We start from the raw sequence: 41247 nt of genomic DNA on the forward strand, positions 1-41247 counted from the left end.
CCCGCCCCGGCGGGACCGGGACCCCGTACGCCGACTGGCTCCTCGCCGTCTTCGAGCGCTGGTGGCACGACGGACGGCACCGCACCCGCATCCGGCTCTTCGAGGAGATCATCGCCCTGCTGCTCGGCCTGCCCGCCACCACCGAGACCCTCGGGCTCGCGCCCGCCGCCACCGCCGTCATCGAGACCGACGGCTCCATCGAACAGGCCGATTCGCTGAAATCCGCGTACGAGGGGGCCGCCACCACCGGCATGGCCCTCGACACCCACAGCTTCGACCAGCTCCTCGACCACCCCGGGTTCGCGGCCCGCCAGCTCGGCCGGGACGCGCTCGCCGCCGTATGCCGCTCCTGCGAACTCGTCGAGGTGTGCGGCGGCGGCCACTACCCGCACCGCTACCGGGCCGGCGAGGGCTTCCGGCAGCCGTCCGTCTACTGCGCCGACCTCCAGGTACTGATCCGGCACATCGCCACCGCCGTACAGCGCGCCGCCCGCCCCCCGGCGGCCGCCTCATGACCGCCGCCCTCGCCGCCTTCACGGTGTCCACCGACACCCTGCGCGCCCTCGCCTCCGCCGAGCCCTCCCCGGAAGGCACGCGCCTGGTGCGCGACGTACGCCGCTCCAAGCGGCTCGTCCTGCTCCGCGCCGTCCTCGACGCGGCGCCCTGCGGCCGGTCCGGCCGGACCGCCGACCACTGGGCCCTGCTGGAGGAGGCCGAACGCCGCGACCCGGACGCCGTACGCGACGTACTCCACTACCCGGCCACCGGAGTCTGGGCCGAGGAGACCCTGCGCCGGCTGCACGCCCCCTACGGCCCGCCCGCGGACCTCGCCCACCTCGGCGCCCTCGCCGCGGCCGCCGCCCTGCGCGCCGGGATCCCCTTCACGCACACCCTGCGGCCCGTGCACGGCCGCCTCGTCCTGCCCACCCTCGGCCTGCTGCGCCCGGACCGCCCGGGTCCGCTCGTCCTCACCCAGCGGTCCTGGGACCCCGAGGACCCCGGCACGCTGCCCCTGCACGCCCTGCCCGGGGGCCGCACCGCCCTCGACGACCTCGACCCCTACAGGGCCCCCGGCCCCGCCCAGCCCGCCCCCCTGCGCCCGGCCCGCCGCCTCACACCCAAGGGCCACAAACGGTGGGACACCCAGTGGTCGGGCGCCCTCACCCTGCTCGAGCGCTACGACACCGTACGGGCCGAGGAGACCGCGCAACTGCTGCGATCCCTCGTACCGCTGGCCGGCGGGTCCCGGTCCAGCGGCGCCACCCTCCCCGCGGCCGCCGGCTCCGTGCTGGCCCGCGCGCAGGCCCCGCCCGCGCTCGCCGCGACCCTCGTCCACGAGGTCCAGCACGGCAAACTGACCGCCCTCGCCGACGTCCTGACCCTGCACACCGCCGACGCCGTGCCCCGCCACTGGGCCCCCTGGCGCAGCGACCCACGCCCCCTGGAAGGGCTTCTGCACGGCGCCTACGCCCACCTGGCCCTGGCCGGGTACTGGCAGCGCGCCGCCCTCTACGGCGCCCGCGGCGCCTGGGCCCAGCACGCCCGGACCCGGGCCCAGGTCGCCGCCGTCCTGCCCGTCCTGCGGGCGCACGACCGACTGACCTCCGCGGGCCGGGAGTTCACCGATGCGATGGCCGCCGCCGAACGGGCCATGGACGAGCTCCCGCCCCCCGGCGACCAGCACGCCGCCGCCCGCCGGGCCGTCGACCGCGAGCGCCGCGCCTGGTGCGAGGCGCACCCCGAACTCGCCCCGTTCGCACAGGTCTGACGGGCCGTCCGCTGCGGTACCTTTTCAGTCCCGTCCACTGCCCGCAGCCCAGGGAGACGGCCGCATGACCACCGGTAGCAGGCAGGACCGCGAATCGGCGCAACAGCCCCAGCAGCCGCAACAGCCCCAGCAGCCCCCGCAGCCGCATCAGCCGCACCCTTCCCAACAGCTGCAGCAGGCCCAGGCACCCCAGCAGCCCCAGGCACCCCGGCCGGCTCAGGCGCCGCAGCGTTTCGTCATCAGCTTCGCCGGCTTCAACCGCCCCTGGGCCGTATGGATCGCCCACCGCCTGGAGGAACACGGCCACCGCGTCGCCCTCCAGCGCTGGGACCCGCAGAACAGTCCAGGCCTCACCCAGGCCCTCGACGACCTCGCCCGCTCCGGCAGCCGCGTCCTTCTCGTCCTCAGCGAGCGCTACTTCTCCGCCGGCACTCACACCGACCAGGAGTGGAACACAGCCCTGCGCGCCGTCACGGACGACCACCCGGACCGGTTCGCCGCCGTCTGCCTCACCGACGCACCCCTGCCCAGCGCCGTCGCCGTCCTGGAGAAGACCGACCTGTGGGGCCTGGACGCGTACGAGGCCGAATACCGCGTGCTGCGCCGCCTCGAACTGCCCACCGAGCGCATCGGCACCGAGACCGGCCGCCGGGGCCCCCGCTTCCCCAACGACCCGCCCGAGATCTGGGGCCGCGTCCCCCGCCGCAACCCCCGCTTCACCGGCCGCAACGACGTCATCGGCACCCTGCGCCAGGCCCTCGCCGAAGCCCCGCCGGGCGCGTCCACCGTCACCCTTCTCGGCCTCTCCGGCGTCGGCAAGACACAGGTCGCCACCGAATACGCCTACCGCTTCGCCTCCGAGTACGACGTCGTGTGGTGGGTCCCCGCCGAGGACCGGCCCACCCTGCGCGAACGTCTCGCCGACCTCGCCCCCGCCCTCGGCCTCCCGCGCGGCGCCGGCAGCTACGGCGAGCAGATCCGGGCCGTCCTCGAAGCGCTGCGCCGCGGCACCCCGTACAGCCGGTGGCTGATGGTCTTCGACGGCTGCGACAACCCCGACGACCTCATCGACCTGCTGCCCTCCGGCGGCGCCGGCGACGTCATCATCACCTCCCGCAACCGCGAATGGGCCGCCCGGCACACCAGCCTCGTCGAGGTCCCCCTCTACGCCCGCCCCGAGTCCATCACCTTCATCCGCCGCCGCGCGCTGCGCCTCACTGCCGACGAGGCCGACCAGCTCGCCGAGGCCCTGGAGGACTACCCTCTCGCCCTCGACCAGACCGCCGGCTGGCTCGCGGACTCACCCCTGCCCGTCGGCGACTACCTGGCCCTGCTCCAGCGCCGCATGGACTCCCGCGAGGCCGTCACCCTCTCCGAGGACTACCCGCTGCCCTTCCCCACGGCCCTCGCCATACTCCTCAACAACGTCCGGGAGAACTTCCCCGACGCCCTCGCCCTGCTGCGGCTGTTCGTCTTCTTCGCACCCGGCCCGGTTCCGCTGCGCCTGCTGCGCGAATTCCCCGCCGACGACGTACCCGAACAGCTCGCCGGCCTCATCAACGACCAGATCCGCTGGAACGCCGCCCTCAACAAACTCGTCCAGTTCTCCGTCGTACGGCTGGAGTACTCCGACCTCCCCGTGGAGGAGGGCGGCGGCGGGCTGGAAACCGTACAACTGCACCGCATGGTCCACGGCATCGTCCGCGAGGACCTCTCCGAGAACGAGGCCGAACCCCTGGCCCGCGCCGTCCGCCAGGTCCTCGCCGCCGCCGACCCCGGCCGGCCCTCCGACTCCCGGCTCTGGCCCCGCTACGCCGAACTCGTACCGCACCTGGCCCCCTCCGGGGTCATCACCAGCAGCAACCCGCGGATCCAGAACTTCCTGCTGCACTGCCTGCGCTACCTGATCCTCGCGGGGGAGTACCGCTCCTGTCTGCGGCTGTGCGAGGAGACCGACCAGATCTGGCGGGCCAGGCTCGGCGAGGACCACCCCAAGGTCCGCGAGCTCAGCTACCAGTACGGCAACTCCCTGCGCAACCTCGGCCTGTTCCGCCGCGCCGAGATCCTCACCCGGTCGGTCGCCGACCGCATCACCGGGGAACGCGGCGACCAGGACCTGGAGAGCCTGCGCGCCACCAGCGCCTACGGCGGCGTCCTGCTGTGCATCGCCAAGTTCGAACCGGCCCGCGAGATCTTCGAGCACTGCCTGGCCACCTACCGCGAGCTCCTCGGCGAGGACGACTCCATCACCCTCGACGCCCAGAACAACCTCGCCGCCACCTACCGGCTGCTCGGCCGCTACCAGGACGCCTACGACCTCGACCTGGACACCCTGCGCCGCCGCGAACGGGTCCTGATGCCCCTGCACATCTCCACCCTCGCCTCCGGCATCGCCTGCGCCATGGGCCTGCGGCTCATGGGCCGCTACCGGGAGGCCCAGACCCGGCAGGAGCAGGGCGTCAAGCTCAACACCCAGGTGCTCGGGCTCGGCCACCCCCAGACCCTGCGCGCCGAGCACAACCTCGGCCTGTGCCTGCGCCGCTCCGGCGACATCCCGGGCGCGGGCCTGCGGCTGCGGACCGTCTGGGAGCGGGCGACGCGGGTCTTCGGCGTGGACTACCCCTGGACGCTGATGGTCGCCTCCGACTACGCCACGTACCTCAGGGAGTACGGGGACATCGGCGAGGCCCGCCGGATCTCCGAGGACGTCGTCCGCGGCTACCAGTCACAGCTCGGCCTCGCCCACCCGTACAGCATCGGCACCGTCGGCAACCTCGGCCTGGTCCTGCGGGCGCAGGGCGAACGGGTCGAGGGCCTCTCCCTCGCGGAGCAGGCACTGGTGGGCATGCGCGGCGCCCTCGGCGGCCGGCACCCCTGGACGCTGGGCTGCGCCCTCAACGCCACCGGACACCGCAACATCACCGGGCGGCTGGAGGACGCGCTGGACCTGAGCCGGGAGACCCTGCGCACCGCCGAACGCGTCCTGGGCCCGGACCACCCGATGACGCTGAGCGCCCAGATCGCCCTGGCGGCGGACCTGCGGTCGGTACGGGAGGACACGGAGGCGGGCAAACACGAGGACGCGGGCATCAAGGGCCTGACCCGCACCCTGGGCCCCCAGCACGTCCACACGGTCTCGGCCAAACAACGGGCAAGGCCGTACTGGGACTTCGAACCCCAGCCGTAGGGCGCTGTGTGTACGGGCGTACGCGGGCGCCGCGCTCCTGGCCGTGCCGGTCCCGCCAGGGCGCCTTCGTTCGCGGTGGTTCCCCGACGACACGCTCACTGAAATGATAGGAAGCGGGTATCATTGAAGCATGTTGTATGAGACGCCGGCCCTTGATTCCCTCGACCTCCGGATCCTGGAAGAGGTGGACGGCCTGCGTGAGCGCCTGCGTGACGCGGTGCAGCAGGCGCCGATGAAGTGGACCCAGGACCTTCGCAAGGCACTCACCGCGAGCGCGATCGCGGCATCGAACACCATCGAGGGCTATCGGGTCGACGCGAAGGACGTCGCGGACCTGATGGACGGAGAGCGCGAGGTGGACGCGAGCGAGGAGAACAAGGCAGAGACCCTCGCCTACCAGCAGGCGATGACCTACATCCAGTCGCTTCACGACGTCGAGGACTTCCGGTACAACAAGGAACTGCTGAACGCCCTGCACTGGATGCTCCAAGGCCAGCACCACCCGCTGCGCACGGCCGGGCAGTGGCGCAAGACCTCCATCCGGATCACTGCACCAGGGGACGAGCTCGCCACCGACTACGACGGCCCCGACCACGAACTCGTGCCGGGGCTGATGGCCGAGCTGGTGGACTGGCTCAACGAGGGTGACACCGGGGCGCATGTCCTGATCCGGGCTGCGATGGCTCATCTGAACCTCGTGAAGATCCACCCTTGGTCCGACGGGAACGGTCGCATGTCCCGGTCTCTGCAGACTCTGCTGATCGCCCGTGGCGGCGTCCTGGCGCCGGAATTCTCCTCGATCGAGGAGTGGCTGGGGATGCCCGGCAACACCTGGGAGTACTACAAGGTGCTGCGAGAGGTCGGCGGGCCCGTGTACTCGCCCGAGCGCGACACCCTGCCTTGGATCAAGTTCAACCTGCGCGCCTACCACGAGCAGGCGCAGCGGGTGCAGCATCGGGTCGACCGTTCGAACCGGGTCTGGATCGAGCTGATGGAGCATGCCGAGACACATGGAATCAGCGAGCGGCAGGTCACTGCCCTGCACGAGGTGGCCATGGTGAACCGGGTACGGCGCTCACGGTACGAGCGGCAGGAGGCGATCAACACGCAGCAGGCGACCCGGGACCTGCAGTCGCTGACGAAGGCGGGCGTGCTGACCGCGGTAGGGCAGACCAAAGGCCGCCACTACATCGCCGGCCCGCAGTTCCCGCAGAACGTCATCGCGACAGCCCGCCGACCGCACCGCATCATCAACCCATACGGCGGCTAGGGCCGAACCCGAAATCGCTACGCGCTTCTCCGTCAGCGAGCAAGGCAGCGAGGTCGAACTCGTGTGTCATGCCGAGACGATATCCGCCTGGCTCAGGTCGGTTGCGGTGCCGACGGGATTCGAACCCGCGGACAGGTGGGAGCAGGTCCGCTCCGTCCCCGTCAGTCGCCGTGGAAGGGACCTCCGCCACGTCGATCGCAATGGGCCGCTCTGCCACGGCACTTCAACCTGCGGAAGTGCGCACCCCCGCTTCGCCTCAGGGTAGAGAAGCCGCTGTATGCGGGCGAATCCTTTTCCGTTGCACCGGCCCGTTGATACGAGCCCCGAACAAGAGCCGGACGCGGTCAGGACGAAGCGCGTAGCGATTCGAGGCGCCCCGGCCGCCCTTGTCGGGCCGGCCCGACACGGAGAGACGACGGGAGTAACGGGAAACCCATAGCACGTCACTGACTACCGGCCCAGCGGATCCAGCCCCCCGTAGCCCGCTTCCCGCATGGCCGGAAGGCCCGGACCCCACCGTGGGGTCCGGGCCTTCCGTGTGCTGCTGGTGCTGCGAGGGTTACGCCTCGAAGACCTCGTCCAGGAGGAGCTGCTGCTCCGCCTGGTGGCGCTTCGCGGAGCCCACCGCCGGGGACGAGCCGTGCGGGCGCGAGATGCGCCGCAGGCGCTCGCCCGCCGGGACGTCCGCGCCGACCGCCAGGTCGAGGTGGTCGATCAGGTTCAGCGCGATGAACGGCCACGCACCCTGGTTCGCCGGCTCCTCCTGGGCCCAGATGTACTTCGCCGCGTTCGGGAACTTGGCGATCTCGGCCTGGAGCTCCGCACCCGGGAGCGGGTACAGGCGCTCGATGCGGATGATCGCGGTGTCCGTGATGCCGCGCTTCTCGCGCTCGGCCTCCAGGTCGTAGTAGACCTTGCCGGCGCAGAAGACGACCTTGCGGACCGCGTTCGCGTCCACCGTGGTGTCACCGATGACCGGACGGAACGAACCGCTCGTGAACTCCTCCGCCTTCGACGCCGCCGCCTTCAGACGCAGCATCGACTTCGGCGTGAAGACGACCAGCGGCTTGTGGTGCGGGTTGTGGACCTGCCAGCGCAGGAGGTGGAAGTAGTTCGACGGGAGCGTGGGCATGGCCACCGTCATGTTGTTCTGCGCGCACAGCTGGAGGAAGCGCTCCGGGCGGGCGGACGAGTGGTCCGGGCCCTGGCCCTCGTAGCCGTGGGGGAGGAGCAGGGTGACGCCGGAGGTCTGGCCCCACTTCTGCTCGGCGGAGGAGATGAACTCGTCGACGACGGTCTGGGCGCCGTTGACGAAGTCACCGAACTGGGCCTCCCAGAGGACCAGCGCGTCCGGACGGGCCAGCGAGTAGCCGTACTCGAAGCCCATGGCCGCGTACTCGGAGAGCAGCGAGTCGTAGACGTTGTAGCGGGCCTGGTCGTCCGACAGGTACAGCAGCGGGGTGTAGTCCTCGCCGGTCTCCCGGTCGATGAGGACCGCGTGGCGCTGGCCGAAGGTGCCGCGGCGGGAGTCCTGGCCGGACAGCCGGACCGGGGTGCCCTCCATCAGCAGCGAGCCGAAGGCGAGGGTCTCGCCCATGCCCCAGTCGATGGTGCCCTCGTCGATCATCGCCGCGCGGCGCTGCAGCTGCGGCAGCAGACGCGGGTGGACGGTGACGCCCTCGGGGATGTTGACCTGGGACTCGGCGATCCGCTTGACGACGTCCTGGGAGATCGCGGTGTTCACCGCGGCCGGGAAGTCGGCCTGGTCGGGCGCAGGCGCCGCGGAGACCGCGGGCTGCGTGGCGGCCTCGCGGACCTCCGCGAAGACCTTCTCCAGCTGGCCCTGGAAGTCCTGGAGCGCCTGCTCGGCCTCTTCCAGGGTGATGTCGCCGCGACCGATGAGGGACTCGGTGTACAGCTTGCGCACCGAGCGCTTCTTGTCGATCAGGTCATACATCAGGGGCTGCGTGAAGGCCGGGTTGTCGGACTCGTTGTGGCCGCGGCGGCGGTAGCAGATGAGGTCGATGACCACGTCCTTGTTGAACGCCTGGCGGAACTCGAAGGCCAGACGGGCAACGCGCACGACCGCTTCCGGGTCGTCGCCGTTCACGTGGAAGATCGGCGCCTCGATCATGCGGGCCACGTCGGTCGCGTACATCGAGGAACGCGAGGACTCCGGGGCGGCGGTGAAGCCGACCTGGTTGTTGATGACCACGTGCACGGTGCCGCCGGTGCGGTAGCCGCGCAGCTGCGACATGTTCAGCGTCTCGGCGACGACGCCCTGGCCGGCGAAGGCCGCGTCGCCGTGGAGCGCGAGCGGGAGGACCGTGAAGTCCGTGCCGCCCTTGTTGATGACGTCCTGCTTGGCGCGGGCGACACCCTCCAGGACCGGGTCGACCGCCTCCAGGTGGGAGGGGTTCGCGACGAGCGAGACCTTGATCTGCTCGCCGTCGAGGCCGGTGAAGGTGCCCTCGGCGCCCAGGTGGTACTTGACGTCGCCGGAGCCGTGCATGGACTTCGGGTCGAGGTTGCCCTCGAACTCGCGGAAGATCTGCGCGTAGGACTTGCCGACGATGTTCGCCAGGACGTTCAGGCGGCCGCGGTGGGCCATGCCGATGACGACCTCTTCGAGGCGGGCCTCGGCGGCCGAGTCGATGACGGCGTCGAGCAGCGGGATGACGGACTCGCCGCCCTCCAGGGAGAAGCGCTTCTGGCCGACGTACTTCGTCTGCAGGAAGGTCTCGAAGGCCTCCGCCGCGTTCAGGCGGCGCAGGATGCGCAGCTGCTCCTCGCGCTCCGGCTTGGTGTGCGGGCGCTCGATGCGGTCCTGGATCCAGCGGCGCTGCTTGGGGTCCTGGATGTGCATGAACTCGACGCCGGTGGTGCGGCAGTACGAGTCGCGCAGCACGCCGAGGATGTCGCGCAGCTTCATCATCGACTTGCCGGAGAAGCCGCCGACGGCGAACTCGCGCTCCAGGTCCCACAGGGTGAGGCCGTGCTCGGTGATGTCGAGGTCGGGGTGCTTGCGCTGCTTGTACTCCAGCGGGTCGGTGTCGGCCATGACGTGGCCGCGGACCCGGTAGGAGTGGATCAGCTCGAAGACGCGGGCGGCCTTCGTGACGTCGTCGTCGTGGCTGGCGTCGATGTCGCGGTTCCAGCGGACCGGCTCGTACGGGATGCGCAGCGACTCGAAGACGGAGTCGTAGAAGTCGTTCTCGCCGAGCAGCAGGTTCGCGACGATGCGCAGGAACTCGCCGGAGGCCGCGCCCTGGATGACCCGGTGGTCGTAGGTCGAGGTCAGGGTCATGACCTTGGAGATGCCCAGCTTGTTCAGGGTGTCCTGCGAGGTGCCCTGGAACTCGGCGGGGTAGTCCATGGAGCCGACGCCCATGATGACCGACTGTCCGGGCATCAGGCGGGGCACGGAGTGGACGGTGCCCAGGCCGCCGGGGTTGGTGAGGGAGCAGGTCACGCCGGTGAAGTCGTCCATCGTCAGCTTGCCGACGCGGGCGCGGCGGACGATGTCCTCGTAGGCCTGCCAGAACTCGAAGAAGTTGAGGGTCTCGGCCTTCTTGATGCCGGCGACGACGAGCTGGCGGTCGCCGTTGGGCTTCACCAGGTCGATGGCGAGGCCGAAGTTCACGTGGTCGGGCTTGACCAGGGTCGGCTTGCCGTCCTTCTCCGCGAAGGAGTGGTTCATCGACGGCATGGCCTTGATGGCCTGGACCATCGCGTAGCCGATGAGGTGCGTGAAGGAGATCTTCCCGCCCCGGGCCCGCTTGAGGTGGTTGTTGATGACGATGCGGTTGTCGAACAGCAGCTTCACCGGGACGGCGCGGACGGAGGTGGCCGTCGGCACGTCGAGGGAGGCGTTCATGTTCTTGGCCACGGCTGCCGCCGGGCCGCGGAGCGTCACCAGCTCGGGGCCCGCGGGGGCCTCGGTGGCGGGCGCGGCCTTCTGCGGGGCTACGGAAGCGGGGGCGGGCGCGGCCGGTGCGGCGGCCGGGGCCTGGGAGGTGACAGTCACAGCAGGGGCACCAGAGGGGATGGCAGGAGCAGGGGCAGGAGCTGACACAGGCGGAGGAGTCGGCGTCGCGGTGGGTGCGGGCGCGGCGACCGCCGCCCCCGTGGCGGCGTCGGCGACCTGCGGGGTCCCGGCGACGGCGCTGGCGGCCTGTGCGGAGGCGCCGTCCGTCGGCGTGGACCTGTCGGGACCGGCCGACGTCACCGGAGCGGCAGCGCCCCCCGGCTTGTAGTCGGCGAAGAAGTCCCACCAGGCCCGGTCGACCGACTGCGGGTCCTGGAGGTACTGCTGATAGATCTCGTCGACGAGCCACTCATTCGCGCCGAAGCCTGAGGCAGGGTTCTTCCCGCCCTCTGCTGCTTCGGTCGTGGTGCTCGAGTTACTGGGGGACTGTGGCGACACGGCGGCAACCGCCCTCTTCCGCTTCACAAGGTATGGACAGCGGGAATAAAGGCTACGCCTCCTCGGCCGCTGCATGCAGGCCGGGCGGGACTTACGTCGTGCAGGTCACATCGAACGGCGGGTTTCATGACGTGGAATGGCGGGAAACGAGCCTGGTTCGGGTAGGGGGCACCGAGGTTGCGGCCCCCTTGGCTTCGCACCCCTGACGGACCCCGGGTACGTGTGGCCGAGATCATGTCCTTCCCAGTCGAACCCTACGTCAACACGAGACCTGCGAGCTGCCCGGAAGCGTGACGAGGATGCGGCAGCCACGTGACGATTCGGCCACTCCGATCCGGCCGCCGTGCAGTTCCACGGCCCAGCGGGCGATCGCCAGGCCCAGTCCGGTGCCGCCGTCGCCGCCGCGGGCGCTCCCCCGGTTGAACCGCTCGAAGACCCGGTGGCGCTCGGCCTCCGGGATGCCGGGGCCCTCGTCGCGGACCTCCAGCGCCAGGCTGCCGGGCACGTCGCCGGCCCGGGCCCGGACGGTGACCCGGCCGTGCGGGGGGCTGTGCTTGACCGCGTTGTCGATCAGGTTGGCCACCACCTGGTGCAGGCGTTCGGCGTCCGCGTACGCGCACAGATCGGGCGGGAAGACGTCCAGGTGCAGGTGCACGTCGTTACGGGTGTGCCCGCCGGAACCGGAGAGCAGCCCCGGCCGCCCGGCGGCAGCCAGCCCCGACTCCTTCAGCACCCCGGACAGATACGGCCACACCTCGAAGCGGCGGGCCCTCAGCGGCACCACGCCGTTGTCCACCCGGGACAGGTCCAGCAGGGTCTCCACGAGCCGGCCGAGGCGCTCGGTCTGTTTCAGCATGGTGCGCATGGTCTCCGGGTCGGCGGCCGAGACCCCGTCGACCACGTTCTCCAGCACCGCCCGCAGCGCGGCGATCGGTGTGCGCAGCTCGTGCGACACGTTCGCGACGAGCTCCTTGCGGTGCCGGTCCACCGCCTCCAGGTCGTCCGCCATCAGGTTGATCGTGGAGGCCAGGTCGCCCAGCTCGTCGCGACGCCCGGCGCCCCGTACCCGTCGTGTGAAGTCGCCGTGGGATATCGCCCGGGCCACCGTCGTCATGTCGTCCAGCGGCGCCGTCAGGCTGTGCGCCACGAACTGGGTGATCAGCATCGAGGCGATCACCGAGAAGACGGTGATGAACCGCAGCTCGGTGTCCGTGCGCAGGGCCACCAGCAGCAGCCCGGTCGTGATGAAGACCGAGACCACCACGAGCGTGCCGAGCTTGGTCTTGATCGAGAACGGCGAGAAGGGCCGCAGCCCCCCGGGGGACCGCTGGCGCTGGCGAGGCCCCTCCGCCCGGCCGTTCACGGCTGGGCCGGGGTCTCCAGGGCGTACCCGACGCCGTGGACCGTACGGATCCGCTCGGCGCCGATCTTCCGCCGCAGGGCCTTGATATGGCTGTCGACCGTACGGGTTCCGGAGGCGTCGGCCCAGTCCCAGACCTCGGCGAGCAGCTGCTCCCGGGAGAGCACCGCCCGCGGGGTCCCGGCCAGGCACACCAGCAGGTCGAACTCGGTCGGGGTCAGGTGGACGTCCTCCGTCTGCACCCGGACCCGGCGCTGCGCGTGGTCGATCTCCAGGTCGCCCAGGCGCAGGGTGGCGCCGCGCGGGGTGTGCGCGGCGATCGTGGCCCGCTCCACCCGCCGCAGCAGGACGTGCACCCGTGCCGCCAGCTCGCGCATGGAGAACGGCTTCGTCATGTAGTCGTCGGCGCCGACGCCCAGGCCGACCAGCATGTCGGTCTCGTCGTCCCGGGCGGTGAGCATCAGCACCGGGACCGGGCGCTGCGCCTGGACCCGGCGGCAGACCTCCAGCCCGTCGAAGCCGGGCAGCATGACGTCGAGGACCAGCAGCTCGGGCAGCCAGCTCTCCGCCGCGGCGACGGCCGCGGGACCGTCGGTGGCCGTCTGTACCTGGAAGCCCTCGGCGCGCAGCCGGGCCGCGATGGCCTCCGCGATGGTGCGGTCGTCCTCGACGACGAGCACACGCCGCTGGGCGCCGGGCGTTGCCGCGGCGCCGGTGTGGGTGGTGTGTGTCTGTTCCATGTCCGCCCCTGAAGATCCCGCTGAATGGGGTGCAGCGTAGAGGAGGCTCCGGCCTGCGGCTACGTGGGGTTCGGACACGGCATATGCGCTGGACCTCAGCAAATGGAATGGGTTGTACCGGGTGCCGGACCCCCTGCGGGACCGGCGTCCGGCGGGTGGCGCGGTCAGCTGCCCCACCGGCTGTGACCTCGTCGGATCCCTCTTGGAGGGGGCCTACAAGGCCGGTCCGTGACCGTGCGGGAAGACCGGGTCGGGCGTGTCGTTCGGCACACCGGGCCGGGTGGTCGGCCGGGTGGTCGGCCGGGTGGTGGCGACGGCCGCCACGGAACGCGGGAGCTGATGCGGACCCGGCTGCGCGGGTTCCCGGACCGGCTGCTGCCCGAGCTCAGCCGGCGGTGAACGCAGGCAGCGCCTCCACCACCCTGACCAGCTCCGGAGGCAGGGACCCCTGCTCGCCCGCGACCTCGTACCCGCCGTGCGCGAAGGCGTAGAAGAACCCGTCGTAGATCTTCGGGCCGCCTGTCGCGATCCTTGGCCGGCCGGGGAAGTCCGCCTCCCGGAGCACGGTGCGCAGGGCCGCCAGCTCCCGCTCCGACAGCTTCCCGGTGCCCTCCGCCTTCGCCTTCGCGTCCAGCCGGGACCACGAGCCGTCGCCCTTCACGACGAGGGTGTGGGTCTCGCCGGCGAAACCGCCGCTGCGGGTGACCCGGACCAGGGTCTCGCCGGGGGCGGGCACGGCGCTCGTACTCGGGCTCTCGCTCGGGGTGGGGCTCGCGCCCGGACCCGTGCCGGGGCTCGTACCGGCGGTGGTACCGGCGCTCGTACTGATGGTGCCCGGCGCTCCGGAACCCTTCGGCGGCGCGTCGTCGCCCCCGGAACCGGACGGTCCGCACCCCGCCAGGACCACCGCGCCCAGAAGTACCGCCACCACCGTCCGGAACGTGCGCACACCCACCTCCGCGGAGACTCGGGTCCACCCCCGAGTATGGAGTCCGCACCCCCGATCCGACAGCTTTCCGACAGCTCCAGGAGGCCGCCATCCGCCGCATCGCGCCATGGCGCCTGCTCCCGCCGCTGCTCGCTGCGGCCCTCGGCCTATGGGGCCTGGAACGGGGCGGCAGCATGTGGCGCGACGAGTCCGTCACCTGGCAGGTCGCGCACCGCTCGCCCGGCGCGATCCTGGACCTCCTCGGCCGGGTCGACGCCGTGCACGGCCTGTACTACGTCCTCATGCACGGGGTGTTCCAGGCCTGGGACGGCGGCCTGTGGGCGCTGCGGCTGCCCTCCGTCGCCGCCACCGCCCTCGCCGCCGCCGGGGTGGCCGCCGTCGCGCACCGGCTCGTGGGGGAGCGGGCCGCGCTCGTCGCCGGCTGCGTGTACGCCGTACTGCCGCCCGTCCAGATGTACGCCCAGGAAGGCCGCTCGTACGCGCTGGTCGCGGCCGCCGTGGTGTGGGCGACGTACCTGATGCTCCGCGAGCGCTGGGTCGCCTACACCGTCGTGCTGCTGGCCGGCTGCTGGCTGCACGAGTTCGCCGCGCTGGCGCTGCTCGCCCACGCCTTCACCGCCCGGCACGCGCGCGGCTGGCGGTGGAGCGCCGCGACCGTCGCCGCCCTGCTGCTGCCGCTCGCCGCGGTGAGCGTGCGCCAGGCGCACCAGCAGCTCGGCTGGCTCGGCCGGCCGAGCTGGCAGGACTGGGCCGCGTACGCCGTGGTGGGCGGCGCCTGCCTGCTGCTCGCGCGGGGCGCGCCGAGGGACCTCGTCCGGGTGGCGCTGCCGCTCGTACTGCTGCCGCCCGGACTGCTGATGGTGGTCTCGCTGCTCAACCCCTGGTACGTCGACCGGTACGTGCTCTACGCGCTCGCCGGGCCCGCCCTGCTGGCGGGCGCACGGCTGGCCGCCGCCCGCGGGCGGTGGCCGTGGGTGCTGGCGGGCGCCCTCCTCGTGCCGTTCGGCATCTGGTCGGCCTGGCTGCGCACGCCGGAGAGCCGCAAGGACGACGTCCTCGCGGTGGCCGCCGCGGTACGGGAGCGGGCCCGCCCGGGGGACGCGGTCGTCTTCATGCCGTCCCGCAGGCGCGAGTGGCTGCTGTCCTCGCCGGAGGTCTACGAGGGACTGCGCGACCCCGCCCTCGCCGCCGGACCGACCGCCTCGCACAGCCTCCAGGGCACCGAGCTCCCCCCGGAGCGGATCCGCGCGGGCCTGCTCGCGTCGCCCCGCGTGATCGCCCTGCTGGACCCGGCGGACCAGCCGCTGGACCCGTACCCACGCGAGGCGGCCAAGCGTGAGGTACTGGCAAGCCACTTCGACCTCTGCTCGGTCACCGAAGTCCGAGGCGCCCGCATCGCCCTGTACACCCCCCGAGGCAACTGCCCGCCCCCGTAGCGCAGCCCGGCGGACCAAGGCCCGGGCCCGGTCGGGGGCCGGCCGCCGCCGTTCCCGGCCCCCGGGTGCGGTCGTGCGTCGGGGGAGGGGGCCGGGGGAGGGGTGGGCGGGGGTGGGGCGGAGGATGGGGTGACCGCGTCGCGCAGCCGGCGGGCCGGGTGCGGCCCGCCGACCCAGGAGGTGCCGTTATGCCCACGTCCGACCACCCCGTGTCCCGCCGCGAGCCCGGACCACTGGTCGGGGCCGACTGGCTGGCCGCCCGGCTGGGTGAGCCCGGACTGGTCGTCTTCGACGCCTCCGTCGGCACCCACCGCGCCGCCGGCCGGCGGATCCCGGGCGCCCGCCCCTTCGACCTCGACGGAGCCCTCTCCGACCACGCGGCCCCCGCCCCGCACACCATGCCCGGCGCCGCCGAGTTCACCGAGGCGCTGAGGTCCCTCGGCCTCGACGACACCGACACCGTCGTCGTCTACGACGGCGCCGGCGTCTACTCCAGCGCCCGCGCCTGGTGGATGCTGCGCGCCATGGGCTTCGACCGGGCCGCCGTACTCGACGGCGGACTTCCCGCCTGGACGGCCGCCGGCCTGCCTGTCGAGGACGGCGGCCCGCGGTACGAGGGCCCGCGCGGCTCCTTCACCGCCCGGCCCCGTCCGGGCCTGCTGACCGACGCCGAGGAGGTCGCCGCCGCCCTCGCCGACCCGGCCGCGGCCGTCCTCGACGCCCGTACCCGCGAACGCTTCGAGGGCACCGCCCCCGAACCCCGTCCCGGCCTGCGCGGCGGCCACATGCCGGGCGCCGTCAGCCTGCCGTTCGGCGAACTCCAGCGCCCCGACGGCCTGATGCGCCCCGCCGCGGAACTCCGCGCGGCCTTCGAAGCGGCCGCGGGCGGCCGTGAACGCCTCCGGTTCAGCTGCGGCTCCGGAGTGACCGCCTGCGTACTGGCCCTCGGCGCCGACCTCGCCGGCTACCGCGACCTGGCGGTGTACGACGGGTCCTGGAGCGAGTGGGGCCTGCCCTCCCCGCGGCGTCCGGTCGCCACCGGCCCGGCCCCCGCCCCGGCCGGGGCGGGCGGATCAGCCGAAGACGACCGACCGGACCTTCAGCCGCTCTGACGCCCCGCCGGTGTACGGGCGCAGGCGGAAGGAGGGACCCTCGCAGTCGGTGTCGGCGAAGACCGTCGCCCAGGCGTCGGTGCGGTTCCTCGGCGAGTGGCCGGGCTCGGGGTTCTCCTGGCCGACACCGGGCAGGTTGAAGCACTGGTCGTCCGCCGGGTCGTTGAGGAAGCCGGAGGCCTCGTTGCCCTCGACGGTCACGTACTCGTAGATGAACCGCCCGGAGGCTGCGGAGGCGGAGGCCGGGACGGCGACGAGGAGCAGGGCGGCGCCGAGAGCGGCGGTGAAGGCGGAGCGGAGACGCATGAGCTGGTCTTTCTACGGGTGGGAACGTGTGCCGCAGCCACCTCTGCCCAGGAGCCGGGCCCGCATCCTCGCGTCACGCGTACGGATGAGGAGGTAACGACCCTGCACGGCCGAACGGCCGAACGGCGGGACGGCGGGACGGCGGGACGGCCGAGTGTCGAACGGCGGTGGCCCCGCCCCCGGTTCGGCCGTGCCGGGACGGGGGGTAACCCGACCCCGGATCCGGGTACCGGCACCATCGGCCGGGCGGCTCCGGCGCCGGAGGATCGAGGCATGACTTCCCTCACCACGGCGGCGGTCCCCGCCACCGCGAAGGTCACGCTGGAGAGCGACAGCGGCGACATCACCGTGGCGGGCGTGGCCGCCGCCGAGGTGGAGGCGGACTCCGGCGATGTCCGGGCCGAGGGCATCGCCGGCCCGCTGCGGATCAGCACCAGCTCGGGTGGGATCACCGCCACCGGGCTGTCCGGTCCGAGCGCGTCGGTGCGCTCGGGCTCGGGCGACACCCGCGTGGACTTCGCGAAGGCACCCGCCTCGGTGCTCGCCGAGACCACTTCCGGCGACGTCACCCTGCAGGTCCCCACCGCCCCCTACCGCCTTGCGGTCTCCACCACCTCCGGCGCCCGCGACATCACCCTCCCCGACGACACCTCGGCCCCGTCCCACCTCTCGGCCCGGACCACCTCGGGCGACGTCCGCATCACCCCCCGGACCGGCTGATCCTCCCGCCCATGTCCGGTCACGGTTGATACTGCAACCTGCCCCGGCATCGAGCTGCGAAGTGAAGAGAGCTGCTGGCCTGTTCGTCCTGAGACTGTCCAGATCAACTTTGCATGTCCGGGCGGAGCTGTGAGAGGTGGTGCTGGCTCTTCGAGCCGGATGCGCGGGGCATCACGATCGTGGGAGCCTCGCTTCGAGGGCCTTGCGGCGAAGGCCAGCCCGGACCTTGCGTTGATGGCCGGGGCCGTCCGGCTCTGGGGTGGGGGTCGTTCGCAGAACCTTCCCCGGGCGTGGCACGAGAGTGCAGAACCGCAAGACGAAGTGAGCAGGTGGGCTCTACGATTCTGCCTCCTGCAGTGAAGGCGGCAACGGAGAGTCGGCATTGATAAAGAGGGTCCAGTTCACGCGGTTCAAGCAGTTCAACCAGTCAACATTCACTTTTAGCCCCTCAAGCGTCACCTTCCTTGCGGGCGGAAATAACTCCGGAAAGTCGTCCATTCTGCACGGTTTGGCAGTTTGGGAGTTCTGCAAGATTGCATCCCTGATGGAGCGAGGGGAGGACGCATTCCTTGCTGTGGCTGAGGGGCGCCAAGGGTTCGGGCTCGGGGATGACGAATTCTCGCCGATCAACGTCCCGTCCCTCAAGCATCTGTGGACGAACCTGAAGACTGCCAAGGGGGAATCAGACCCTGACGGCTACACGTTGAAAATTCGCTGCGAGTGGGATGATGCGAACGAAGAGAAGCACCTAGAGTTCGCGCTCTCTCTTGCGAATGATCGACTCTTCATTAAACCCACTTCCAGTAATCTTGATGCTGGAGATCGAGTCCCAACAGCGGCACTGCTTCCCCCATTTGCAGGAATTGCCGCCAGGGAGGCCAGGATCGTAGGCGCCTTGCGGCGTCGGCGGATCGGGGAGGGCTTGGCTGGTGCCGTTCTGCGGAATCTCCTTCTTGAAATGCATCAGGTTAACCTGAGGGAGCGCGAGAAGCTGCGGCAGGGCAAGTCGAAGATTGCCGACAATGACCTACGTCGCCTTCGCGAATCGGACCCCTGGGAGCTCCTTCAGGATGCCCTGAGGAATACGTTCTCCGCCGAGCTCGTCATCGGAGAGTTCCGGGAGGAATACCACTCGTATATCAATGTGCAGGTCTCAAAGGGGGATGTGGACGGCTACAAACTCACGCGATGGCCCAGGTATAACCCCCGAGACCTGATGGTAGAGGGGAGTGGCTTCTTGCAGTGGCTGAGCGTCTTTACCCTTGCTACCGCTGACGATGTAGACGTCCTACTGCTGGACGAACCGGACGCCCATCTGCACCCGACCCTCCAGGCTCAGATGGTGGATCAGCTGGAAGAACTCGCGAATCGAACCGGAAAGCAAGTCCTGCTTGCCACGCACTCGACTGAAATTCTTCGGAATGTCAGTCATGAAAGAATCTTTCAGGTGAGGAAGCAAGGGGCGGGCTACCTGACGAGGGACGAGCAGAGGGTAGGTCTTCTAGCTGGCATCGGGTCAGACTATGCACCCCGTTTGGACCGTGTACGCAAAACTAAGAGGATCCTCTTCGTTGAAGGATCCTCCGATATTCCCATCCTGAAGAAATTTGCGGAGATCCTGGGAATTAAGTGGCATGAGGACTGGATTCCCTGGCAAACGACAGCCCCGCACAAGGAGAGGGCGCACGTCTTCAAGGCGCTGTCTGAAGAGGTGAGTGGTCTGATTGCCTACAGTTTGAGGGATCGTGATGACGAGGCCATCGCATCTGTAGGGGATCTTCTTGAAGAGAAGGGGTACGGAGCTCCCCCCGGCTTCAATGCTAGAAAATGGCGGAGGCGTTATATTGAGGGCTACCTGATTAATCCTCGTGCCATTGCCGAAGTTGCAGGGATTTCGGAGGAAGAGGTGTCGTCCCGACTTCGTGACGAGTTCGCCTACGCGATTGGTCCGACTTTCCAGAAGTCTGCGGCGCCGGCTGCGATTCTTGACATGCGGGCCAAGGAGGTGCTCGGAGCATTCAAGGTCTCTGCCCACGCAGTTGCTGGATCCTTCCGGCCTGAGGAAGTGTGTGACGACATTGCGACCCTCCTTCGGCAGCTGGATTCTGATGCAGGTTGAGGGTGCCGCTAATTCTCCCTGAGAAGTGATCCGCTCGGTAGGCTGCGGTGCCCAAGCAGCAGCCTGATCGCCTTGCTGTTGCATCGCGACCGGCCGTTGGTTGAATTGCTGAGATTCTTTGCCATTGACTCCACTCCCAAGCGTGATGCAAGGTCAGCGGATGGATTCTGAAGCTGTGTCGCGGAGCCGTGACGATGTCTGGGTGAAGGTCTTGAGGTCCTATCCCTTGTCGGCGGAGGAGCGGCCCTCGATGGCGCCGTTGCTGAGGGCGGCCAGGGAGGAGCCGGTGCTGCGTGCGATGTACCCGTGGATCTCGGTGCAGCAGCTCAGCTTTTCACTCTCGGATGATTGGGAAGATTGGGGCCACGCGCCTCTTCCAGCTCTTTTTGCTCGCCCGGATGCGTACTGGGTAGTGGATAGTCCCGCCAGCGGAAGCCGGGTTGAGCTGGAGACGACCGACCCGGCCGAGGCAGTCGCTTTCTTTGCCCGCCGACTGGAAGAGCGGCAGGTCGGTCCGTCGCCCGAGGTCGGCGGCTGGTGTGCCGAGGTGGAGGAAACGCTGGATGCGGCCGGCTGGTATCCCGGCCGGGTCGTGGACACGGCGGGGTGGCGCGAGCGCCTGGAAGCCGAAGGCTTTCGCATGCATCCCGCCGCAGAGAAGTTTCTGCGTGAGTTCGGCGGGCTGGCTGTTGGCTATGGCGGCCCCGGGATCACCCGGGCTCGGGAGCCCTTCGAGTTCGACCCGTTGCTGGCCCTGGGAGAGGACGACCGGTTCGGTGAGTGGGGAGAGATCATCGGGCGCTGCCTCTTCCCGCTAGGCGAGCTCGATCACGGCCGCTCGTTTCTCGGCCTGGACGAGCAGGGAGAGCTGTATGTCGTCGACAGCGGGTTGGCCCGGTTCGGTCGAATGCCGGACGCCATGGTGAACCTTGCCCTCGGTGTGATGCCGGTCAGGATGCCGGACCCTGCTCAACCTTGAGTCCGACAGGCAGCGTGGGCTCCGCATCAGGATTGGTGAGTGCCTGCTGACAGATCGAGTTGAAACGGTGGGCCGTCGATGGGTGGCGTCCAGCCGCGGGTGAGGGCGAGCTGGATGACGCGGGCGACATCCGAGGGTAGGACGGGTTGGGTTGGCCGACTCAACCAGTTGCCCGGGTGGGCCTGGTTCGTCGGTCTCGACGAGGCCGGATCTCCATGACGCCGCCGCAGACAAAGACCTGGTCACAGCGCGGCCGGACCTCGGTGGTGTGGGTCCGTGGCCGTTCCCACAGGCGGATATCCATCACTGCGCTGACCTGCTACAAACCCGGGCAACGGTCGAGGCTGATGTACCGGCCACGCCGGGACGACGGCCGGCGCGACGGACGCAAGAGCTTCTCCCGGCGCGACTACCAAGACCTGCTGCCCGCCGCCTCCCGCAGGTCGGCGGCCCGATCGTGCCCATCTGGGACAACCTCAACGTCCACAAGGCCGCCGACCTGCGGGAGTTCGCGGAAGCCCGGGACTGGCTGACGATCTACCACCTGCCGCCCCACGCACCGGACCTCAACCCCGTCGAAGGGGATCTGGTCCCTCCTGCGACGCGGCTGGCTCTCCAACGTCGCCTTCAGCACTCCTGAGTACCTCGTCCAGCGCATCCGGCGCGGCTTACGGCGCATCCACTGCGGCGACCTCATGGACGGCTGCCTCGCCGAGACCGGCCAGACCATCAGACTCAGATGAGCAACGACACGACACCACGAGTTCAGCCTTCAGTAGACAGTTCTATTCCTCGTCATCCTGAGACTGGCGTTCTTGTTGTGGCCGTAGCCCCTCCATAAAGGCACGAATCGTGGTCTCGTACGGTTCGTACGCGAAGGCACCGCCGGGCGGGCGAAGCGAGATCAAGTCATGTGCCACGACGAGAAGCGAAAGCAACAGCCGGTTCACATCCGAGGACGAAACGTCAGAGTGCAGCCCCTTATTGCTCAGGCTGTCCAGCTTATCAATCCGCTTTCCCAAATCCTCGACGTTCGCGACGAGTAGTTCTCGCGTGGTGTCAGAGGTGACGTTTTCCGCGACGTATGCCCAGAGGCGATTCCGGTACTCGGCCCGGCCGACTCTTTTCCCGTTTACCTTTTCTTCACGTGGAGGATAGAGACAGTCCGCAAGTTTTTCGGTGAACCGCCGGCAGGACAACGACACATGCGCCAGCTCTTCCGCCGTCTCGTGGCCCTCAAACGCCTTGATGGCCGCATGCAGCCGTTGAGTGAGGGTCGGGTCCAGGTCTGAGCAGCGCATCAGGGTTTCACCCAGTGCGGATGAGAACTGGCCGTGAAGCAGTTCATCCGCCTCGCCGAGTCTGCGAAAGTGCTGCATGTTGTCGTACGGATCAAAGATAGTCTCCCGTACGCCGGAGTCCTCCCAGTGAACGGAGGAGAAGAGACTGGAAGCCTCCCACTCGCGATATTCCACATGATCTCGATTGTCCTCGACTTCCAACTCATATCCTCTATGAAACAAGTAGAGTGAGTTTTCGAAGATCCGAAACCTGCTCGGGATACCCTTCAGGAACACCGCCCAGTGTTCCGAAATTTCCGGACGAATTTGCACTGCCCCCAGGTACCACTCCCTGTCCTTCAGCCGGATGTGCATGGCGCGAGCGTCCGACGGAGTCAGAGATTCCACGACCATCCCTGCGATATCAAATGACTTGATGTGCTTGGCAAGGTCCGGCCCTAGGAACGTGCTCCAGACTGCCCAGTGCTCGCCGAGAACGCTGTTTGCTGCAGCTTCAGTGCTGCCCACCTCTTGGGCAAGCTGCCGCAGTGGGAGAGTTCCCGTGGAAAAGCGGGCATGGCGCCTATGCCGTGGAGCGGATTCCATGAATGTTCGCACCAGGGATTCCCTCATGGTGAGCCATCCCCAGGTTCCGGCCTCCGGCGAGCTCCAACCTTCGTTGATCAGAAAGCAGACTCTCACTCATCCCCCAATGACTGATTTCAACAGAACGCTCCGTCTCCCTGCGGCTGGGACTTCAGGCCATTCAGGCCAACCGCGTACGACTCACTGTTCGCCGCTCGGCATCGTGAAAGTGCCCAGATTGTTAACGAGTTCGGTCGCTCTTACGAGCAGGTCTGAGAACGCTTGAGCGAGGCCTTTCTCGTCAAGAGAGAAGTGCTCGGCAGCTCGCTGGTAGTCCCTCCCCTTCACGTGAGCCGGCCCGCTGCGTAGACCGTTGAGATTACGTAGCAATGTGATGAGTTCCTGCCGGTCGGGAAACCCAATCCCATCTAGGTACTTCTGAAACTTCGTAATGCCCTTTTCGTTCTGCTCGACCGTGATGTGCTTGGCGATCTCGCGTTCATTCAACCGCTCGACGAGAACCTTCGACAGCGACATGACCTGGTCGTCGAACTCTCGCTGGTTCTCGCTCGCAGGTACGTGCAGGGTTGCCCAGTAGTGCTCATCTTCCGGCTTGAGCGGCTTGAACAGATCCCAGCCAAAACGCTCACGCCAGCCGTCACGGAAACGCCCGTACGAGGCTTTGAAGGCAAGCGCTGGTTCGTCAGCAGCGGCCCATTCACCCAGGATGCCGCGCCGGTACGCAACGTCGCTCACGCCTCCGTCAGGCACGACATTGAAGCTCTTCCAGTAGAGCTGTTCCTTGTGAGACAGCTTCCCGAGGTCGCCCAGGTAGACGACTACGTAGTCCCGATGGTTATTGTCGAGTCGCAAGCCCCAGTACCCACCGCAGTAAATGTGACTGTCTTCAACTCGGTACTTCGCCGGGTCGCTGTAGTACTTGGCCATGACAGCCTTGTTGAAGAAGACGGGTGTCAAGTAGTGAGGCGAACCAGGATTCTTGCCGAAGTAGTTTGCCAACTCTTCCTCGTCGCAGGTGTAGAGGATGTTGCCCCCCTCCTCGTCCACCCCGATGACGAACTCCTCGTACTGCTGGTCGCTACGGTCCCTCACCCATGAAGGGAGTGGGTTGCCGGAACCGTTGACAACCTTCTTTCCCGTGAGACGAGCCATGGTGCGGCGGGCAGGATCGGTGATGCCGGGGAGCATGTCTACCCACCGGACGTACCGATAGTTCGCCTCCTGCTCGTCCACGTTCTGCTTTTCAAGCCCAAGCTCGTCCAGCGTCTTCGAGGACCAGCGGTCGAACTCGAAGAAGAGCAGCATCACCATGCCGCGGGCTGCCAAATATTCCTTGAGGTACTTCGACCGAACCTGGACCTTCTGCGGCGCCATACGGACAACTTCTACGTCGTCACCGTTGTCGTCCAGGGCGATGAAGACACCCTTCTTTCGGTCCTCGTAGAGGTTGTGGAAATGCCTGAATTCCTCGGACAGCTCAAGATAGGACGGCTTCAGGCCATGGAAATCGCGGTCGATAATGAACGGCTCGACCCCGTCGTCACTGCCGAAGCGGTGGTACTCATGCTGACCGTCACCGTAGAACGAGAAGCCGGGCATCCCGTGACCGATAAGTAGATCCCACGAGGTGTTGGCAAGGCATCTTTCCAGAACCTCGGGACGAGCGAGCGTGCAGTAGTAGCTTGCCTCCTCGCGTTCACCCTTTGTGAACTCATAGACGGTGATCCATGGCTCTATGCCGAGCCTGTTGACGACGTACTCGAGACGGTCAGAGAATTCAAGAGGGGACTGGGCGGTCATGTGCGAATTTTATCCCAACTCTATGTATCCGGACAGTGCTTTTCCGTAGTGCCACTGACCAGCCCCGGTGTGGGCGCGATCGGGCCGCCGCTGCTGGTGTGCGGCGGTCAGCAGGAGTCGCGCCAGGAGAAGCTCTTGCGTCCGTCGTGCCGGCCGTCGTCCCAGCGTGGCCGGATCAGCCTCGATCGGTGGCCGGGTTTGTAGCAGGTCGGCGCGGTGATGGATATCGACCTGTGGGAACGGCCACGGACCCGCACCACCGGGGTCCGGCCGCGCTGTGACCAGGTCTTTGCCTGCACTGCTTCTGGCTGAGCCTCGGCAGCGACGCTGGCCCCTGCGATCGCAGATCTCGTGGGCTGCTCTCGCTCCCTCCCCGCTGCCATTGCTGCACAGATCGGACACGGATCCGCAGGTCCTTGGCGATCCCCGCACTCGCCTTACATACGCTCCGCCGCCTGGAACCCGTACACCTTCGCGGAACCGCTGGCGTTCGGCGGTCAGCCCGCCCCCTTGTGGATACCGCATGCCCCGGTGATACCGGAGCAGACGACCAGCCGTCAGCCCCTACGACACCACGAGTTCAAACTCAGTAAGGGGGGAACGATGCTTCCAGCTCTGCGTCGACGCCCTCGCGGCGTCCCTTTTATGATTCTTCATGGGCAGTTCTCAATGCGAGGAGGTAGTGCCCGAACTCGGCTCTTTCGAGTGCCGTCTCAACTCGGAATGCTGCATCAAAGCGCCTGGTTCGCTCGATGGCCTCGTCGATCCGTTCGTACTTCTGTCTCCACTCACGTGCGATGACGGGTCGGATGTGATTGTGCCGAAGTAGTGTGGATCCAACTCGGCGGTTGCTGGCAAAATGGAACCCGCTGTTGAGGTCCCGTTTCAGTTGCGTCTCACTGGCAGGTGGGACGATGCCGGTCGACCGGGCAGGTGAGTGCGTCCTAATGGGTCGAGAGGGCGGGCGCCAGGCGAACGCGTCGCTCCAGTGGGCGATGGCATCGCTGGCTCCCGGGTCGTCACTGTAGGGATATGTGATGCGGCGGCTTATTTCCTCGAAGAAGCGATCGCGGCCGGGGTGTCTCTGATCGGCAGCCCGTCGCCAATAGGGGGAGGCTAGGAGGATAGCGATCCCTACGGCCTGCGGATATACAGCGGCGAAGAGCTTGGATGTGCTGTAGTTGAGGTAGGCAAATCCTACTTCTTCGTCGGGTGGGATCAGGATGAGTGCCCGGGCCTCCCAGATGTGTCGGATGTCGGTTGCTTCTGAACGCGACGGGCTGTTCCAGATATGTCCACAGATTATGAAGCCCGTCAGCACAGCATCGAATGTGAGTGCCCAGCCACGTCGGTGCATGAGACGCAGGTGGCGTCGTTGGGCGTTGACGACAGCGGGGAGAAGGCTCAGATCAGCGGCATTGCCGTTGATGTCAGGTGGGCCGATCCAGGTGCGATGCCGTAAGCAGACGTATCGATGATGCGGTAGGAGCCGAGTAACCACGCCGCCTGGGTACTTGGCGTCGCACAGATGGCATCCGACTTGCGGCTGGTGGCGGAACATCGCCCAGTTGGGCTGCGGATCGCGAAGTTCAGGCATAGCGCCGGCGAGGTCGTGGATGTCGCGGCCGGTGAGGGCAGCCAGCTTTTCTGGAACGACAACGCGGCGCATGCCTCCGGATGCCTCTCGTCGGGTGACCTGAACCCACAGATGGCTGATGTCGAGGCCGTGGATGGTGGCCAGGCGGCTGATGTAGGAGGCGGCAATCTCGTGGCGAGCGGGCGGGACAGGATCAGGCAGACGACGCATGAGGTCAGGAACTCCGCTTCCGCCGTGAGGACCTGGCCGGTGCGGTCAGTCTTTCGGACTGCTCGGCTGCGTAGTCGATCGGAACGGTGTCCAGCAGACCCTTTGTGATCTTCTCGCTGCCGTCCTCGATGGCCAGCACGGCGGCACCGCGGATTAGCTGGGACAAGCTGCCGATCATGCCGCCCGTGCGATGGAAGAGATCCTCACTCAGCTCTGTGAGGGTGTTCGATCGATGATTGTGCAGCTTGAGCATGGACTCGAGGGCGTGTACCAGGGCCCGCCAGGTGTCCTGGTCATCGGCGGTCGCGTGGGAGAACGGAGCTGCTGGGATGACGACGAACCGTCCGGCGATCTGCCGCCCGCGAGTGCCGGCGAACAGGCCCTGGGACTCGATATCGATGCCCGCGTAGGCGAACGTGACAGGGAGCCGTTCAGCGAAGTACTTCAGTTGGTCGGACGCTTCCGCACCGGAGCGCGTGGCCAGATTGAGGTTGTGTAGCTCGTCTACGAGCACGAGGTCGACGTGGACGTGCGCGGCTGTGGCGCAAACCCCGTCGACGATGTCGGTGAGGTTGGCCCCGACTGGGAAGGTCAGGCCGAAGAACCGGACGAATTCCTTTGCGAGCATCTTCGGTGTTGCAGCGGGCGGGACAGTCACGTAGACGACTGGGAGCCGGTTCCTGTCACGGGGATGACGCTTGCGGATCGCGAGTTCATGAGCCCGCCCTAATTGCGTCAGAGCCGTGGTCTTTCCCGTTCCTGAGGCGCCGCTGAGGATCACACCCCGGCGGGCGGAGATCTGATTCCGGTTGAGCTGGATGAGCAGACGGGACGCGGCGATGACCTTCCGGATCGTCGGGGTGTTCACCATGGGGAGGCTTGCGTGATACTCGCGACGCAGATCGTCCTGCTGAAGGCACTCTCGCTCGTCAAGGGCGGCTCGTTCGGCCGCTGACAGCAGCACGGGAGGGGCAGGCTCGTGCTCGACGAACCTGCGCCATCCCTCCTTCGTGGTCAGCGGATTATCTGGGGGTGGTTCCTTGGAACGGACGGGCCTGGTCATAGCCACCTCTCGGCTTCTGCGTGGGCGTCGAATACCTCGAAGGTCACTTCGGTCTTGGGCGGATCGGCTGCTGCGAATCGTGCCGGTTCCGGTGCGGGATCCGCCTTGGCCGCAGCGCCAGGCGGAAGCCCGGAGGTCGCGGCGCGCGTGCGGCCGACTACCTTCGCTGTGCGCCTGTCCGGTCCGTGTTCCGCACGAGTCAGGAGCCCGTCCAAAACGCGAGCAACAGCGGCTTCGTGGGTGTTGTCCAGCCCGGTCTCAGCGGCCAGGCGGCGGGCCTGCTGCCAGGTGAAGTCAGCGAAAGGCGCTGTGACCAGCGGCAGATGAAGCCAGGGGACAGTGATCCAACCCTGTTTGGTGCGTACGAACACGTGGGAGAGGTCGTAGGGGTCGAAATGGACTTCCCAGAGTCCCCGCTTGGCGGTGTTCCCTGAGTGCTCGCGTCGCCACGGGCCGAGATCAGGACTGTCGTAGGTGCGGTAACCGATGCGGATGCCGTAGTCGTTGATCGCTCGCCAGGCCACCGGCAGCAATTCCAGATAGTCCTCGCCGCGAAGAACCAGGGGCAGGTAGCCGCTGGCCGCGACCAGCGAGGCGTACATGTCGTTCGGCGAGATCGCCCTTTTGGGGCGGAAAGGGTCTCTCAGAGCGTCGTGTGGTCGCATCTGCCAGCCAACCACCAGCCATTCGTCCAACAGGTCCTGAAGTTCGGGAACCGTCCAGGCTGCTTGCTCCTCCACCCGGTGCCCGCGGCGCGAGACGTTCGGCCCGGTGTAGCCAGCCAGGTGCTGGCATAACAGAGTGTTGATCGCCGAAAACGTAGCCTCCACAATCGCCTTGTCTGTGGGCGTCCGGGGCCTGGCCCGCTGGACGGAGATGCCGAGGCGACTGCAGGAACGGATGAATGTGTCCGAGATGAACACCCTTCCTCCGTCGATGACCACGCCGTCGGGCACGATCACTGGCTTCGCGGCTGCTTGCGTCATCCGGGCGTCCACCTCCAGCAGACGTCTGTGCGGCATGCGCGAGGCGGCCATCCGAAGCGATTGGGACCAGCCCGGCCGCATAGGTTCCGGGACCAGCATTCGGGCCAGCAGGAGCGAGGCATCCACGGCTTTCGTGCCCACCGGCCGGAGGACAGCGCGCAGATCGTGCGCGTGGCGACGTCGACCGCAATCGTCAGATCCGCCCGGGCCGTCAGCCCGGAGTCCAAGACCACCATCACATCCAGCGGGGTGGAGTCGATCTGTACCTGTTCCCCGGGCCGAGCAGCGAACGTCGGTGCGAACGGCCCCTGGGGCCGGTTCGCCATCTGCCGTCGGGTGACCGAGGAGCCGAAGGTGTGGCGGCCGGTGGAGAGCGCGCCGATCAGCTTGTAGAAGGTGTTCTTGCTCGGCAGTGACACCACCCCTTCACCGTGGGTGGCCTCCACCATCTTGATCACCCGGCGGATCAGGCGGGATCGGGTCCCAGTGGAGCTGTGAGTCTCTGCTTCCAGTGCTTCCTGGATCGCAGCGACGAGACGGGCATCAGCCCTTCCGGTCACCCCCGACAGCCGCACCATGCGTTGGTCGACCAAACCCCACAAGCCCTGCTGGGCGTAGCGCGACCGCTTGCCCTGAACCGTGCGAAGACTCACCCCCAGCTCCGTGGCCTTCGCCTCAGCCCTCTGGAGCAGCGAACACGAGGCAGGGTCGTACTCCGGCCGCGGACTCGTGCCCGGGGCAGCATCGGGCGGCAGTCCGGTGTCGACCTCCAGGACATGCTGTTCCCACTCGATGGCTGCCATGCGGACCGAGTCCGGCAGCGTCGCCAGCAGCCCGAACGGTTCGAGCGCCAGCAGTGGCTCAGTGCCAGTGACGGAGAACCCCGGGGATGCCATCAGATAGGAGGCGAGGACGACCGACTCGGACCCGTCCTCCGACCGCAGCCGTACCGAGGTTCCGGACAGGGCCACCACTTGGTGGTCCCCGTCAGCGTATGTAATCCAGTCGCCTGGCCTCAGCACGGACCTGTTCTCGTTGGCCTTCACCGCCGCACTCCGGGCGACACGAGTGAAGCGGTGTGCAGCGGCACTGAGACGTCCACCACCAGCTCATGCAGCCACAACAGGTGGAACAACACAGGCAAGACCGCGATGGGGTCTCCCACGCTGGCAGCCCCGTCCATCAACGGCCTTGGCTCGGCGAACACTCGCCGCAAGTCGGAAACGGCATCCTCGACGCGATGCCTCGGGTGTCGGTATCCGGCCAGCCATCGAACGTTCCGCATCACGATCCCGTCTGGTGCCCCCACCAGCCGGAAGTGCCATCCGACCTGGCTGCAGGCCGACTGCGTCGCTTCGAATTTCACCCAGTCCCGAGGTCGACGCCGGTCCACCGGGCGGCAGTCGACCACAACCGCCGAGCCGTCTTCCCGCCTCGCGAAGTAGTCCGGAGCGTGGGAGAGGCCCTTGCCGGTCTTGGAGGCCCAGAACAGCCAAAACGGCTGCGACGAGACCCCGACCACCGACGGATCGAAGTCGAGCAGCATCACGTGATCCCGCTCCAGCCAGGACTCGTACCCGATGTGCCCGCCCATCGTCGACGACCACCACAGGCCAGGTAGGTGCCACTGGCCCTTGTACGACTTGAAATCGCGAACCGGCACGCAGCCCTCGAACCGCACAGCCCACACGTCCGCCAGCGGACGCCGGAACTCCGACCCGCCCTGGTCGACGTATCCGACCTCGAACCCCTCGTGCGGCGGCCCGCTCGCACCACCCGCCACCAGGTCTAACGCATGTCTCACGACCAGCTAACCGCGCCGCCGGATGCAAGGTCACGCTGACCAGTGCAAAGTCCCGTGCAACCTCGATCTGACCTGTGCAAGGTCCGCCGCTACAGGACACAGCCCAACCCCCGTTCGCCCCCGGCGAACGGGGGTTGGGGAACATCGGGGGGCGCAGATGCATTGAGTCGGCATAGCTCAACTTCACTGCCGGAGGGAAGATCATGGCTTCGACGTCCGTAACGCTCACCCTGCCCGTGCTGCCGCTCGACGACGAGGTCGTGCTGCCCGGAATGGTGGTCCCGCTGGACCTGTCCGACGCCGAGGTGCGGGGGGCCGTCGAGGCGGCCCAGGCCGCGGCGGGCAGCAGCGGCAAGCCCCGGGTCCTGCTCGTGCCGCGGATCGACGGCAAGTACGCCGCGACCGGTGTGCTCGGAACCGTCGAGCAGGTCGGCCGGCTCTCCGGCGGCGACCCGGGCGCCCTCATCCGCGGCCTCGGACGCATCCGCATCGGCGCCGGCACCACCGGGCCCGGCGCCGCGCTCTGGGTCGAGGGCGAGACCGTGGACGAGTCCGTCCCCGATCCGCTGCCGGGCGCTGTCACCGAGCTCGTCAAGGAGTACAAGGCGCTCGCCACCAGCTGGCTCAAGAAGCGCGGGGCCTGGCAGGTCGTGGACCGCGTCCAGCAGATCGAAGGGGTCTCCGCCCTCGCGGACAACTCCGGGTACTCGCCGTTCCTGACGGTCGAGCAGAAGGTCGAGCTGCTGGAGACGGCCGACCCGGTCGCCCGCCTCAAGCTCGCCGTCAAGGCCCTCGGCGACCACCTCGCCGAACAGGACGTGGCCGAGTCCATCGCCAAGGACGTCCAGGACGGGGTCGACAAGCAGCAGCGCGAGTTCCTGCTCCGGCGCCAGCTGGAGGCCGTGCGCAAGGAACTGCGCGAGCTGAACGGCGAGAAGGAGGGCGAGGAGTCCGACGACTACCGGGCCCGCGTCGAGGCCGCAGACCTCCCCGAGAAGGTCCGCGAGGCCGCCCTCAAGGAGGTCGACAAGCTGGAGCGGTCCAGCGACCAGAGCCCCGAGGGCTCCTGGATCCGCACCTGGCTGGACACCGTCCTCGAACTGCCATGGAACGAGCGCACCGAGGACCGGTACGACATCCAGGGCGCCCGGGCGGTGCTCGACGCCGAGCACGCCGGCCTCAGCGACGTCAAGGACCGCATCACCGAATACCTGGCCGTGCGCAAGCGCCGCAGCGAGCGCGGCATGGGCGTCGTCGGGGGCCGGCGCGGAGGCGCCGTGCTCGCGCTCGTCGGCCCGCCCGGCGTCGGAAAGACCTCACTGGGCGAGAGCGTGGCCCACGCCATGGGCCGCACGTTCGTCCGCGTCGCACTCGGCGGCGTACGGGACGAGGCCGAGGTGCGCGGCCACCGCCGGACCTACGTCGGTGCCCTGCCGGGCCGCATCGTCCGGGCCATCAAGGAGGCCGGGTCGATGAACCCGGTCGTGCTGCTCGACGAGATCGACAAGGTCGGCTCCGACTTCCGCGGCGACCCCGCGGCCGCCCTCCTGGAGGTCCTCGACCCGGCCCAGAACCACACCTTCCGGGACCACTACCTGGAGGTCGAACTGGACCTGAGCGACGTCGTCTTCCTGGCCACCGCCAACGTCCTGGAAGCCATCCCGGAGGCACTGGCCGACCGCATGGAGCTCGTCCGGCTCGACGGCTACACCGAGGACGAGAAGGTCGTCATCGCCCGCGACCACCTGCTGCCCCGCCAGCTGGAGCGTGCCGGGCTCGCCGCCGACGAGGTGGTCCTGGAGGAGGACGCCCTGCGCAAGCTGGCCGGCGAGTACACCCGCGAGGCGGGCGTACGCACCCTGGAGCGGGCCGTCGCACGGCTGCTGCGCAAGGTCGCCGCCCAGCACGAACTGGGCGAGCGCGAACTCCCGTACCGGATCGGGGCCGGCGAGCTGCGGGGCCTGATCGGACGCCCGCACCACGTGCCCGAGTCCGCCCAGGACCCGGCCGAGCGGCGCACCGCGGTCCCCGGCGTGGCCACCGGCCTCGCGGTGACCGGCGCGGGAGGCGACGTGCTCTTCGTGGAGGCCTCCCTGGCCGACCCGGAGACGGGCGCCGCCGGACTGACCCTCACCGGCCAGCTCGGCGACGTGATGAAGGAGTCGGCGCAGATCGCCCTGAGCTTCCTGCGCTCGCACGGCGCCGAACTGGAACTCCCGGTCGCCGACCTCAAGGACCGCGGCGTGCACATCCACTTCCCGGCCGGTGCGGTGCCCAAGGACGGCCCGAGCGCGGGCATCACCATGACCACGGCCCTCGCCTCGCTGCTCTCCGGACGGCAGGTGCGCACGGACGTGGCCATGACCGGCGAGGTCTCGCTGACCGGGCGGGTGCTGCCGATCGGCGGGGTCAAGCAGAAACTGCTCGCCGCCCACCGGGCGGGCCTGACCAGGGTGATCATCCCGAAGCGCAACGAGGCCGACCTCGACGACGTCCCGGCGGAGGTGCTGGAGGGGCTGGAGGTGCACCCGGTGACGGACGTCCGCCAGGTGCTGGAGCTTGCCCTCGACGGGGCGCAGGTGCCGGTCACCGCCGTCGCCTGACGGCTGCCCGGCCGCGGCCGACCTGCGGCCCGACGGCTGCCGGACGGCCCGGGTCCCCGCTGCGGCGGGGCCCCGGGCCGTCCGTACACCCGCTGCGAAATACTGGCCCCCACCCACCGGGATGCCACACAGCGAAGAAGGAGCGGGACGTGCACGGGAGTGAAGACCAGGAGTTCCTTGCCCTGGAGCGGGAGCTGTCCGTCTTCCTCCGGCGGGCCCGTGCCTCCTCCGGCGAGATGGCCCGCGAACTCCACCCCGAGCTGGAGCCCGCCGCGTACGGGCTCCTCGTCCGCCTGGAGGCCGCGGGCCGGCAGCGGGCCACCGACCTCGCCGCCTACTTCGGCGTCGGCAAGGCCACCATGAGCCGGCAGCTGCGGGCCCTGGAGGTCCTGGGCCTGGTGGCCCGCGAGCCGGACCCCGCCGACGGGCGGGCCTTCCTCGTCGGCCTCACCGAGGAGGGCCGCGAGCGCTTCCTGCGGGTACGGGGCGCCCGGCGCGAGCAGTACATGCGCAAGCTCGCCGGCTGGGACCGCGGCGAGGTGGCGGAACTGGCCAGACTGCTGCACCAGTTGAACGCCGGCGCCGAATAGACGGCACCGAATGACGGCACGGAACGCCGGCTCCGAATGACGGCACGGAACGCCGGCACCGAGCAGCGGCACGGAACGCCGCCTCCGAGCAGCCCGCCGCCGGGTCCGGCCGCGCGCCCCGGCGCTCCGCCGGACGCGGCCTCAGAGCTCCGCGTAGACCGCCGAGGCGTCGTCGTGGCGCTTGTACCGGAGGGCCGACGGGTGCGCCGGGCCGGACTCGACGGCGCGGACCCGGGCGATCAGGCCCTCCGCGCCCTCCTTCCGCAGCACCTCCAGGCACGCGGCCCAGTCGCCCTCCCCGAACGTGTCCGTCCAGCGGCTCGCCCCGTCCGTGAGCGCGGCCACCGCCCGCACCCGCCCGCGAGGGGTGCGCCCCGTGACCGCCCGGGCCGCCACCGCCGGGTCCGCGGCCGCCGTGAAGAAACCGCCCTCGGCGTTGCGCAGGGCGTCCGTCGCGGCCACCGACCGCAGCACCTCCCGCGGCACCCGGTCCAGCCGGTCGTCGAGCACCGCCGTCACCTCGCCCCCGGGCGCCTGGAGGAGGAGTACGGAGTCCGAGAGCACGAGGTGCTCCACGTACGCCTCGTCCCAGCGGACCACGACGACCGTCGCCTGCGGGGTCCTGACGTGAGAAAGGTCACATGACTCGCGATGGGCCTCGGCCGTGGTGCGGACGGCTTCGGCCAGGATCCGGTCCAGTCGCATGTCCCGTCGCGATCCGGACAGTTCGGTCAATCGGCCGCCGAGCCGGGCCGTGAACCACGGCACTCCGTGCACGCACCCGTCCTCGCCCGCCGGCGGGGTGACCCCGTCCAGGACCACCAGCACCCCGCCGCCCGAAGCGGGTGCCGAGGCCGACACCCAGTCCTCATTGGGGCGTTCCCGGTTACCGGGGGCTGTCGCGAGGTCGATGCGCATACGGACATTCTGCCCGGCGGGGCCTGTGCGGCCGGGGCAGGTACGTACCAAAGCGGGGGAGGGTGGGGACTCCCCGCGCCCGGAGCGTCCGGCTCCGGACCGGCAAGGCCCCGGCGCGGGACGGCCGATGTGGGCGGGCATACTGCCAAAGGCCGCATCGATCTTTCAACCGCCTGTCCACGGAACCGCTCCGGAGCAGGTTTCCCGAGTTGGTCGCCAACTCATCCGTGATGTTCACTCGTTCGAGTGGCCGGGTGGGCGATGTGCGGCTCTCTCCCCAACACGCTGCAAAGGTCTGAGGCGGTACGAGGGGGCAGGGGGCGTTTACTTGTTGACCGGCCGTTACCTCGGCCACACGAGTAGACGAGCAAAAGCACACGTACAGGATTGCGAGCACCGGTGCAGAAGAAGCGGTCTCGGAAGAACGGCACCGCCGCCGAAGGCCCGGCCCCCGCAGGACGCCGCGTCCGCGTGCGCAGCCGGCTGGTCGTCGGCGTCGCCGTCGCAGGGCTCACCGTCCTCGCGGCCGGCACGCCCGCCGTCGTCACCGCCGCGAGGGAGCTGAACGACTCCCAGCGGCTGGTCACCCTCGCGGAGCAGACCGGGCAGATCCTCACCCTCACGCATGTCCTTGCCGACGAGCGTGACGCCGTGGTCGAGTACGCCGCCAAGGGCCGCCCCGGCGCCGCCAAGAGCGCCCTCCAGGAACGCATCCTGCGCACCGACCGGCAGATCGCCGAGGCCGCCGCCGAGGTCGACGAACCCCTCGCCATGGCCCTCGCCCGCGTCGCGTCCGTCCGTACCGAGGCCATCGACGGCAAGGGCACCGCCCTCGCCGCCCACCAGGCGTACACCGGTGTCATCACGGAACTCCTCGCCCCCGGCGGCCGGCTCGCCGACCTCACCCCGCCGCGCGCCGAGGCCGCCCTCGCCACCACCCGCCCCCTGGCCCCGCTCGGCCAGGCCGTGGAACAGGCCTCGGCCACCCGCGGACTGCTCCTCGCCGCACTGGCCGTCCCCCGCGGTGAACAGCCTCCGGGCTCGGCCGTGGTCGACGAACTCACCGCCGCCGCCCAGCGCTCGCGCGTACGGGAGCAGGCCGCCCTCGACGACTTCACCCGGGTCGCCCGGCCCGACGTACGCCAGACCCTCACCGCCACCGTCACCGGCCCCGAGGTCAAGGCGGCCGACGACTTCCTCAAGCGGCTCACCGACCGGCCCACCCTGACCGGCCCCGACCGCAAGACCGACGGCGCCGCCGTCGGCACCGCGCTCACCGCCCGCATCGACCGGATGCGCACCGTCGAAGCCACCCTCGCCGGACAGCGGGCCTCCGCCCTCGCCGGCCTGCGCGACGACGACGTGACCCGGCTGGAGATCATGGTCGCCCTGCTGGGCGTGCTGTTCCTCGTCGCCGTCGGCTTCTCCACGGCCGTCGCCCGCTCGCTCACCCGCCCGCTGTCCGTCCTGCGGCGCGGCGCGGAACGGCTGGCGACGCCCGAGGGCTCGGTCGAACCGGTGCGGTTCACCGGCCGCAACGACGAGTTCGCCGAGGTCGTTCGGCACCTGAACGCCGTACGCGACCAGACGGTCTCCCTGCACACCCGGATCGCCGGGCTCGACGCCGACCGGCGCCGCATCATCGGCCGCAACGAGGCGCTCGCCTCCGGCCGGGAGGCGCTGGAGGAGGAGCTGACGACCCTGCGCGCCGGGCTGGAGGAGCACCGCCGCATCATGTCGACGACCTCCGTCTCGCTGTCGCTGCGCACGCTGGGCCTGGTGGAACGCCAGCTCGCCGTCATCGAGGAACTGGAGTCCAAGGAACAGGACCCCGACCGGCTCGCGACCCTCTTCAAGCTGGACCACCTGGCGACCGTGATGCGCCGCCACAACGAGAACCTGCTGGTTCTCGCCGGGCAGGAGCACGGCCACGGGCAGGGGATGCCGGTGGCGCTGGTCGACGTGATGCGGGCCGCCGTCAGCGAGATCGAGCGCTACGAGCGCGTCGACCTCGCGGCCCTGCCCTCGTACACGCAGGTCGCCGGGCACGCCGCCGACGACATCTCGCACGTGCTGGCCGAACTGCTGGAGAACGCCACGACGTTCTCCCCGCCCGAGGTCAAGGTGAAGGTGTCCGGCTGGACCCTGGACACCGGCGATGTCGTGCTGTCCGTCGTCGACGAGGGCATCGGTGTCACCGAGGACCGCCTGGAGGCGCTCAACGCCCGGCTGTCCACGCCCGAGGCGTACGACGAGGAGCCCGAGGAGGAGCACGGCCTGGGCCTCGGCCTGTACGTGGCCGGGCGGCTCGCCGCACGGCACGGGGTCACCGCGGAGCTGCGCGGCGCGCGGCACGGCGGGACCGAGGCCCTGGTCGTCGTCCCCGCCGCACTGCTGCCCGCCACCCCGCCAGCTTCGCCGGTCCACACCCTGGCCACGCCGGGCGCGCCCTCGCTGCACCTGCCGGGCGTGATAGCGGAGGCGAACGAGAACACCCTGCCCGCCCGCCCGCGCGGTGCGCACGCCGCACCCGAGGCCGAGGCGGAGACGGCCGACCCCGCCGACGCGGTGGTCCCGGCCCCGGAGCCCGCCCTCCCGGCGGAACCGGTCACCCCGGTCACCCTGGCCGAGGCCCTGGCGCCCCCCGCCGAGGCCGAATCCGACCAGGAGCCCACCACCGACCTCCAGTCGCCCGACGAGGCCTTCACCGCGGCCCCGGCCGAGGACGTCCCCCCGGCGGAGCAGGTCTTCACCACGGCCCCGGCCGTCGACGCCGTACCCGCCGCCGAGCAGGCCCCGCCCGCGGACCAGGTGTTCACCGCCGAGCCCCCCGCAGGGGAAGCGCTCGTCGCCCGCATCACCCACGACACGGACCCGGCCGACTTCACCCTCCCGGACCCCGCCGAGTACGACCCCGCCGAGTACCAGCCCGCCGGGTCCGACTCCGCCGAGGACCGGTCCGCCGGGTCCGACTCCGCCGGGTCCGACCCCGCCGAGCCCCCCGCAGGGGACCACGCACACGCCCCCGCCGAGGCCGACTGGCTCCCCCGCCAGGGCAGCCACCCCGCCGACCCCGCCGACGGCGGCGGCCCCGTCACCGACAAGGGCCTGCCGAAGCGGACCCCGCGCACCGTGGCCGCCCCGCGCAGGGAGGACGTACCGCCCCAGCCGCCGCGCCGGGTCGACGCCGAAGAACTGCGACGCCGGCTCGGGGGCTTCTACCAGGGAGCCCAGGACGGCCGGCGCGTCGCCGCCGCCGAGCTCGCGCAGGACGGGGACCCGGACCGCGGGCAGGACCGGCGGCAGGAACAGAGCAATACCGACCAGGGGGACAGCGCACAGGAGGCACGCACATGACCGCGCCCAGTACGTACGGACTGAGCACCCAGGCCCGCAACCTGCAGTGGCTGCTGACCGACCTGGTCGAGGAGGTGCCCGGCGTCAACTCCGTCGCCGTCGTCTCCTCGGACGGGCTGCTGCTCCTGTCCTCCGACCCAGGAGCGGGCGGCGCGGGCGAACCACAGGCGACGCCACGGCCGAAGGGCCCGCGGGGGGCGTCCGCCGACCTCGCCACCATCGTCTCCGGCCTCGGCAGCCTCACCACCGGGGCGGCCGCCCTCATGGAGTTCGGCGCCGTCAAGCAGACCATGGTGGCGATGGAGCACGGCTCGGTCTTCGTCATGGCCATCAGCGACGGCTCACTCCTGGGCGTGCACGCCACGCCCGACTGCGACATGAGCGTCGTCGCCTACCACATGGCCCTGTTCGTCGGCCGCGCCGGCCACGTCCTGACCCCCGAAGTCCGCAGCGAGCTGCGCCAGTCGATGGAGAACACCCCGTGAGGAGACCGGCCGCCGACCGACTCCCGATACGCGGAGCCGACCGCCGTCCCGCCCGCGTCCGCCCGTACTCCCTGACGGGCGGCCGGACACGGTTCACCCAGGTCCTGCACGTCGAGACCTTCGTCGCCGCCCTGGACACCAAGGCGTCCGAGCCGCAGAAGCCCGACCGCATGCCCGAGATGCCCGCCATCGTCGAGGTCTGCCGCCGTATGCGCACGATCGCCGAGATCGCCGCCCTGCTGAAGCTGCCGCTCGGAGTGGTCCGCGTCCTGGTCAGCGACCTCGCCGACCAGGGCAGGATCCGTGTCTACGGAACGGGCCACGGCGCAGGTCGGCCCGAACGCGCGCTGCTGGAAAGGGTGCTCGGTGGTCTTCGCCGTCTCTGACAGACCGGAGCTGGACGACGAACCGGTCCAGCCCTGGCAGTACGACCGCTCCCGCGCGCCCGTCGCCGTCAAGGTGCTGGTCGCGGGTGGTTTCGGGGTCGGCAAGACCACCTTCGTCTCCTCCGTCTCCGAGATCACCCCGCTGCGCACCGAGGCGGTGATGACCCAGGCCAGCGTCCCCACCGACGACCTGTCCGGCACCCCGGACAAGCACACCACCACCGTCGCGATGGACTTCGGCCGCATCACCCTGGCCGACGACCTCGTCCTCTACGTGTACGGCACCCCGGGCCAGGAACGGTTCTGGTTCATGTGGGACGACCTGGTGCGCGGGGCCATCGGCGGGCTCGTCATGGCCGACACCCGCCGCCTGCGCGACTGCTTTCCCGCCCTCGACTACTTCGAGAGCTCCGGGCTGCCGTACGCCGTCGCCGTCAACCACTTCGAGGGCTCGCAGCCGTACGAGCCCGAGGACGTGCGCGAGGCGCTCAGCGTCCCGCCGCACGTACCCGTGGTGATCATGGACGCGCGAGAGCGCCGGACGGTGATCGAATCCCTGCTGGCGCTGGTGGGCCACGCCCTGGACAGCACTCCCGAATAGAGGACTGAGAGATGCGCAGGATACTTGTCGTCGGAGCCGGCCAGTCCGGTCTCCAGCTCGCCCTCGGACTCCAGTCCAAGGGCTACGAGGTCACCCTCATGTCCAACCGGACCGCGGACGAGATCCGCACCGGGCGGGTCATGTCCACGCAGTGCATGTTCGACACCGCGCTCCAGCACGAGCGCGACCTCGGAATCAACTTCTGGGAGCAGCAGGCCCCGAAGATCGAGGGCCTCGGCGTCTCGGTCGCCGCCCCCGACGGCAGCCGTCCCATCGACTGGCTCGGCCGGCTCAAGGGCTACGCCCAGTCCGTGGACCAGCGTGTGAAGATGTCCGGCTGGCTCGACAGCTTCGCGCAGCGCGGCGGGCAGCTCGTCATCCACGGCGCGTCCGTCGCCGACCTCGACTACTTCTCCCGCACCTACGACCTGGTGCTGGTCGCCGCCGGCAAGGGCGAGCTGGTGTCGATGTTCGGGCGGGACGCGGCGCGTTCCCCGTATGACGCCCCGCAGCGCGCGCTGGCCGTCTCCTACGTGCACGGGCTCGGCCCGCGCCCCGAGCACCCGGAGACGGAAGCGGTCCGCTGCAACCTGGTCCCCGGCGTCGGCGAGCTGTTCGTGATGCCGACCCTGACGACCTCGGGCCGGGCGGACATCCTCTTCTGGGAGGGGCTCCCCGGCGGTCCGCTGGACGTCTTCAACGGCGTCAAGGACCCGGCGGAGCACCTGGCGCTGACGCTGGGGCTCATGGAGAAGTACACGCCGTGGGAGTACGCCCGGGCGACGAAGGTGGAGCTGACGGACGCGGGCGGCACGCTCGCCGGCCGGTACGCGCCGGTCGTGCGCAACCCCGTCGGACGCCTCCCCGGCGGCGGGCTCGTCCTCGGCGTGGCCGACGTGGTCGTCGCCAACGACCCGATCACGGGCCAGGGCTCGAACTCCGCTTCCAAGTGCGCCGCCTCGTACCTGTCCTCGATCCTCATGCACGGGGACAAGCCGTTCGACGAGGCCTGGATGAAGGCCACCTTCGACAAGTACTGGTTCACCACGGGCAAGCCCGTGACCCAGTGGACGAACGCGATGCTGGGCGTACCGCCGGAGCACGTGCTGAACCTGATCGGCGCGGCCGGGCAGCTCCAGCCGGTGGCGAATCGATTCGCCAATGGCTTCGACAACCCGGCCGACTTCGACGCCTACTTCTATGACCCCGAGGACGCGGCGGACTACCTCGCCGAGGTCACCGCCGCCGCGGCCCCCTCGTCCGCGGGCGCCTCCTCCGCGGAGTAACCGGCGTCGTCCCCCGCCGCCGCACCCGAGGACTCGGGCAGCGGCGGCGGGGTGAACTCCGCCAGCGGGGTCCCGTCCGGGTCCGGCCGCACCGCCCCGAGCAGCGGATTCGCGGCGATCGGCGAGACCTTCACGACGGATCCGGGCCGCGGCGCCTGGATCACCTTGCCGTCGCCCACGTACAGGCCCACGTGGGTGGCCTTGGGGAAGTAGACCACCAGGTCCCCCGGCCGCAGCCGGTCCAGCGGCACCCTGGGCAGCCGGGCCCACTGCTCCTGGCTGGTCCGCGGAATGCTCCGGCCGGCGTGCGCCCAGGCCTGCGAGGTCAGACCGGAGCAGTCGAAGGACCCGGGACCCTCGGCACCCCAGACGTACGGCTTCCCGATCTGCGCCGCCGCGTAGCGGAGGGCCGCGCCACCGGCGGCCGTGGGCGTGCCCGTGTGCGTGGGGAGGGCCCCGGAGGTCACCAGCTCGCGCTGCGCCGCGGCGGTCTTCTCGGCCTCGCGCGCCCCGAGCCGGGTGAGCTGCTCCGGAGTCAGCGAGGACAGCAGCCGCTCCACCTGCTTGAGCTGCGAGGCGACCTCCTCCTTGTGGACCTTCTGCTGCGCGGCCAGGGTCTGCCGGGTGTCGAGGGCCTTGCGGGCCCGTACGGCCAGCGCATCGGCCTTCTTCTCGCCGCGCGCGAGGCGGCTGAGCACCGCGGCCCGGCGGGCGCCCTCGCGGGCGGCGAGCCGACGCTGCTCCAGGGCCGCCTGCGGGTTCCCCGCCAGCAACATCCGGGCGTAGGAGGACAGGCCCTGGCTGCCCTGGTACTGCTCGCGGGCGAGCCGCCCGGCGATGGCCCGCTCGGAGTCGAGGGCCGTACGCACCCTGCCGAGCTCGGCGGCGCGCGAGCGCTCCTCCCGCCGGCCGGCCTCCAGGGCGTCCTCCGTGGTCTTGTACGCCTCGGAGGCCTCCTCGGCCTTCTGGTAGAGGCCCTGCAGGCGGGTGAGCAGCGCGCCCACGTTCTCCCCTTCGGGCAGAACCGGCTCGGCGTCGGCGCCCGGGACGGGTCCGGCGACGAGGAGTGCCACGGCGACGCAGGCAGCGCGAAGCCCCCGATATGACATGGGATCACCTCCGAGACCCCCGATGCTGCCACGCCCGGTATGACAAATCCCCCACCAGAACCGCCCCCGGGCCCGGTGCCACCCGATTGGCGGGGGGTGGGAGTGGTGGGGGTGGTGGTGCGGCGGGGCGGTGGCTTCGACGGTGCGGGGTGGGTGTGGGGGCGGCGGGACGGCCGGGCAGCATCAGAGAGGTA

29 protein-coding genes, 1 tRNA gene and 3 pseudogenes are annotated in these 41247 nt (G+C 69.6%); 17 read left to right on the forward strand and 16 right to left on the reverse strand.

The annotated features are described in order from the left end of the window. The 4 genes and pseudogenes from AAT21_RS08595 to AAT21_RS08610 form a co-directional block, all read left to right on the forward strand. Positions 1-515, forward strand: a pseudogene (locus AAT21_RS08595) (FxsB family cyclophane-forming radical SAM/SPASM peptide maturase); the annotation flags it as partial. After that, entirely contained in the window at positions 512-1768 is a 1257-nt protein-coding gene (locus AAT21_RS08600; protein WP_079025517.1) for an HEXXH motif domain-containing protein, read from the forward strand. The pseudogene AAT21_RS08595 and the gene AAT21_RS08600, both read left to right, overlap by 4 nt. A 64-nt stretch (positions 1769-1832) precedes the next feature. Then, a complete protein-coding gene (gene fxsT / locus AAT21_RS08605; RefSeq protein WP_079025518.1) occupies positions 1833-4955 on the forward strand; it encodes an FxSxx-COOH system tetratricopeptide repeat protein in 3123 nt (1040 codons plus the stop codon). Between the two features lie 130 nt (positions 4956-5085). Further along, positions 5086-6225, forward strand: a complete 1140-nt coding sequence (locus AAT21_RS08610) for a Fic family protein (RefSeq protein WP_046776125.1) — start codon at positions 5086-5088, stop codon at positions 6223-6225. A gap of 104 nt (positions 6226-6329) precedes the next feature. Here AAT21_RS08610 and AAT21_RS37390 read toward each other — a convergent pair. From AAT21_RS37390 to AAT21_RS08630, 5 genes are all read right to left on the reverse strand, one after another. Beyond that, positions 6330-6447, reverse strand: a tRNA-Gly gene (locus AAT21_RS37390). Between the two features lie 337 nt (positions 6448-6784). Beyond that, positions 6785-10651 carry a multifunctional oxoglutarate decarboxylase/oxoglutarate dehydrogenase thiamine pyrophosphate-binding subunit/dihydrolipoyllysine-residue succinyltransferase subunit gene (locus tag AAT21_RS08615; protein ID WP_046777172.1) on the reverse strand — a complete coding sequence of 1289 codons (3867 nt, stop codon included), beginning with the start codon at positions 10649-10651 and terminating at the stop codon, positions 6785-6787. A gap of 259 nt (positions 10652-10910) precedes the next feature. Next, complete coding sequence (locus AAT21_RS08620) at positions 10911-12014, reverse strand: HAMP domain-containing sensor histidine kinase (RefSeq protein ID WP_412180303.1); 1104 nt, start codon at positions 12012-12014, stop codon at positions 10911-10913. Continuing rightward, a complete protein-coding gene (locus tag AAT21_RS08625) occupies positions 12011-12751 on the reverse strand; it encodes a response regulator transcription factor (RefSeq protein ID WP_030028984.1) in 741 nt (246 codons plus the stop codon). The genes AAT21_RS08620 and AAT21_RS08625 overlap by 4 nt, the downstream gene beginning before the upstream one ends. Positions 12752-13136: 385 nt before the next feature. Further along, positions 13137-13682 carry a hypothetical protein gene (locus AAT21_RS08630; protein ID WP_157879653.1) on the reverse strand — a complete coding sequence of 182 codons (546 nt, stop codon included), beginning with the start codon at positions 13680-13682 and terminating at the stop codon, positions 13137-13139. Between the two features lie 191 nt (positions 13683-13873). On the opposite strand from AAT21_RS08630, the gene AAT21_RS08635 reads away from it, so the two are divergent. Continuing rightward, the gene (locus tag AAT21_RS08635; protein ID WP_052757696.1) at positions 13874-15136 is read left to right on the forward strand and encodes a glycosyltransferase family 39 protein; all 1263 of its coding nucleotides are present in this window, start codon (positions 13874-13876) and stop codon (positions 15134-15136) included. A 188-nt stretch (positions 15137-15324) separates the two neighbouring features. Further along, positions 15325-16248: a sulfurtransferase gene (locus tag AAT21_RS08640; protein WP_079025520.1), complete on the forward strand. Its 924-nt coding sequence runs from the start codon at positions 15325-15327 to the stop codon at positions 16246-16248. On the opposite strand, the gene AAT21_RS08645 is transcribed toward AAT21_RS08640, so the two are convergent. Beyond that, a complete protein-coding gene (locus tag AAT21_RS08645) occupies positions 16210-16554 on the reverse strand; it encodes a hypothetical protein (RefSeq protein ID WP_046776128.1) in 345 nt (114 codons plus the stop codon). The two genes, AAT21_RS08640 and AAT21_RS08645, sit on opposite strands and share 39 nt — an antisense overlap. 273 nt (positions 16555-16827) lie before the next feature. Here AAT21_RS08645 and AAT21_RS08650 point away from each other — a divergent pair, with 273 nt between their 5' ends. The 4 genes and pseudogenes from AAT21_RS08650 to AAT21_RS35265 form a co-directional block, all read left to right on the forward strand. Beyond that, positions 16828-17274, forward strand: coding sequence for a DUF4097 family beta strand repeat-containing protein (locus tag AAT21_RS08650; RefSeq protein WP_052757697.1), 447 nt, complete (start codon positions 16828-16830; stop codon positions 17272-17274). 382 nt (positions 17275-17656) lie between these two features. Continuing rightward, positions 17657-19393, forward strand: coding sequence for an AAA family ATPase (locus AAT21_RS34370; RefSeq protein ID WP_079025521.1), 1737 nt, complete (start codon positions 17657-17659; stop codon positions 19391-19393). Between the two features lie 160 nt (positions 19394-19553). Then, on the forward strand, positions 19554-20372 hold the full coding sequence (locus AAT21_RS35255; protein ID WP_268768167.1) for an SUKH-3 domain-containing protein: 819 nt from the start codon (positions 19554-19556) through the stop codon (positions 20370-20372). Between the two features lie 153 nt (positions 20373-20525). Continuing rightward, positions 20526-21115, forward strand: a pseudogene (locus AAT21_RS35265) (transposase); the annotation flags it as partial. Positions 21116-21157: 42 nt separating this feature from the next. On the opposite strand, the gene AAT21_RS08670 reads toward AAT21_RS35265, so the two are convergent. The 8 genes and pseudogenes from AAT21_RS08670 to AAT21_RS08695 all read right to left on the reverse strand — a co-directional run bounded on the left by AAT21_RS08670 (position 21158) and on the right by AAT21_RS08695 (position 29718). Further along, positions 21158-22180, reverse strand: coding sequence for an LSm family protein (locus AAT21_RS08670; protein WP_167350566.1), 1023 nt, complete (start codon positions 22178-22180; stop codon positions 21158-21160). A 258-nt stretch (positions 22181-22438) separates the two neighbouring features. Continuing rightward, positions 22439-24058, reverse strand: coding sequence for a hypothetical protein (locus AAT21_RS08675; protein WP_046776131.1), 1620 nt, complete (start codon positions 24056-24058; stop codon positions 22439-22441). 116 nt (positions 24059-24174) lie between these two features. Continuing rightward, positions 24175-24583, reverse strand: a pseudogene (locus tag AAT21_RS40130) (IS630 family transposase); the annotation flags it as partial. Between the two features lie 118 nt (positions 24584-24701). Continuing rightward, positions 24702-25865 carry a TniQ family protein gene (locus AAT21_RS36590; protein WP_107081226.1) on the reverse strand — a complete coding sequence of 388 codons (1164 nt, stop codon included), beginning with the start codon at positions 25863-25865 and terminating at the stop codon, positions 24702-24704. Positions 25866-25869: 4 nt separating this feature from the next. Continuing rightward, the gene (locus AAT21_RS08680) at positions 25870-26928 is read right to left on the reverse strand and encodes a TniB family NTP-binding protein (protein WP_046776132.1); all 1059 of its coding nucleotides are present in this window, start codon (positions 26926-26928) and stop codon (positions 25870-25872) included. Beyond that, positions 26925-27914, reverse strand: a complete 990-nt coding sequence (locus AAT21_RS38315) for a Mu transposase C-terminal domain-containing protein (RefSeq protein ID WP_235438724.1) — start codon at positions 27912-27914, stop codon at positions 26925-26927. Before AAT21_RS38315 ends, AAT21_RS08680 begins: the two co-directional genes overlap by 4 nt. Then, complete coding sequence (locus AAT21_RS38715) at positions 27911-28960, reverse strand: hypothetical protein (RefSeq protein ID WP_046776133.1); 1050 nt, start codon at positions 28958-28960, stop codon at positions 27911-27913. The genes AAT21_RS38315 and AAT21_RS38715 overlap by 4 nt, the downstream gene beginning before the upstream one ends. Next, a complete protein-coding gene (locus tag AAT21_RS08695) occupies positions 28957-29718 on the reverse strand; it encodes a TnsA-like heteromeric transposase endonuclease subunit (protein WP_079025523.1) in 762 nt (253 codons plus the stop codon). The genes AAT21_RS38715 and AAT21_RS08695 overlap by 4 nt, the downstream gene beginning before the upstream one ends. A 203-nt stretch (positions 29719-29921) precedes the next feature. Here AAT21_RS08695 and lon point away from each other — a divergent pair, with 203 nt between their 5' ends. Both lon and AAT21_RS08705 read left to right on the forward strand, forming a co-directional pair. Next, positions 29922-32321, forward strand: a complete 2400-nt coding sequence (gene lon / locus AAT21_RS08700) for an endopeptidase La (RefSeq protein WP_046776135.1) — start codon at positions 29922-29924, stop codon at positions 32319-32321. 149 nt (positions 32322-32470) lie between these two features. Further along, on the forward strand, positions 32471-32911 hold the full coding sequence (locus AAT21_RS08705; protein WP_046776136.1) for a MarR family winged helix-turn-helix transcriptional regulator: 441 nt from the start codon (positions 32471-32473) through the stop codon (positions 32909-32911). 141 nt (positions 32912-33052) lie between these two features. On the opposite strand, the gene AAT21_RS08710 is transcribed toward AAT21_RS08705, so the two are convergent. After that, a complete protein-coding gene (locus AAT21_RS08710; RefSeq protein ID WP_046776137.1) occupies positions 33053-33829 on the reverse strand; it encodes a protein phosphatase 2C domain-containing protein in 777 nt (258 codons plus the stop codon). A 399-nt stretch (positions 33830-34228) separates the two neighbouring features. On the opposite strand from AAT21_RS08710, the gene AAT21_RS08715 reads away from it, so the two are divergent. From AAT21_RS08715 to AAT21_RS08735, 5 genes are read left to right on the forward strand one after another with little or no spacing between them, the layout of a single operon-like run. Then, a complete protein-coding gene (locus AAT21_RS08715; RefSeq protein WP_046776138.1) occupies positions 34229-37186 on the forward strand; it encodes a sensor histidine kinase in 2958 nt (985 codons plus the stop codon). Continuing rightward, entirely contained in the window at positions 37183-37671 is a 489-nt protein-coding gene (locus tag AAT21_RS08720) for a roadblock/LC7 domain-containing protein (RefSeq protein ID WP_030658957.1), read from the forward strand. The genes AAT21_RS08715 and AAT21_RS08720 overlap by 4 nt, the downstream gene beginning before the upstream one ends. Next, complete coding sequence (locus tag AAT21_RS08725) at positions 37668-38057, forward strand: DUF742 domain-containing protein (RefSeq protein ID WP_030965346.1); 390 nt, start codon at positions 37668-37670, stop codon at positions 38055-38057. The genes AAT21_RS08720 and AAT21_RS08725 overlap by 4 nt, the downstream gene beginning before the upstream one ends. Next, entirely contained in the window at positions 38038-38658 is a 621-nt protein-coding gene (locus AAT21_RS08730; protein WP_046776139.1) for a GTP-binding protein, read from the forward strand. The genes AAT21_RS08725 and AAT21_RS08730 overlap by 20 nt, the downstream gene beginning before the upstream one ends. A gap of 11 nt (positions 38659-38669) precedes the next feature. Further along, positions 38670-39944 carry a styrene monooxygenase/indole monooxygenase family protein gene (locus AAT21_RS08735; RefSeq protein ID WP_046776140.1) on the forward strand — a complete coding sequence of 425 codons (1275 nt, stop codon included), beginning with the start codon at positions 38670-38672 and terminating at the stop codon, positions 39942-39944. On the opposite strand, the gene AAT21_RS08740 is transcribed toward AAT21_RS08735, so the two are convergent. Continuing rightward, entirely contained in the window at positions 39881-41053 is a 1173-nt protein-coding gene (locus AAT21_RS08740; RefSeq protein ID WP_046776141.1) for a C40 family peptidase, read from the reverse strand. The genes AAT21_RS08735 and AAT21_RS08740 overlap by 64 nt on opposite strands. Positions 41054-41247: the final 194 nt, after the last annotated feature.

The organism is Streptomyces yangpuensis (assembly GCF_001005295.1).
GTDB lineage: Bacteria > Actinomycetota > Actinomycetes > Streptomycetales > Streptomycetaceae > Streptomyces > Streptomyces yangpuensis.

Coding starts and splice junctions, on each gene's coding strand:
- AAT21_RS08600 (WP_079025517.1), top strand. CDS start 512: ATGACCGCCGCCCTCGCCGCCTTCACGGTGTCCACCGACACCCTGCGC.
- fxsT (WP_079025518.1), top strand. CDS start 1,833: ATGACCACCGGTAGCAGGCAGGACCGCGAATCGGCGCAACAGCCCCAG.
- AAT21_RS08610 (WP_046776125.1), top strand. CDS start 5,086: ATGTTGTATGAGACGCCGGCCCTTGATTCCCTCGACCTCCGGATCCTG.
- AAT21_RS08625 (WP_030028984.1), bottom strand. CDS start 12,751: ATGGAACAGACACACACCACCCACACCGGCGCCGCGGCAACGCCCGGC.
- AAT21_RS08635 (WP_052757696.1), top strand. CDS start 13,874: ATGTGGCGCGACGAGTCCGTCACCTGGCAGGTCGCGCACCGCTCGCCC.
- AAT21_RS08640 (WP_079025520.1), top strand. CDS start 15,325: ATGCCCACGTCCGACCACCCCGTGTCCCGCCGCGAGCCCGGACCACTG.
- AAT21_RS08645 (WP_046776128.1), bottom strand. CDS start 16,554: ATGCGTCTCCGCTCCGCCTTCACCGCCGCTCTCGGCGCCGCCCTGCTC.
- AAT21_RS08650 (WP_052757697.1), top strand. CDS start 16,828: ATGACTTCCCTCACCACGGCGGCGGTCCCCGCCACCGCGAAGGTCACG.
- AAT21_RS35255 (WP_268768167.1), top strand. CDS start 19,554: ATGGATTCTGAAGCTGTGTCGCGGAGCCGTGACGATGTCTGGGTGAAG.
- AAT21_RS08675 (WP_046776131.1), bottom strand. CDS start 24,058: ATGACCGCCCAGTCCCCTCTTGAATTCTCTGACCGTCTCGAGTACGTC.
- AAT21_RS36590 (WP_107081226.1), bottom strand. CDS start 25,865: ATGCGTCGTCTGCCTGATCCTGTCCCGCCCGCTCGCCACGAGATTGCC.
- AAT21_RS08680 (WP_046776132.1), bottom strand. CDS start 26,928: ATGACCAGGCCCGTCCGTTCCAAGGAACCACCCCCAGATAATCCGCTG.
- AAT21_RS38315 (WP_235438724.1), bottom strand. CDS start 27,914: ATGACGCAAGCAGCCGCGAAGCCAGTGATCGTGCCCGACGGCGTGGTC.
- lon (WP_046776135.1), top strand. CDS start 29,922: ATGGCTTCGACGTCCGTAACGCTCACCCTGCCCGTGCTGCCGCTCGAC.
- AAT21_RS08710 (WP_046776137.1), bottom strand. CDS start 33,829: ATGCGCATCGACCTCGCGACAGCCCCCGGTAACCGGGAACGCCCCAAT.
- AAT21_RS08720 (WP_030658957.1), top strand. CDS start 37,183: ATGACCGCGCCCAGTACGTACGGACTGAGCACCCAGGCCCGCAACCTG.
- AAT21_RS08735 (WP_046776140.1), top strand. CDS start 38,670: ATGCGCAGGATACTTGTCGTCGGAGCCGGCCAGTCCGGTCTCCAGCTC.
- AAT21_RS08740 (WP_046776141.1), bottom strand. CDS start 41,053: ATGTCATATCGGGGGCTTCGCGCTGCCTGCGTCGCCGTGGCACTCCTC.